We start from the raw sequence: 56,584 nt of genomic DNA on the forward strand, positions 1-56,584 counted from the left end.
TCAAGGAGACCGGTGGCGAGATCTACCATCAGGCGGCGGCGCTGAAACAGGCCGCAGGGGAGGAGGCGTGAGCTGCGCAAGCGGGGCTGTCAGCCCCGCCGATCTGTCGCCCGTGACGGACTTGCTGCCTGTGGTCTGGACCATTGCCGGTTCCGACTCCGGCGGCGGTGCCGGTATTCAGGCCGACTTGCACACATTGCACGACCTCGGCGTGCACGGCTGCTCGGTTATCTCCGCCATCACCGCCCAGAACTCGGTGGCGGTGAAGATGGTCGACCCCGTGCTGATGCAGACCTTCACCGCCCAGATTGACGCCCTCAGCGTCGATCTGCCACCCGCCGCCATCAAGATCGGCCTGCTGCCGACCCGGCTCCATGTCGAGGTGCTGGCCCGCCGACTGGCGGCCATCGAGGCTCCCTTCGTGGTCTACGACCCGGTGGCCATCGCCAGCACCGGCACCCCGATGGCGGAACCCAATATGCTGGCGGCGGTGCGCGAGCAGCTGTTGCCGCGCCTCTCCTTGATCACCCCCAACGGCCCCGAGCTGGAGGCCCTGACCGGTCTGCCGGTCAGCAGCCCCGAGCTGGTGCGCCTCGCCGCCCGGCGGCTGCGTGAACTCGGCGCCCGTGCCGTGCTGGTCAAGGGCGGTCATCTGGAGTGGAGCGGCGAGCTCTGCCTCGACTACTACCAGGATGCGCAGCGCGAGTTCTGGCTGGCGGCGCCGCGCCTGAATACCCGCCACGGCCACGGCACCGGCTGCTGCTACGCCAGCGCTATCGCCGCCGTGGTGGCGCAGGACTACCCGGTGGAGGACGCCATCACCCTCGCTCGTGCCTACCTGCAACAGGGGTTGGCGGCGGCGCAAGGAGTGGGGGCAGGCCCGGGACCCATCGCCCATCTCGGCTGGCCCGCCGATCTGGCTCACTTCCCCCGCGCCGTATTGGCGGGTTCAACCCTCGATCACCGCTTCGGGCTTTATGAGACAAGCAGCGCCCGCCTGCCGGAGGGCTCCTTTGCGCCGACCGAACACAACCTCGGCCTCTATCCGGTGGTGGATTCGGTCAAATGGCTGCGCCGCCTGCTGGGGGCTGGGGTCAAGACCATCCAGCTGCGGATCAAGAATCTGCCCGCCGCTCAGGTGGCACCGGCCATTGCCGAGGCTGTGGCGCTCGGCCGCCGCCATGGGGCGCGGCTCTTTATCAACGACTACTGGCAGCAGGCCATCGAGGCGGGTGCCTGGGGCGTGCATCTGGGACAGGAGGATATGGAGACCGCCGATCTCGCCGCCATTCAGGGGGCCGGGCTGCGCCTTGGCATCTCCACCCACGGCTACTTCGAGCTGATGCGGGCGCGCGAGCTGGCCCCCTCCTATATCGCGCTGGGCCATATCTTCCCGACCAACACCAAGGCGATGCCTTCGCGTCCGCAGGGGTTGGTGCGGCTGCACCACTACCGCGCTCTGATGGCGGAGTGGCCGACGGTAGCCATCGGCGGCATCAGCGAGGAGCGGGTGGCGGCGGTCAAGGCGAGCGGAGTCGGCAGCATCGCGCTGGTCTCGGCGATCACCGCGAGCGACGACTGGCAGGGGGCGACCGAGCGGCTGCTCGCTGCCGTGGGGGCGGGGGATGAGCCACGCTCGGCTTCTGCCATAAGGGAGGTGGAACATGCTCTCTGGTGCTGAGTATTTGCGCGATTCAGCCCGCCAGCTTACCTCGCTGGCCGGATGGGGAGGCACTGATGTTGGCTGATGCTGAATACCTCAGATATGGCCGCCAGCTGATGCTGGCGGAAGTGGGGGAGGTGGGTCAGGCGCGGCTCAAGGATAAATCGGTACTGATCGTCGGTCTCGGCGGGCTCGGCTCGCCGCTCGCCCTCTATCTGGCCGGGGCCGGGGTGGGCACCTTGTGGCTGGCCGATGGCGATACGGTCGATTCCAGCAACTTGCCGCGCCAGATCCTGTTCGATAGCGAGGCGGTCAACCACTCCAAGGCGGAGCTGGCCCGCGAGCGCTTGGCGGCCCACAACCCGCTGGTGGAGCTGATCTCCATCAACCAGCGGCTCGATGCCGCCAACCTGCCGGAGTTTGTGGCCGAGGTAGATCTGGTGATCGACTGCTGCGACAACCTCGCCACCCGCCAGGCCATCAACGCCGCCTGCGTGGCTCAGGACAAGCCCTGGATCTCCGCCGCCGCAGTGGGTTGGCAGGGGCAGCTGATGGCGCGCACAGGTACGGAGCACGCCTGCTACGCCTGCCTCTATCCGCTGGATACCAAGGTGAGCCAGAGCTGCGAGAGCAGCGGCGTCACCGGCCCGCTGGTCGGGGTGATGGGCTCTTTGCAGGCGCTGGAGGCACTGAAGCTGCTGCTCGGGATGCCAAGTCCGGTCGCTGGCACTCTGCGCCGCTTCGATGCCCTGACTCATCAGTGGCAGACCCTCACTCTGGCTCCCGACCCCGATTGCCCGGTTTGCGGGCTGCGCCGATGCCCGACACACGATAAGGAGATCACCCCATGACCTTGACCATTCGACTCAACGATAAAGCCCAGTCGCTGACGGCAGGGCTGAGTGTGGCCGACCTGCTGGCGGCGCAAGACGTTAATCCACAGGGGGTGGCGGTGGCCCTTAACGGTGCCGTGCTGCCCCGTGGCCGCTGGGCCGAGACCCGTCTCAATGACGGAGACGAACTTCACCTCTTCACCGCCATTGCGGGAGGCTGACATGCTGACCATTGCCGATCACACCTTCTCTTCGCGCCTCTTTACCGGCACCGGCAAGTTTGCCCGCCCGGAACTGATGGCCGCCGCCATCGAGGCGAGCGGCTCCCAACTGGTCACCATGGCCATCAAGCGGCTCGAGCCGGGCAAGGCTCACGACGATATCCTGAGCCCCTTGCAGCAACTCGGGGTCAAGCTGCTGCCCAACACCTCCGGCGCCAAGACCGCCGCCGAGGCGGTATTTGCCGCCCATCTTGCCCGCGAGGCGCTGGGGACGAACTGGCTCAAGCTGGAGATCCACCCCGATCCCCGTTATCTCTTGCCCGATCCCATCGAGACGCTGAAAGCCGCCGAGCAGCTGGTGAAAGAGGGCTTTGTGGTACTGCCCTACTGCGGCGCCGACCCCGTGCTCTGCAAGCGGCTGGAAGAGGTGGGCTGCGCCGCCGTGATGCCGCTCGGCGCCCCCATCGGTTCCAATCAGGGGCTGGTGACCCGGGAGTTTCTCGCCATCATCGTCGAGCAGGCCAATGTGCCCGTGGTGGTGGATGCGGGCATCGGTGCACCGAGCCACGCGGCCGCCGCCTTTGAACTGGGCGCCGATGCCGTGCTGGTCAACACCGCCATCGCGGTGAGCGGCGACCCGGTCGCCATGGGTCGCGCCTTTGCGCTGGCCTGCACCGCCGGTCGCAGCGCCTATGAGGCAGGCCTTGGCGCCCGCGCCCAGCAGGCGCAAGCCTCCAGCCCGCTCACCGATTTTCTGGGGGCGTTATGAGTCATGATGCTGGTGCGATGGGTCGCTCCGAGCCTTCTGCACAACCTCAGGTGCTCCCGAGTGATAGCCCCCCTCTCGGCTCTTCACAAAATAAGGGAGAGGGGCTGGGGGTGAGGGCTAAGGAGCCTTCCTTTCTCGACCGATGGCAGGAGCTGGATTGGGACGATATCGGCATGCAGATCCGCGCCAAAACTGCCGCCGATGTGGCACGCGCCCTGAGTGCCCCGCGCCGCACGCTGGCCGATTTTATGGCGCTGATCTCGCCAGCTGCCGAGGCATTTTTGCCGCAGATGGCAGCCGAGGCCGAGCGGCTCACCCGCCAGCGTTTTGGCAACACCATCGGCTTCTATGTGCCGCTCTATCTGTCGAACCTCTGCGCCAACGACTGCACCTACTGCGGCTTCTCCATGAGCAACCGCCTCAAGCGCAAGACCCTGAATGCAGAGGAGATAGAGCGCGAGTGTCTGGCCATCAAGGCGCGCGGTTTTGACAGCGTGCTGCTGGTGACCGGCGAGCACGAGCACAAGGTGGGGCTCGCCTATTTTCGCGAGGTGATGCCCATCATCCGCCGCCACTTCAGCACGGTGGGGATGGAGGTGCAGCCCCTCTCGCAGGCCGACTATGCCGAGCTGAAGAGCCTCGGTCTCGACGCCGTCATGGTCTATCAGGAGACCTACCACGCCCCCACCTACGCCCGCCACCATCTGCGTGGCAACAAGCGGGACATCGGATGGCGCCTCGCCACGCCGGATCGGCTGGGCCGCGCCGGTATCGACAAAATCGGCTTGGGGGCGCTGATCGGTCTCTCCTCGGACTGGCGCGCCGACAGCTACTTCGTCGCCGAGCATCTGAGCTGGCTTGAGCGCCACCACTGGCAGAGCCGCTATTCGCTCTCCTTCCCGCGCCTGCGCCCCTGCACCGGTGGGCTGGAGCCTGCCGTGGTCATGTCGGATCGCCAGCTGGCCCAGCTTATCTGCGCCTGGCGCCTCTTCTCGCCCACGCTGGACTTGTCCCTCTCCACCCGCGAGTCAGCCACCTTTCGCAACGGTGCGGTGCGCCTTGGCATTACCCAGATGTCGGCCGAATCGCGCACCCAGCCGGGGGGCTATGCCGAGGGGGATAAAGAGGAGCTGGAGCAGTTTGCCATCCACGACGACCGTCCGGTCGGTGAAGTGGCGGCCGCCGTGCGGCAGGCGGGGTTGCAGCCGGTGTTCAAGGACTGGGAACCGTTTTTGGGTCGCTAACGACGTTTACACCTGCGGTAACAGATAGCGGCAAGCAGATCGGAGGGGCAGATCCCCGCCACTGCTTGCCGTTTCCTTTTGCCTGCGGCCGCAGGATTGTCTCTCTGGTGTAACGATGTTTATAACTGTCGTCTCACCAGTGCAAAAATCGTGAGTGCGGGTCAGCTTATTGAATGGGTCATTGCGACCATAAGCAATGGCCGATTTGGGGCAAGGGGTGGCCGGTGGCGGCTATGTAGCCTGCGTAGGGTGCAATAAGCGGAGCGCATTGCACTGTTTTTGTTTGGTGGAGTTGGGTACCGTTTTTGAACCGCTAAAGACGCTGATTCCCAGTGATAACAGACCGCGGCAGCAAATCGGAGGGATAGATAACCGCACTGCTTGCTGCTGTTGTTTATGAGTTGCCAGTTGTTCTAACCAGATAAATTGGTTTCTGAATGCAATATACGAGGTACAGTGAGAAACGAGAATCGTGATAGATATTAACCATAAGTAGAATATCTAGACTTATCATAAATATGCCATACAATACCCATAAGTTGGCAATTCTTGGCATATATCATGATCAGACAGATTACCATTACTAACTTTCGCTCTATACGTAAAGAGACAATATCCACGGAAGAAATTACTACTCTAGTGGGTAAAAATGACGCAGGGAAATCAAACCTCCTTAGAGCATTAAATTTATTTTTTAATGGTAAGACTGATGCCGATGCTGACTATAATTTTCACTCTGACTTTAATATCAATGCAATTGTTCAGCAAAGGAAAGCGAAGGAGATTAAAGTCGAGTTGGTTCTTAAACTTCCGCGAAGTTATCGTAAGCCAGAGCAACCTGATACCGTATATTGGAGTAAAACATGGCGTGCGGATGGTTTTCACGATGAAGTGCAACAGCACTGTGAAATTAAAAGTGGCGTTGTAGTAAATAAAAAGAACTTCCCTAAAAGAAGTAAAATACCTAGTCTGTTGAAAAGCATTAACTACATATATATCCCAGCAATTAAGGATGCTAATTTTTTCCGAGACCTGCAAGGTAAGCTATACGATGTGCTAGCTATTTCATCTGAACAAGGATTACATGCATCAGCTAATAGTTTTGAGCAAGAGATCAATCAGCATATCAGTGAGTTGATGGGGGAAATTGATACTGTTTTCGCTAGTAGCAACAATGAAATCAAACTCCCTCAAAATTTAAGAAATATCTTTGGCGCCCTTGAGTTTAAAGCCGACAATATACCTTTAAGCCGTAGAGGCGATGGGATAAAAATTAGGCATATTCCCATGATGCTTTCATTTATTGCTCTGAAACAGCAAAGCATTGGTGCAAAAATAACTATTCGACCTCAGATCTGGGGATTTGAAGAACCTGAAAATAATGTTGAATTCTCAACGTGCTTTGAACTTAATAACCAGTTGGTCGAGGCAGCTAAGAAACATACGCAGATATTTATAACAACACACTCACCTGCTATATACTCACTTTCGTTTAATTCTTCATTGCCATCGGGTCTAAAGAGTATTAGCTATTATGTTGATAAAAAGGGGCATGATACTAAGCTACAATCATGTAGTGAGCATGACCTTCACGGTAATACAGGATTTCTAAATCTTGTAACGCCATTAATTGAAGAACATAGGAAAGTATGGCAAGAGAGAGAAGATGAATATAAGAGTACATTAGGTGCTTTGTCATCTCAATTGGCAGTGTCTTCCAAGCCAAGATTATTTCTTGAGGGTGTTAGTGATCGTGTTGTAATTAATAGGGTTCTGCAGTATTTAAATCGAGCAGATGAAGTTTTTATTGATGTTCCAGATAATGCTTATAATAGTGCAAATGCTGCTAGTGATAGAGCCAAGGCATTTTACTTGCTTCAGAAACATGAGAAAACAAAAATTTTAGGCCTTCTCCTTCTGGATGATGATGCAGCTGGTAAAGATGCAAAAACTCAATTAACAGAGTTTTTTAAGGGACAACAATCACCCGTGAGTGCAGCAACATATCCTCCACATGAAGCTCCTAAGCAGCTGAAAGCTAAAGGTTATGTGTGGAGAGTGGAATTGGAACACCTCTATCCAGAGAATATTTGGAATTATGCATTAGAACAATTTTGGCTTGAAGAAATTCTTGATGAAGAGCAAAAATTTACTGATGGTAAGCGTAAAGAGCTATTTAATAATGGTATAAGCCCAATTACATATAAGGCTGATTTGTCAGGTTACCAGAGATTTATCGTTGATTATGCTTTCACACATCAAGGTAAACGTCATGTAAGTCAATACATTGAGAACATGAGTGATGATGAATTACTTTCAAAAGGTATTGTTGCGGCTTTCGAACCGGTGATTGAAATAATTGTTAAAAAGCTAAGGCTGTCACCTATTGCATTAGAAAAAACAACCGCCGAAAACTCAGAATCACCCTTTATCCTGACGAGAGCATAGCGAACGAATCTCTAGCCAGATGACAGAATGTTTATTATTTCGTCCGTAGCGTTGTGGGTTATCGGATTAAGAGGTGACGAAGGGGGAGATCACCTATCACCGTTCACCTCAGATAACGTTATAGAATTCTCCTTATCACAGACGTCAGCTGGAATAAGAGCGTAGATATGCGCATCCATCGGCTGTCCATGGAGGAAAATGCGATTCCTTGCCCGACACTCGAAGGTGGCCCCGGCAGTGATGGCAACGGCTTCGCTGGCGGTGTTGCCAACCCCCATCACGATCTCCAGCCGAAATAGCCCCAACCGTTCAAAGCCAAATTCACGCAGCAGGGCGACCGCCTGCCGGGCGATACCTTGTCCTTGGTGGGATTGGCGCACCCAGTAACCGATATTGCCGTAGCGATGATGGGGCGACAGCTGGTTGATACCTGCGCCACCCAAGAGCTGGCCGGTGGTGGCGCAGAAAATGCCCATATCAAAGGCTCGTCCTGCTGCGCGATCCTGATCGCAGCTGGCAAACCACTCCAGCGCGCTCTCCCGAGTAAATGAAGGGGAGCACCAGCTCATCCATTTGCCGACCGTCTCGATGGATTCGTGGGCCGCGCGGACAAACTCGTCGGCATCGGCCGGTTCGAACGGGCGGATCACGAGTCTGGCGTTGGTAAGGCGCGGGAGTGTCATCACTTGTCCTGCTTTTTCAGAAAGTAACTGATATGCCCCGGCGGCATATCGGGTAGCTGACCAAAGACCTCGTAACCCTGCTTCTGATAGAAGGGGAGGGCCTGAAAACTGGTGGTTTCCAGATGGTAGTTGCTGATGCCCTTGCTTTGGGCGTACAGCTCCATGGCGCCGAGCAGGCGGCCGCCCCAGCCATCGCGGCGGATGCTTTCATCGATCCAGAGCCAGTCGACGTGCAGCCAGCCCCACTTGATGTCGGCGATGATGCCGCCGTGTACCTTACCCTCTTCATCCTTGATAAAGCTGGCGATCCGCTCGCGCAAATGGGTGCCGGCGTGACCCGTGTTGAAGCCCGAGAGACCAATGCGCAGCGCTTCGATCTCATCGTCCTGAGGCGGTTGGGGTGGGGTTAGTTGCATAGTGCTTCCTGCTTGATGGTGATTGTCTCTATAGGGTTGCCGCTTCCAGCGCGGCTATCTCGCCGCCGCTGATAAGCGGCAGGTTGCGGCTGATCTGCTCCACCGGCCAGTCCCACCAGGCGATGGCGTTGAGACGGGCGATGGTGTCGTCGTCGAAGCGGTAGCGGATCACCTTGGCGGGGTTGCCGCCGACCACGGCGTAGGCGGGCACGTCGCTAGTGACCACGGATCGGGCGGCGATAATGGCGCCGTTGCCGACCTTTACCCCCGGCATGATCAGGGCGTCATAGCCAATCCAGACATCGTTGCCGATCACGGTATCGCCCTTGTAGGGCAGGCTGCCCGGGGCGGGTGCGGCGCTTTCCCAACCGTTGCCGAAGATAAAGAAGGGGTAGGTGGAGAAGCCGGAGGTCTGGTGATTGGCGCCGTTCATGATGAACTTCACCCCGCGGGCGATGGCGCAGAACTTGCCGATGATGAGCTTGTCGCCGACGAAGGGGAAGTGGTAGAGGACGTTGCGCTCGAAGCCCGCCGAATCCTCCGGGTCGTCGTAATAGGTGTAGTCACCCACCTCGATATTGGGCCCCTTGATGGTGTTCTTGATAAAGCACACTTGGGGGAAGCCGTTCATGGGGTGGGGATTGGCGGGATCTGGCCCGTGCATGGTGCTCTCCTTTCGGGTCTGTTGGCTCTGTACCGTAAAGGAAGGTGGTGGCGGAGTGCTACCTTTTTCACTCCCGATTTCGCGTTTGTGCAACAACCTGGTTGGCTACCGCAGCACCGGGATGGCGTGGCGGTGCGGAAAAAGTGCGCCTGCCCGGATCGCTGGGTGAGTTTGGTCTCATTGCGATCCCATCCGGTTGGCGAAGCTGAAATGTATGTAATGTTCCTACACTTAACGTCTGTTGAGTAAAGTGCCGCGATCTTCTCTTTAGGCTCAACTAACTTACATTAAGTTGAGTTGGATCACCTATTTCTGGATTTTTGGCGCTTGCGCAAGCTGTTTCATGCCAATAACATGGTCAAAACTTAACGAGCTCAACTATTGTTAATTTCCGGAGATATTAAATGGGTGATTCTTCATCATGTGATGAGTTCCTGCTCGACGAAGAATCTTGTCATTTAATCGCCAGTTTCAAGCCTGCAGTTGAGGCTCTTTCGGCGCTATTCGGGCCTGGTTGTGAAGTGGTGCTACACGCTTTTGATAACTTGCACGCCTCGGTCGTCAAGATTGCCAACGGGCATGTCACCGGGCGGCAAGAGGGGGCGCCGGTAACCGACTTCGCGCTGACCAAGCTGCAGAGCACAGCCGGTAGTCAATGGAGTAGCTATTTCACCCGCACCAAGGAAGGGAAGGTGATGAAGTCCTCTTCGATCACGATCAAGAATCGTCATGGCAAACCGGTGGGGATGTTGTGTGTGAATTTCAGTCTGGAAACGTCGCTGACAAACCTGCTGGAAACATTCTCGCCGCCTGCGACAGCTATCCATGTGAACAATGAAACCTTTGCCAGCTCTGTGGATGATCTGGTCTCTCAGGTCATTGAAAAAGTCGATCAGGACAGTTCATTGGGTAGCAGCGTACGCAACAAGGAAATAGTGAACCGGCTGTATGACATGGGGATATTTGATATCAAGGATACGCCTCAACTGGTTGCCCGTATGTTGGGGGTTTCTCGCCATACCGTTTATTTGCATATTCGAAATCACAAATCCAGTCTGGTGAGTTCGCCAGCGTAAACCGATAGTGATGGCAGTTTGCGCATCAATTAACAATAAAAACATTTAAATTCGCTAGTAGATATACCCATGACGTGAAGGCGTGGGTACGGTTTTTATTAATTTTAATAGCAGGTCAAAAATGAATAGCAATAAAATAGCAACAATTGCCATCCATGGCGGGAATCAACATGACAAGGGTAATAATGCCATATTCCCGCCCATCACTACCGCGAGCTCTTTTATTCAGCCAAATCTCGGTGAAGGTGGTGATTATTGCTACTCTCGCTGCAGCAACCCGACTCGGTATGCCTATGAATCCGCACTGGCAGCTCTGGAAAATGGCATTTATGCCACTGCGACGGCTTCCGGTATGGCGGCAACCGCGCTGGTGCTGGAGCTGTTGCCGAAAGATGCGCACATTATCGTCATGTGTGGCGTATATGGCGGCACTTATCGCCTGTTCGAGCGGTTGCGCAAGCATACATCTGGCCTGAATTGTACTTATGTCGATTTGAATGATCTGGATGCGGTCAGCCAGCAGATCACTGAGCAGACCAAGCTCATCTGGATTGAGACGCCAACCAATCCATTGCTGACGCTGGTTGATATTGAGCAGGTTTGCCAATTGGCGAAAGAGAAAAATCTGCTTACCTGTGTTGATAATACCTTTGCCAGTGCCTGGAACCAGAGACCGCTCGAACTGGGTGCTGATATGGTGATGTTATCCGCCAGCAAATACATTGGTGGTCACTCTGACCTGATTGGTGGGGCCATTATTACCAACAAGCCGGAATTGGCGGAAAAACTCGATTTTGTAAAGACGACTGTAGGTGCCATTGCCTCACCTTTTGATGCATATCTGGCGCTGCGTGGCATGAAAACCCTGGATGTGCGTATGGAACGCCATTGCAAAAATGCCCAGCAGATCGCCGAGTATCTTGAATCACATCCCAAGGTAAAAGAGGTTCATTACCCGGGGCTTGCCTCGCATCCGCAACATGAGCTGTGCAAAAAGCAGATGCGTTCTGGCGGTGCCGTTGTCACGGTGCGTTTACACGGTGAACGTGAGGATGTGGTCAAGTTCCTCTCCGGGCTCAAATATTTCGTGCTGGCAGAGTCACTGGGTGGTGTCGAGAGCATGATCAATCACTCTGCCTCCATGTCCCATGGTTCCATGACGCCAGCCGAACGCGAGAGTATCGGAATATATGATACGACGTTGCGCTTCTCCATTGGCATTGAAGATGTTCAGGATCTTAAAGACGATCTGGCGAATGCGCTGGCGTTAATCTGATAATAAGAAGGTTGTATTTATGCACGATTATGGGGTGTGGACAATTATCACGCCGCTGGTGACTATCCTTTTAGCGATATTCACCAGACAGGTTATTTTGTCATTGCTGGCAGGGATATTTGTTGGCTTTGTTGTTATTAACCACAGTTTCTCGCTGGGGGTTGTTGCGACCGTCAACGGGATCATTGACACCTTCTCTTCACCGGCCAATACCAGAACGATTGTCTTTATGGTGCTGATTGGCGGCATTATGAGATTGATCGTTGTGACGGGTGGGGTCCGACGACTGGTGCAATTCTTGTCAGAGAACAATGGCTATATAACCAACAAAAAGTCAGTCCAGTTGCTGGCGATGGTCATTACTTCACTGATCTTTATTGAAAGCTCAGTGAACCAGCTGATCTCCGGCGCTTCGACCAAGGATTTGGCCAAGCGCTATCATGTTCCGCCAGAGAAGATGTCATACATTATTCAAACATCATGCGTCTCTGTTTGTTCATCCGTGATGATCAATGGCTGGGGGGCGGCCATGATGGGGGTGATTGGTGTGCAGATTTCCAAGGGGTTGATCGATGGTCAACCATTTGAAATTCTGGCGCACTCCATGGTTTGGAATATCATGGCTTGGCTGTCGTTGGCATCTGTCTTGTTCTATATTTTCTCCGGCGTCTCATGGGGGCCGATGAAAAAAGCCGAGCAGCGTTATGAGCTGGCCAATCATGATGTCGCGGAGACAGTCGCCGAGCATCACGATGAGGTTATCAAGCATCCGGCCAGTGACTCTTTGTGGAACTTTTTCATCCCGATCCTCTCAACGGTATTGATGGTGCCGGTCGTGCTCTATCTGACTGGCGATGGTAATTTCTCCAAGGGGAGCGGTTCCATGTCTGTCTATTCCAGTGCCATGTTCGGGACTCTGGTCTCTTTTGTATGGTTCTGGTGCCGTGGTATTTTAAATATCGAGAGCTTCTTTAAAGAGCTGTATGTTGGTTATGCCAGTATGGTAAAAATCAGCTCGGTGATGATCCTGGCATTCCTGATGGGCCATATTTCAGCCGAGCTGAACACTGGCAATTACATTGCATCGGTGACATCAGGTGTGATTTCACCCAGCTTCTCAATTGGCTTCATCTTTATCATCAGTGCCATCATGTCACTGGCAACCGGTACTTCATGGGGCACGTTTGCCATCATGATCCCGATTGGGGTGCAGTTAGGGGTCTCCTTGAATGTACCGTTTGAATATATGATTGGTGCTTCAATCGCCGGTTCTATATTTGGTGATATGACATCGCCTATATCAAGTGATGCCATTGTGGCATCAATGGCTACCAACTGCGAGCATATAGAGCATATCAGAACGCAGTTTCCCTATGCATTGGTTACCGGTGCGATAGCATTTATTGGCTATGTTATTTTAGGGTTTTCAATCTGAAGTTGAATTGTTGTCAGGCATGAGGCACTCTATCGAGTGCCTCAATTTCATATGACGACAAGTATTTTATTTGGAGATGATGATGAGTCACCTGATTGAAAAAATAAATAGTTTCCCGCGAGTTGAGCTGGTTAAATCTGCAACGCCATTAGAATATTTAGCTCGCTTCTCCGAGCATCTGGGGCGTGATGTTTATATCAAGCGTGATGATATTACCCCACTCGCCATGGGTGGCAACAAGCTCAGAAAGCTGGAGTTTTTGGTTGCCGAGGCAAAACTGAAAGGTGCAAATGTCTTGGTTACTGCTGGGGCAATTCAATCCAACCACGTACGCCAGACCGCTGCTGTCGCTGCAAAATATGGCATGCGATGTGTCGCACTATTGGAAAATCCGATCAATACCGCTTCAGATAATTATTTGCATAATGGCAATAGCTATCTGATGGATCTATTCGGTTGTGAAGTCGAGTTGGTTGACGAACTCAATGCACCCGATGAACAACTGGAAGCCGTTCGGCTGCGTCTGGAGCAACAAGGGGCAATTCCGTATGTTGTTCCTATTGGTGGTTCAAATGCGCTGGGGTCTCTGGGTTATGTTGTTTGTGCCAATGAAATTGCGGCGCAGGCGGAGGCCATGGGTATCGAGTTTGCGGCAGTCGTGGTTCCCTCTGGCAGCGCTGGCACCCATGCCGGGTTGGCGGTGGGTCTGGAGCAGTTGATGCCTGAGTGCGAATTGATCGGGGTGACCGTTTCACGAGTTGTGGCGACACAAGCACCGAAAGTGATCAAGCTCCAGCAAGAGGTTGCCGCTCTGCTCGAGGTGAATGCCGCTGCAAACATATCGCTGTGGGATGAGTATTTCCTGCCAATGTATGGCATGCCAAATGAGCAGGGTATGGCTGCAGTGAAGTTATTGGCGAGTCTGGAAGGGATTACGCTGGACCCTGTTTACACCGGTAAAGCCATGGCTGGCCTGATAGATGGCATCAAGACAGACAAGTTTGGCAAGCAGGGGCCGTTGTTATTTGTTCATACCGGTGGTTCACCTGCGTTGTTTGCTTATTATCCATCGGTATGATGTTGCGATTTTTCATAAGTGCTTAGCAAGTTTAAGTAAGGCGACTGATCGTTTTGGTGGCCTTATTTAAACCGGGAGATTACTGGTATTAGAAAGTCGATGTCTTCATTTATCCTGATAGTCCCATCGGTGTAGTGTTTATTCGAGTTCATCGATGAGCGGCCCACCAAAATAAGCTCAATAGCGTAACGAACGGAGTGCACAGCCACCCCGTTGGTGTTGATTATTGCAGTGCCAGCCACCTTATTCACTGCTCCCTTGATGGTGTTCTTGATAAAGCTCATCTGGTGAAAACCACCGATACGAAGGGAATGGGTGGTCGTGGCCTGGGACAGGGTGGCTAACCGGATTGAGCCGGTCGCTAGAGCGCCGGGAAGTAGCAGGCGGCCATGTCGATGGGGTGATCGGGGCAATCGGGTAGATAGAATTGCCAACCTGCATCGGAGAAGGCGCGCAGTTCGGTTTCGATATATTTGATGGCGAGACTCAGGGCCTGCAGGCTGTCGACGCCGTAGATAAAGGTCTTGTCGCTGAGCCCTGCCAGCTTCACTTTGCAGCGCCAGTCACCGCTGGCGGATTGGGGATCAGGTTCGGGGGCTCTGATGGCAATCTTGAGGGTGAGCTGCTCCCCTTCGGTGCTGATGGCGTCAAAGCGGGCGGTGACGATGGCGTTTTTCATCCTGTGGTTCCTTTTCCGTGGGGTCGCCATGGGGCGGCGTGCATCCTGCTGGCGGATGGGGCAATTGCCAGGCTCAAGATGGTCAGCGTAAATGAACTCTTGTGCTGAAACAATGAGATATCGTTGGACTCACGGGGTGTCAGTGCGGTGGTGAGGAAACTCCGGAGCGACAGCGGCACCAGCGAGCTATGCTCGCCAATACAGTGGCATGCTGCGAGATGTAAAGGATAGTTGGCTGTGGTCGCAGAATAATCGCTGGTGTCTATAAGGGTTGGTGACGCCTGTTGAGGCAAAATAGATAGCCCTGTTTAAAGTCGAAGTACAGGAGTTCCCGTGACACTTTCGGTATCGCAACTTTATGAAGTGATAGCCCAGCTGCCAGATCCGGTCTTCATTCTCAGTGAGGATGGCTATTACGTTGAATACATAGGCGGCACGGAGCTGCAATCCTATCAGGATGGCAATCCGCTAGCGGGCAAGCAGCTGGCGGATGTGTTGCCAGCCGAGATGGCACAGTGGGTCATGGGGCAGGTGGGCCAGTCACTGGCGAGCGGGCAGGTTCGGGTGGTGGAGTATGAGCTGGCCGCGACCGAGGTTGGGGGAATCGAGACCACTGTTGGGCCACAAGGGGTACAACGCTTCGAGGGCAAGATAGCTCCGCTACCATCCCTCTATGATGGCAAGCGGGCAGTGGCCTGGGTGACGCGCAATATTACCCGCCAGTTCGAGTTGCAGCAGCGGCTCCAGCGCCAGAGTGAAACCGACCAGCTGACCGGCCTCTACAACCGTCGTTACTTCTTCGATCACTGCCAGCAGTTGCGGGCGGGTGAAGCGCCCTGCGGCCTTATCATGCTCGACATCGATCACTTCAAGCAGATCAACGATCGTTACGGTCATCAGCAGGGAGATCTGGCGTTGCAGCGCTTTAGTGGTTGCATTGATGCCTTGTTGCGGGCGGACGATCTCTTTGTGCGCAGCGGCGGCGAGGAGTTCCTGATCCTGTTGCCACGGCAGGATGAAGCTGCTTTGCTGCAGATGGGCGAGCAGATCCGCGCCGCCGTCGCAGCGCTGCCTGCCGATCCGGTCGGCATGACGGTGAGCTTGGGCACCACCCTGGTGCTGCCGGATGAGGAGATTAATCAGGCGCTGGCCCGTGCCGATGAGTGGCTCTACCGGGCCAAGCGGGCGGGCCGCAATCGGGTTGCGCACTGTCCGGCCCCCTGACACTCTCTTTATCGTTGGCAACAAATAATCTCACTGGCTCAACTAGCAATGACTGGAGGGCATGTGAATTATTTAACTCATATTCTTGTTACTATGGTGCTAATATTCTTGGCCTGATCACTGGTCTTATTTGTGTTGTTGGACATTGGGATGAGGTTTTATCAGTATGTTATCAAACCGGCTTGAATTGGGTGTTGGATGATGGATGTGACACATCTCGTTGTCTTTTGAAACAATCTGATTCAAACAGTCATGAATTATTAACCTTGACCAGGATAGCGATTTCAACGATGGTAGCGTGGCAGCTCCGTATCCCTCTAGTGGCCCTGTTGGCCGCTGGCGGCGTTGTTTTTTCTATGTGCAGGGCGATATGCAATGACATATCTCCAGCCTGTTATTCGGGCCAATAAAAATAATGATGACAGACTAATAAGGTATATATTGCAATGAGTGTTTCTATTGCTGAAAAGAGTAACCAGGTTGCAAAAATGAAATGGGAAAAAAGTGATTCGGTATGGACTATGGGCTTATATGCCACTGCGGTCGGTGCCGGTACGTTATTTCTCCCTATTACTGTCGGCAGTAATTCGCCGGTTATTTTATTGTTTATTTTACTGCTCGCCTTTCCGCTCTCTTATTATTCCCATCGGGCGTTGAGCCGTTTTGTGCTCTCCAGTTCCCATCGGGAAGGGGATATCACCCATGTGGTGGAGGAGCACTTCGGGGCGCGGGCGGGCAAGTTGCTGATGCTGGTCTATCTGATGGCCTTCTATCCCATCATTCTGGTCTACAGCATCTCCATTACCAACGCGATCCAGAGTTTTGTGGTGCACCAGCTGGGTAATGCCGAGATCCCGCGCGGTCTGCTGGTGCTGGGGGTGATGTTGGGTCTGCATCTGATCCTGTTGGCGGGCAAGCAGATTGTGGTATCGGCCATCAGCGTACTGGCGTTACCTATGGTTGCCTTTCTGCTTGGCCTCTCCATCTATCTGCTGCCCCAGTGGAGCCTCTCCTACTTCAGCGAGAGTCAGGGGGTGGACTGGCGTGACCCGGCGTTCTGGAAATCCCTCTGGCTGATTGTGCCGGTAATGGTCTTCTCGTTCAGCCATGCACCCATTATCTCCTCCTTCACTGCAGCGCAGAAAAAGCGTTGTCATGAGAGTGCCGATCTGCGCACCAAGCGGATCATCAAATGCAGCAGCCTGCTGATTTGCGGTAGCGTGCTGTTCTTCGTGGTGAGCTGTGTGATGAGCCTGAGTCAGGCCGAGATGGCGCAGGCCCGCATCGACAATATTTCGGTGCTGTCGGCGCTGGCGAACAAGTTCTCCAATCCGCTGATCGCCTATGTGGGGCCGCTCATCGCCATTCTGGCCATGTCCAAATCCTTCCTCGGCACCTCCATGGGGGTGAGTGAGGGGACGGTGAGCATGGTGAACGGTGCCTGTCAGGGGCTGGGACTTTCCCTGCGTGAAACGACTATCGCGCGGGTCTCGTCAGTGATTCTGTTCGTGGTGACCGGGGTGATTACCTACCTCAACCCGAACGTGCTGGAGATCATCGAGAAGGTGAGCGGGCCGCTGATCGCGGTGATCCTGTTCCTGCTGCCAGCCTGCTCCATCTATCGTCTGCCCGCCCTCAAGCGTTATCGCGGGGCGAGTACCCTCTTTGTGCTGGTGATCGGGCTGCTTGCCATCTCGGCCCTTATCTACGATCTGCTGTAACGGTGGATCCCGCACAAGTCAAAAAGGGCGACCATCTGGTCGCCCTTTTCTTTGTCTCCCGTTTAGCCGAGTAGACTGGTGGCGCTCTGGCCTGCCATCAGCAGGCCGGCCGCCAGTGCGCTGAACCAGACCAGCGTCGCGCTCACCAGCAGATAGCCGCCAGTGACGAACAGACCGTCTCGCTGCAGCATGCCGGTGGCCAGCAGCAGGATGGCCCAGGCGGGCAGGGCATTGGTGAAGGGGATGGCGCCAAGGGGCAGCATCAGCAGCAGGGCGGCCAGCATGATCAGCAGGCCGTTGCAGCGGTTGATGGTGTTGCTGGCTGTCAGCGCGGGTAGGCGCGGCCTGATGTAACGGTCGATACGGGCCAGCAGGTCGGCCCCCTTGGTGAGGGTCGGCTTGAGCTGGTCGGCGGCGAAGCGGCGCTCCATCAGGATGGCGGGCAGCCAGGGCACCCGGTTGAGGGTGATGCCGATCCCGATAAAGAGGATCAGCAGGCCAAACGGGGTGCTGACGCCGGGAATCGAGACCGGCAGCAGGAAGGGGACGGTGAGCAGCACGCAGAACAGCAGCATCCCCTGCTCGCCCACCAGCGCGAGCATCTGGCGCAGGCTGATATGACTCTCCTCGATGGCATGGGCCGTGGCCCGCAGGGTATTGGCGAGGGTGTGTTGCGGGTCGTTGAGGGGGGCTGTCGCCATTTCCGGCATCCTTCTGCTGTCGGCTTGTGTCGGGCCACCATGACCCGGATTGGGCGCCAGCATACGTGGCAGAGGTTAACCGTGGATGAATGGTGCCGGGTCACACATCGCGGCAGGTGAGGAGTGGTTTTTTGGCGCCAAGAGCGGTGGGCACGCTCCCTGAACGTGACCCCGTACAGCCGTCATTTAGGATGGAAGCAGGATCTCTCTGGTATGCTTTCTGCGCAATTACATGCGGACATATTCACATGCAGAGCAGGGGGCGATGATGAAGAGAGCAGGGATCGTGATGATGGGGCTGATCCTGCCATGGGGGCAGGTCTGGAGTACCGAACAAGCGACGGGTTGGCAGGTGACGCCGTTTTTCGGCTACAGCTCCGCCATCGACTTCGAGAAGAGTGACGATGTAGTGCAGCCGATACCGCTCTCGACCTCGCTTGATTCGCTGCAGGGGCAGGGCTCCGGCAGCTGGGGCCTCTTTATCAGCAAGGAGGTGGATGATCCGGGCATGATCGAGCTGCTCTACAGCCATCAGTCCACCACCCTCTCTCCTGACCAGCCGGATCGCCTGACGGTGGATACCCTGCACTTTGCCGGTGCCTTGACCCTCTCTGACAACCTGATGGCTCCCTATATCGGCGCCGGTATCGGCGTGACCCGATTTGCTGCCTATGACAGCGAGGTGGCGCCCTCCATGTCGCTGGCGCTCGGGGTGCAACCGCGCCTCTCTGAGCATCTGGCGCTACGGGCCGAGGTGCGCGGTTATGGCACGCTGGTCAACGACAGCAATCAGTTTCTCTGCAACCCGGAACAGTGCGTGTTCAAGGTGCGGGGGGAGCTGGTAACCCAGTGGCAGGCCAACATCGGTCTCACCTTCCGTTTTTAACCTGATGATCTTTCGCCAGGGGAACCTGGCCCACACCGCGCAGTGTCTGCCTGAATCGCGGTTTGGCTGATACCTGGCCATAACGGAGTTGCCCGGCGCAATGGTGCGGGGCGGCCAGTCGTTGCGGCTCTGGGTCAGTGACAGCGACCGCGAGTATCTGTACTGGACACTCTTCGCCGTCTATCGGGTCGCTAGCCCTGATGGTGGGGACTGCTGCTGCCACAGGGTGCCAAATTGCGGCAGCACCCGCTCCTCCATCCCGTGACCAACGCCGTTATGGTGCGGTCGATACCCGGCAGACTCACGGTGAGGGGGCATCTCTTTCCACTCCTTACGGTGGGTGAAAGTAGCCTCATCTATGTCAGTCAGGCTCGGTAAACGGTGAGCGAGCCAGTCTAAACAAGCCGCCACGTCCTGTGTGATGCTCATCTGCTCTGTCTGGCCGGGACTGGATTTGCGTATTTGTGGTGCAGCAGTGACAGGCTGCCCTGTCACAGGGCGGCCGCATTCAGGTGAGCGCAGATGTTGCGCCATTTTGGTGCATCTTGACGATTTGATACGGCTAATGTAGTGATTTTAAAGGATTTAAATTTATGGCCTGCTTTATGCTTTTTTACATGTCAGACGGTCTCTTGCAGTCATCGGTGGCAGACGCACTGATGATGCAGTGGCAAGAGACATCCCCGTGCCGGGCACGGGTGTGATTCAGGCGGGTTGCAGCAACATCGGGCGGCTTGCCACAGATTCAATCAAGGAAACGGAGCCGGTCTTGCACCGGTACGACAGGGAAGGAGAGTGCTCTATGGTCAAAAAATGGATGATGGCGGGTCTGCCGATATTGATGGCGTTACTGGTGACCCCAAGTTGGGCCGACGAGGTCTCTCAGGTTCAGGCGGCGGTGGCACCGGTTGCCAGCGTGACAATCAACAAGGGTGACAACACCTGGATGCTGCTCTCGGCTGCACTGGTGATCCTGATGTCGATCCCCGGTCTGGCTCTTTTCTACGGCGGGCTGGTGCGGGCCAAAAACATGCTGAGCGTGCTGATGCAGGTCTTTACCCTGTTCTGCCTCATCTGCGTACTCTGGGTGATCTACGGCTATTCGCTGGCCTTTACCGAGGGGGGCAATTTCTACGGCTCCTTCAGCAAGCTGCTGCTCAAGGGGGTGACCCCTGACTCCATCGCCGCCACCTTCAGCAAGGGGGTCGGGATCAGCGAGTTCATCTATGTGGTGTTCCAGGGGGCCTTTGCCGCCATTACCTGTGGCCTTATCGTGGGGGCGTTTGCCGAGCGCATCAAGTTTGCCGCCGTGCTGCTCTTCTCGGTGATCTGGTTCACTTTCGCCTACATCCCGCTGGCCCACATGGTGTGGTATTGGGCGGGCCCCGATGCCTATACCAGCGCCGAGGCTGCCGCGACGGCGACTGCCACTGCCGGTTATCTGTTCCAGCAGGGTGCGCTGGACTTTGCTGGCGGCACCGTGGTGCACATCAACGCTGCCGTGGCGGGTCTGGTGGGTGCCTATCTGGTGGGCAAACGTCTGGGCTACGGTCGTGATCCCATGACCCCCCATAGCCTGACCATGACCATGATCGGCGCCTCCCTGCTGTGGTTCGGCTGGTTCGGTTTCAACGCAGGCTCCGCGCTGGAAGCCAACGGTATCGCCGCACTCGCCTTTATCAACACCTGGGTGGCTCCGGCTGCAGCTGCGCTTTCATGGACGCTGGCCGAGTGGGTGATGAAGGGGCGTCCCTCCCTGCTGGGTGCTGCCTCTGGCGCGGTCTCCGGTCTGGTGGTGATCACCCCGGCAGCCGGTTTCGTCGGAGTGGGCGGTGGTCTGATAATGGGGCTGATCAGCGGCGTGGCGGGTCTGTGGGGCGTTCACGGTCTCAAGCGCCTGCTGGGGGCTGATGACAGTCTGGACGTGTTTGGCGTGCACGGGGTGTGCGGTATTCTCGGGGCCCTGCTGACCGGCGTCTTTGCCAGTCCGGATCTGGGCGGCACCGGGGTGTGGGACTATGTCACCAATCAGGTGGCCGAAGGCTACTCCATTCTGGCGCAGGTGAAGATCCAGGCCATCGGGGTTGGTGTCACCATCCTCTGGTCCGGGGCTGTGGCGGCGATTGCCTTCAAGGCCGTCGACATGCTGGTCGGGCTGCGGGTGCACGGCGATGCCGAGCGGGAAGGGCTGGATGTGACCTCCCACGGCGAGAAGGCTTACAGCATGTAATTCCAAGCGCCAGACAACAAAAAACCGCCGGATCCGGCGGTTTTTTTATGGTTCGAGAGCAGCGGAGCGCTTAGTTCACACGCTTAGTTCACGACGGCCACGTTGATGCTGCCGTTGCCTTGGGTCATGCGAACACGGGCACCCGGTACGAAGGTGGGGCTCGCTTTTTGCACCACGACGATGGATTCGCCGTTCTCTTTCTTGATCTCCAGCTCGACGCCGTCGACCTGATTCATCTTGTTGCCGATGGCATTGCCTGCCGCAGCACCGGCGATAGCGCCACCCGCTGCAGCGATATCGCGACCGGTACCGCCACCGACTGTGCTACCCAGCAGGCCGCCGACCACGGCGCCGCCAATGGTACCCATCAGGGAGTTTTCATCGGCCTGGATCTTTACCGGGCGGGTGGAGAGGATGGTGCCATAGCTGACAGTTTGCACCTGTTTGGCGCGGTCTTTGGTATAGACATCGCCAGAGTAAACATCGCTATTGGCGCAACCAGTGATGGTAGTTGCGGCCAGCAGAGCAATAAGGGTCATACGCTTCAACATGGTGGGCCTCCTGGGCTGCATGCAATTTGAACAATCCGGTTGATGAGTTGAACTTTACTCCAACCCCGTCACACATGAAATCGGCAAAATGTAACCAATTATGCGTTCTGTAACGGGTTTTGTCCTTGAATCGCAGCTGTACCAGAGAGTTTTTTGACCAGTACCAGGCGGTCCTCTCCGGGTCCGAAATAGTCGGCTACCTCGGCAACCAGCTGGTAGCCCAATCGGTAGTAAAGGCGCTGGGCCGGGTTGGCCGGATCGACCGTGAGCCGCAGCTCGCTGATCTGCAATGCCTGCTGATTGGCTTCCATCTGGCGCATCATCCGCTCTGCCAGGCCAAAGCCGCGGGCCTCGGGCAGTACCGCCAGCGAGAGCACCCAGCCTTGCGACCGATCCTGACCAAAGCCACCCAGCAGATAACCCACCAGATTTCCCTCGTATTCGGCCACCAGCAGCAGTTCGGGCCACAAATCCATCGCCTGACGGAAGAAGAAGGCGGGGTAGACATCTTCGCCAAAGACCTTGGCATCGATCTGCCAGATGGCGTGCATGTCGGTATGGGTCGCGGGGCGCAGCAGGGGGGGGGTGTGGTGCATCAAGGCGTCTCTGGTCAATATTGGCGAAAGGTGATGCCCTGGGTCTGTACCTTGCGATCGCTGCCACCGCGCCATTGGGCGGGGCGGGCCAGCTCGCGGACATCCAGAGCGGTATAGGCAATGTCGTGGTGAAACAGGCTCTCGGCGAGCGACTGGCGCAGGGCGAGCAGCCGCGCATCGTCGAGTTGCCAGCTGCTGACCAGTTCGGGCGCGCTTTCGTGGCGATAGAGCGCGAAGTAGTAACCAAGCCAGCGGGTCGGCAGTTTATGGATCCTGGCCTGGGTCAGCAACTGTCCTGCGCTGTATTGCTCGCAGGCTCCATACTCTTTGGCCAGGATCGCCGACATCGCCAGATAGCGGCGCAGGGCCCGACGCTCACGAAAACGGGTAAACCAGCTCATCTTGTTTCTCCACTGTTCAAGGCAGACAAGGGATCTGCGCCAGACAAGCAGATCTTAGCGATTGATTTCTGAATCCTGCATGAGCGATCAGGGGGGAAGCGGGCGGCTGTGGGGCAGTTTGGGGGCCTTGCGCCAGCCATCGAGCAGATGACGGATGGCCAGCCAGGGGTGGCGCAGCAACATGCGGGGGCCACTCCAGCGCATCACCTGCTGGATCTGTTTGCGCATCGCCGGGGCGTAGCAGTGGATAGTGCAGTTGGCGCAGGTGGGTTTGTGGCCATGGCCGTAACGACAGCGATTGAGCCGCTGATGAGCGAATTCCCGCAGCTGGCGGCAGTGACGGCAGTGAGGATCCTGATGATGGTGCTGGCAGTAGAGGCGGATCATGGCGTTGACCGTTTTCTTCTCGCGCATCAGTCTGGGGTGATCCATCGCCTTTTTGTTGATGGTGGCGTGTGCGCCCCTGGTTGGGCTGGCTTGATGAGTTTTCATGGTCGCCATTTTCCTGACCAGCCCGGGCGGGGTGTTGATACAGGTCAAAAGGGGGGACAAAAAAACAGGGCCCGCAGGCCCTGTGTCATCAGATGAGGCTGGTTGCCTGCTCCAGCCAGGCGAGATCCTCGCCTTCGAGCAGCGGGCTCAGGCGGCGGAACACCTCGGCGTGGTATTCGTTGATCCAGCGGAACTCGGCCGGGCTCAGCAGGCTGCGGTCGATCAGGCGGGTATCGAATGGTACATAGGTCAACCGGTCGAAGCCCAACATCGGCAGCTCGCCGATCTGCTCCAGCTCGGTCACCACCACCAGGTTTTCGCAACGGATGCCGAAGCCGTCTTCCCGGTAGTAGCCCGGCTCGTTGGAGAGCACCATGCCCGGTTGCAGGGCGACCATATTCCCTTTCGGCGCGATGCGCTGGGGCCCTTCGTGGACACTCAGGAAGTGGCCGACACCGTGACCGGTGCCGTGGTCGTAGTTGTAACCGGCTTGCCACAGCGGCATACGGGCCAGTACGTCGAGCTGGATACCGGCAGTGCCACGGGGGAAGCGGGCCTGATCCAGCGCGATATGGCCTTGCAGTACCCGGGTAAACATCGCTTTCTGCTCGTCGCTCACCTCACCCACCTTGATGGTGCGGGTGATATCGGTGGTGCCATCCAGATATTGGCCGCCGGAATCGAGCAGATAGAGGCTGTCTTGCCCAAAAGCACGCGGGGTGCCGTTGGTGTGGTGGTAGTGGCACATGGCGGCGTTGGGGCCGAGCGCGGAGATGGTGTCGAAGCTTGGCTCGACGTAATGCTCCTGCTCGCTGCGGAACGCTTCAACCTGATCGGCCAGGGTGCCTTCATCCACCCCTTCAAACTCACCGGAGGCGATCAGCCGATCCAGCCAGGCGAGGAAGCGGGTCATGGCCACGCCATCGCGCAGATGAGCGGCGCGCATGCCGGTCAGCTCGACCTCGTTCTTGCACGCTTTCGGCAGCATGGTCGGGTCTTGCCCTGCCACCAGGAGGGCACCGGCCTCTTCCATGATGAGCTGGGTCCAGGCGTTGGCGCTGTCCGGATCGGCCAGTACCTTCTGCTGATCTTCACCGATGCGTTGCAATACGTCGCCCAGCTTGTCGATGGGGTAGACGGAGACGTCCTGACCAACGTGTTGGGTGAAGGCGAAGCAGTCAATTTTGTCGGTATCGACGAAGAAATCCATGCTGGTGTTGGCGTAGAGCACGGCAAAACCCAGCACTACCGGCAGCCGCTCGATATCGCGGCCACGCAGGTTGAGCAGCCAGTTGATGGGCTCGGCCTGGGTCAGCAGCACGGCATCCAGCCCGCGCTTGCGCAGATCGGCTGCCAGCAGTTCACGCTTGGCCTGGCTCGACTGGCCTGCCAGCTCCTCGCTGTAGAGGATGACCGGGCTCTTGGTCGGTGCGGGACGATCGCTCCAGTGCTGGTCGATGGGGTTCTGCTCGACGCGGATCAGCTCGATACCGCGATCGGCCAGCACCGCTTTGGCATTCTTGTACCAGGACAGGCTGTGCAGGCGGGCATCGAAGCCAACCCGGGAGCCTGACGGCAGCTGCTCGGCCAGCCACTGGACATGGGGATCTTCAACGAGGTGGAGAAATTCAAACAGTTCGGCGGGAGTTTGCATCCGCGCCTGCACCGTATAGCGACCATCGACAAAGAGGGCTGCTCGCTGGGCCATGATGATGGCGACACCGGCAGAGCCGTTGAAACCGGTGATCCAGTCAAGCCGCTCGGCATAGGCGGGGATGTACTCGCCGAGGTGCTCATCATCGTGGGGGACGATAAAGGCGTCCAACTCCTGCATGGCCAGCTCGGCCCTGACTTGGGCGACGCGGGTTTCAATAATCTCGAAATTATTCATGTCGTTAGTGCCAGATGGTTGCTATATGAGAGTTCAGTTTTTATGGCCGCTGGCCAGGATCCGCTTGATCGACTCGCCTGCCGCTTCGATATGTTGCTTGAGCAGTACCACCGCCTCGTACTTGCGTCGGGCGCGGCACAACTCCAGCAGTTGGGCGTGTTCACGCTCCGCCTTGTCCACCCCGTCGCTGGCAAACAGCAGCTCGAAGCGGACATAGCGGTCACAGCTCAGATTGATCTGGGCGATGAGATCCAGTGCCTGGGGACGACCGGCTGCCTGATAGAGGGTGGCGTGAAAGCTGTGGTTCAACTCGGCCCAATGCTCGATCTGGGTGCCTGACTCCAGGGCGTGATCAAACTGGGCGAGGATCGCCTCCGCTTGCGCGAAGGTGGCTTCCGTCATCTTGTCGACGGCGTGAAACAGGGTATCGGCTTCCAGCAGTGCTCGCAAATAAAAGAGCTCTTCGATGGCCGAGGCGTCCAGCATGGTGACCACGGCGCCGCGATGGGCTTCGAATTTGACCAGCCCTTGCGCCTCCAGTTGCATCAGGGCTTCCCGCACCGGAATGCGGCTCACCGCCAGCTCTTTGGCGATGGCATCCTGACGCAGGGGGGCGCCAGCGGGGAACTCCCCACGGAGGATCCGGCCACGGAGGTTTTCCATCACCATCTGGGTTCGGGTCTTGTAGGGTGGGGTCATGGTCGGGTCACGATTGGGCGTTGCAAAATTGTATATTGTATAAAGTTTGGCTGAATCTACCCCGTCAGGGCTAGCAAGGCAAGGTTTAGGGCCTGCAACTGCGTGGCTGGCGGCGTTCGGAACTCCATAAAAACAAAAATGCCGGTCAGCGTGGCTGACCGGCATGATGTCACTGGTACGAAGCGGAGCTATTACAGCTGCGGGCCAGCCGCAACCAGACGTTTGCCTTCGTCGTTATCGGTGAAGCGCTCGAAGTTCTTGATGAAGCGTCCTGCCAGATCGACGGCCTTGGCATCCCACTCGGCCTTGTCGGCATAGGTGTCGCGCGGGTCGAGGATCGCCGGGTTCACATCGTGCAGCTCGGTCGGCACTTCCAGATTGAAGATTGGCAGTACCTTGGTCGGTGCCTTCTCGATGGAGCCATCCAGGATGGCGTCGATGATGGCGCGGGTATCCTTGATGGAGATGCGCTTGCCGGTACCGTTCCAGCCGGTGTTGACCAGATAGGCTTCTGCACCTGCGGCTTCCATCCGTTTTACCAGCTCCTGACCGTACTTGGTTGGGTGCAGGGAGAGGAAGGCTGCGCCGAAGCAGGAGGAGAAGGTCGGGGTCGGTTCGGTAATGCCACGCTCGGTACCGGCCAGTTTGGCGGTGAAGCCAGAGAGGAAGTGGTACTTGGTCTGCTCTTTGGTCAGTTTGGAGACCGGGGGCAGCACGCCGAAGGCGTCGGCAGTCAGGAAGATCACCTTGTTGGCGTGACCTGCCTTGGAGACCGGCTTGACGATGTTTTCGATGTGATAGATGGGGTAGGAGACACGGGTGTTCTCGGTCTTGGAGCCATCATCGAAGTCGATGGTGCCATCGGCAGCAACGGTTACGTTCTCCAGCAGCGCATCGCGACGGATGGCGTGGTAGATGTCCGGCTCAGCCTCTTCGGAGAGCTTGATGGTCTTGGCGTAGCAGCCCCCTTCGAAGTTGAACACGCCGTGGTCGTCCCAGCCGTGCTCGTCATCGCCGATCAGCTGACGCTTGGGATCGGTGGAGAGAGTGGTCTTGCCGGTGCCGGAGAGGCCGAAGAAGATGGCGACGTCGCCGTCCTGGCCCACGTTGGCGGAGCAGTGCATGGAGGCAATGCCGCGCAGGGGCAGGAAGTAGTTCATCATGGAGAACATGCCCTTCTTCATCTCGCCACCGTACCAGGTGCCACCGATGAGCTGCATCTTCTCGGTCATGTTGAAGGCAACAAAGTTCTCGGAGTTGAGACCCTGCTCCTTCCAGTTCGGGTTGGTGCACTTGGCACCGTTCATCACCACGAAGTCAGGCTTGAAGGTTTTCAGCTCCTCTTCGCTCGGGCGGATGAACATGTTTTTCACGAAGTGTGCCTGCCAGGCCACCTCGGTGATGATGCGCACGGCCAGGCGGGTGTCCGGGTTGGCACCGCAGAAGCCGTCGACCACAAACAGGCGCTTGCCGGAGAGCTGCTGGGTGACCAGACCTTTCAGATGTGACCACACTTCCGGGGTAATCGCTTTGTTATCGTTTTTGCCCTGGTCAGACCACCATACGGTATTCTGGGTAGTGGCATCTTTGACGATATATTTATCTTTCGGGGAGCGGCCGGTGAAGATACCGGTATTGACGTTAACGGCGCCCAGCTTGGTCACCACACCGCGCTCGAACCCTTCCAGGTCAGAACGTGTCTCTTCGGCGAAAAGCTGCTCGTAAGAGGGGTTGCGAACGATTTCTTGGCTGTTTTTGATGCCGTACTGGTCCAGTCCTAATTGTTGGGCCAGGGTGGGTTCTGCCACGATTGTCATTGTATTCTCCTGGGTTCAGAGGTTGGTAGGGTTCTATCTGACGGTCATCCTATCACTTAGGTGGTAGAGTTTAGCGATCGCCATCAAACTTTATAAAATAGGGTGTTTTTTTGTTATTAAAGTTAAAGGCGGGTTTTGCCCGCCTTTAATTAGTGTAACTTGTTTGCATCATTGCCGGGAGCCCTGCTGAACAGGGTTTCGACGTCGATCCCATTAAATTGGTACTGGGCGCCGCAATAATCACAGTGCATGTCGATCTTGCCGAGCTCCTGCACCATTTCCATCACCTCTTCCTTTTCTATCTGCAACAGGGCCCCTTCGCAGCGCTCGCGGGAGCAGGTGCAACGGAACTCGACCGCTTGCGGATCGAACACCCGTACCTTGTCCTGATGGTAGAGGCGGTAGAGGATCTCTTCTGCCTGCAGGCCGAACAGCTCTTCATCCTTGATGGTGCTGGTGAGCTGGGTCAGGTGATCGAAATCGTTGCTGTGATCCTCGCTCTGGGCGGGCAGCTCCTGCAGCATGATGCCAGCGGCACGGGGCGCACCTTCGTGGTAGCCGGTGCGGATCCACAGCTTGGTCGCCAGCTGTTCGGACTGGGCGAAGTAGTGCTCCAGGCAGCCCGCCAGAGTGTCGGCGTCCAGCGCGATGATGCCCTGATAGCGCTCGCCCTGTTCCGGGGTGATGGTGATGATCAGCTGACCGTTGCCGATCAGGCTCTGCAGCTTGCCATCGCTCGGCAGTTCGCCTTCATAGCGGGCTACGCCGCGCAGCTGCTGGTTGTTGTCACCGTTGATCACGGCCAGACGCACCGGGCCATCGCCCTGCAGCTGTACGGTGATGGAGCCTTCAAACTTGAGGGTGGCGGTCAGCAGGCTGGTGGCGACCAGCAGCTCGCCCAGCAGTTTTTGCACCTGCACCGGGTAGTTCTGGGCTTCCACCACATGGCGGTAGGTGTGATCCAGCTGGACCAGCTCGCCACGCACTTCGTACTCTTCAAACAGATAGCGATACAGCAGATCTTGGTTGCTCATCATGTGTTCCTGGATTGTTCGGTGAGGTAAATCGGACGGACTGGGGTTGCTGCCAGCCCGGTATCAAATCGGGGTCGGGTCAGTACTGCTTGACCTTGAGCAGCTGGCGTCGCTCCTGCTTGTCGGGGCGGCGCTCGGGGCTCGGGGCAAACTGGCTGTTGAAGCGGCGGGCCTCGCTGTTTTCAGCCCGTTTTTTCAGGCTTTCGGCGGTCTCTTCATAGAGCTGCTGGGCCAGCGGCGCCGATTTGCGCTGCTCGCTGAGGGCTAGCACCCGCACTTCGCGCTCATCCTGCCCCTGCCAGAAGCGGATCAGTGCCCCCACTTCCACCTGTTTGCCCGGTTTGCTGCGCTGACCATTGTAGTGCACCTTGCCCCCGTCTATCTGATCCCGCGCCACGGAGCGGGTCTTGTAGAAACGGGCTGCCCACAGCCACTTGTCGAGGCGAACCTCAAGGGCACTTTCTGCATGATTGGCCATGAACCGGCTCCATAACGGGGAAAAGGGGTGGTCGATTATACCAGAGGGCAGGGCCGGGATAGAAACCGGGCAACAGCGGTACGGGGCGCAAACCATGCCTGCATGATGCAACATATGGGCAGTTTGCTGATCCATAAGGAAAAGTTGGCTATTTATTGCGCGCCTTGGCCCCTTTGGTTCGCACTGTTCATATGGTGCATAAAAAATGCCGCACTGGTCTGGGCGGCATTGTGCATGTCAATCAACCACTAACAGGGTCAGAAGTGATCGTGCTGATCCGGCTTCTTCTGGTCGTGCGGCCCTTCGCTGTGAGCGATGGCGGTGCGGATGAGGTCAACCCCGGCACGGATAATCAGTACCCCCATGTTGACCAGCTTGACGCAGACCCACATGAAGGTGATGAGCAGGATCAGCTTGAGCACGGTCTGGAAGGCCTCCAGGAAGTTCTGTTCCAGCTGGGCAGTCAGGCCGTTGGCGCTGCTCATCAGCCAGGTGTAAACCTCGCGCACAAACGGGATGCGGCTTGGCATCTCCAGCACATCCAGTGCGGCAGGGAGCGCCTGGAAGATGACGATGCTGCCGAACAGGATCAGGATGACACCGATGGCGATGCCGAGAAAAAAGCCGAACTGTCTCATGGAGGGCTCCAGCATTGACTGCGTGACATTGAAGATAGCCGCCAATAGTAGGGAGTGCCTTGCCTGACCGCAATCACCGGTGAGGGGGAACCTCCTGCTGCGGGACTGGCAGCAAGCCACGGATTGGTGGGCCATCATTGCCCAACTATCTGATTTCTGGGAGGCTTGTCGCCATTGAGCATAGGGAAAGCAAATTGATGTCGAGAACCCTCTTTTTACTGTTGCTGGCGCTGTTTGCCGCTTTGCCAGCCCTGAGTGCCGAGCCGGCGGCACCGACGGCGGCAGTCTGCGCCATCCGCCATCAGGATCAACTGCTGCTGGTGCAGGATCGCATCTCCTCCCGCTACAGCCTGAGTGGCGGCTACATCGATGGCGATGAGCGCCCCGAGCAGGCGGCGCTGCGCGAGCTGTATGAAGAGACCGGCCTGCGCGGCGAAATCGTCGCGGATCTTGGCCGCTGGCAGAAAGCACAGGTCTTTGCCTGCCGCACTCTGGAGCCTATCGTCGCCCAGCAAGATTCCGATTTTGTCTCGCAGCTGCAGGCTCCCAATCTGGGCGGAGAGATCCTCAACGCCCGCTTGATCGCGGTGGACAAGCTGCCCCGCGAGCAGCGCCGCTTCCCGGATCAGCTCGACTGGCTGCAAGCCCGGCTTGATCAGCTGCCCGAGAGCGAGGTGCGCTGGCAGGCCGATTTCGTTGCGCAGGGCAATGCGCTGCATCAGGTCGAGATCCCGCTGATGCAGCGCCTGCAACAGTGGCTGGGGCCCGATGTCTGGTGGCTGTCGGTCAGCAATCTGTTTGGTTCAGGCGGCTTTCAGCTTGCCCTGATACCTTTGCTGCTCCCGATGCTGGGGTGGCCGCGGCTGCGCCAGCTGCTCTTTGCCATGCTCTGGCTCGGGCTGCTGGTGCAGGCGAGCAAGGAGGGGATCGGCTGGCCGCGCCCCTTCCATCTGCAACCTCTGCTCGCGACTCACAGTGCCCAGGGTTTTGGCATGCCGAGCGGTCATACCGCCTCGGCCCTGCTGTTCTGGGGCGCGCTGCTTGGTTGGCTCTGGCCTGCCCGGCGCGGGCGGGCCTATTCGTTGGCGCTGTTGCTGGCGCTCACCACCGGTCTGGCGCGGGTCTGGCTCGGGGTGCACTTTATCTCCGATGTGGCAGTGGGGCTGCTGATCGGCGCCTTGCTGCTGGCGGTTCGCCCATATTGGCGGCTGGATCAGCGCTCCTCCGCCTGGGGCTTGCTGGTCGCCGCCGCTCTGGCTGGTGCGGGCCTGGCCCAGTCTGCTCATCTGGCCGGGATCGGACTGGCGGCGCTGGGCCTCTGGCTCGGGGGGCGAGCTTCGCTCCCTCGTGACGGTTATCCCGCTCTGCGTACGGGGATCGTGGCGCTGGCGGGCATGCTGCTGATCGGTGCCGGGTTGTGGGCACTGCCGCTGCTGACCAGCAGCTCGCTCACCATCCTGCTCGGTCAGTTTGTGCTCTTTTTCGGCTTGGGGCTCTGGTTGAGCGCAGGCCTCTGGTGGATACTCGTTTTCTGGCAATGTGACACTCACCCCAAGGGCAAATGCTCTGACAAGGGAACTCTATGAATGTGAAAAAAGTGGATTTGGCCAAAATCACGCTGGGGGTACTGTTCCTCGGCCTTCTGATCATCTCCTGTTTTATGGTGCTGCAACCCTTCCTGCCTGCGCTGGTATGGGCCACCATGATTACCATCGCCACCTGGCCACTGATGCTGATGATGCAGCGGCTGTTGTGGGGCAAGCGCTCGCTGGCGGCCCTCTTTATGACGCTGGTGCTGTTGCTGATTTTTGTCATCCCGCTCTTTATGACCCTGGCTAATGTGGCGGAGAAGGCCCCCATGCTGATCGAGCTGGGCACCAATATCAGCCAGTCGCCCCCGCCCGCACTGCTCTGGTTGCAGCAGATCCCGCTGGTGGGTGGCAAGCTCTATGACTTCTGGCAGCAAATTCTGGCGAGCGGTGGTCAGGTGCTGTTTGCCAAGCTGGCGCCCTACTTTGGCCAGACCGCCCGCTGGCTCGCTTCCCAGGCCGGTAATCTGGGGCTGCTGTTTGTCCACTTCCTGCTGACCGTCGGTATCTGCGGTGTGCTCTATCACTCCGGTGAAGTGGTGGCGACCGGCATTCGTCGCTTTGCCCACCGGCTGGCGGGCGATCGGGGTGACAAGGCCACAGTGCTCGCTTCACAGGCGATCCGTGCCGTGGCGATGGGCGTAGTGGTGACCGCGCTGGTGCAATCCACGGTGGCCGGGGTCGGCCTGCTGATTGCCGGTATCCCCTACGCCATGATTTTGGTGGTGGTGATGTTCCTGCTGATCGTCGCCCAGATCGGCCCCTTCCCGGTGCTGCTGGCCTGTATCGGCTATCTCTACTGGAGTGGCGACACCACCTGGGGCACCTTCCTGCTGGTCTGGTCACTGATTGCGGGCACCATGGACAACTTCCTGCGCCCCTTCCTGATCAAGCGTGGAGCCGACCTGCCGCTCATCCTCATTCTGGTTGGGGTTATCGGCGGCTTGCTGACCATGGGGATCATCGGTCTGTTTATCGGCCCGGTGGTACTGGCGGTGGGTTACACCCTGCTGGATGCCTGGATCAAGGAAGATGAGCAACCGGCGGCCGCTGCGGTGGAACCGCCCAAGGCCCAATAACGATTCAGTAAAAAGACGATTCAGCCATCCATAGCTGATACCAAGAGCCGCCCATAAGGGCGGCTCTTTTGTTTATTGCTATCCCCTGCCGCTTCGATTGGCGAAGCGTGATCGGACGAGCGAGATGCCGCCGCCCCGGTTCTGTCCATAAGTCGGCGGTGACCCGTCAGAGGGGAAATGCGGGTGACTTATGGCGGTAAAGCAGACCGGGTAAGCGGTATAAGCTGAATTTATGGGTTTGTGTTAAATGCCCCAAATTTTGCTTATACCGATGCCTACCCAGACCCCATGCAACGATTTGGCCCGTTACAGGCCTGCCACAGGCAATGGCCGATTTGTGCCAACCCTTATGCAACTCGTGTTACCGCCTATGCCGGTTTGATTAGCGAAACTGATAGGAGAATCGAGATGCCGCCGTTCCGGAATTTCCGTGAATCAGCGGCATCTGGCAGAGGGGAAATATGGATGGCCGTTATCGCGGGGGAATGGATTGACGCGAACGTCCGATTACGCCTTACGGCTAATCGAACCTACGGGCCGGCTATACGGAATTTGTTCAGAAAGATGGGGTTCCTAATTTAAACCTATCTTCTTTGACATATTGTAGCCAGAAATGGCAAAGCCAACTTCTTGATACAGTTTTAACGCTCTTTGATTATGGTACGCTACTCGTAATTTAATTTGCTCAATCCCAATTGATGTTAATTTTGATTCAAACGCAGAAATTGCAAGTTTCCCATAACCATTATTGCGATGATTTGAGAAAATGAAGAAGTCATAAATAAACGTGGATTTATCATCGGCGTTAATCGAATGCCACATATAACCAACCAATTCTGAATCTGATTCGATGCACAATAATTCATGCTTATCGCTTTCCAAGCCATTAGGAAAGCTACGAAGAAGCTCCTGATTGGCTAACTCTATCGCTCTATCTATTGAGTGGCCATAATTTTGAGCTATTTCACGGCTGTAATCATCAATAAAATAATCGCAATATGCTGGATATTCACTTGAAGTCATGGGTCTGAGCTTAATCATGTCTAATCCTTTAAAGCGAGATAATGCCATATTAAGGGGTGAGCTACGCTGCCACCTAACCTAAACCGTTGCGCCGTAAACACGAAGCCCAACCTTACACCGGAAATGCCAAGCGTTGCGAAGCATTCTGAAATGCTTTGCTGTGTTGGCGTGAATTTTTCGAAACATACTATTGATAAAAAGGACATCCATCTTGGCCGTGCTGGCGATACAAAGGCTTTCTCAGGAAAGTGGGTGTCCTAACTTTTTACGGTTGTCTCCGTGAGTCAGCGGCGGCCAGCCAGAGGGAAAATGTGGGTGGCCGTTATCGCGGGTGAATCAATTCACGCGAACGTCCGATTACGCCTTATGGCTAATCGAACCTACGGGATACCCGTGTTCATGGCTGCGATTTATCTATCCAAAACTCATATTCTATATTGTGTATTGTCTCGGTTCTGGTTAATGAATTAAGTAATAGTTGCATGGCATAATTATGCTTATCTAGGGAGCTACACACTTGTGGCCCCATGTAAGCAATGATTTTGTTTTTCTGGATCGGATAGTGAGTAGATTCAATATTTTTAATATTTGAACATGTTTTTATATATAACAAACATGCCATGGCTCCTGACCACATTGAATAGAGTTTGTGATGAGCTTGGTTTAGTTGATTGACAACATCCAAGTCCATGCTATTTAGCTCACTGCTGTTTAAAGTGTTATATGTGCCAATCAAGTAGCTACGGAGTGTAAGACCCTCACCCACTTCTTTATCCAATTCATTGTTCAATTCACCCAAATACTCAGTTAGCTGGGTTTCTTGAAGACTCACTAAGTGCTGCCGATGTTGGGCCATTTGCAAGTATATTTGCACGCATAATACAGACAATGTTAACAGAGTTAAAATAGGTGTGTAAACTCCACCAATATACCCTCCCAAATCAGACCACTCTTCCGTTTTTTCCCAAAAGCCGATGCCAAATTGAAATGCATAAGTAGCTACTGGAGCAATCAGTATAAAGAAAACCATGGCAAATAGAATATTTCGGAACACTCATAACTCCAGATAGGCATTAACGCCCTGTTAAGGTTTAAGCACCGTAATGCCGATGCCACGGCAAACTGTCTCGTTCACTAAGCGTTACAGATAGTAAAAGTGGTTTGCTAACTCTATTTCCATTAGAGAAAATACACTTCTGGAGTGGCAATGGAAAGTGCCACTCACCCTCAGCTTCTTGAATTACACAGGAGTGTGAGTGAGGTGACATCCCTTATGGCATCGCTGGTCAATATGCGGAACGGCGGCGGGTCAGGGGCTTGTGGTTACCAAAAATGGGTGTGGTGAAATAACCCGGGGCGTGGCAACGCCCCGGGGTATCAGTGGGTAGGGGAAGGTCAGGCGGGCTGGTGGAGGGTGATGCAGTGAATGCCACCGCCACCGGCGGCGACCGGATCGATATTGATCTGCACGATTTCGCGGCCGGGGTAGAGCTTGGCCAGCAGCTCGTGGCAGTAGCTGTCGGCGGCCTTGTCGCCAAACTCGGGGGCGATCACCGCGCCATTGATCGGCAGATAGTTGATATATCCGGCGGCAAAGTCGCGGCTGCGGCTAAAGCGGTTGTCCCGCACATCGAGCGGGGGCGGCAGCATATGCAGCTCCAGCTTGTTGCCGTCCGCATCGGTGGCCTGCTTGAGAATAGCCAGATGCTGGCGAGTCACCTCGTAGTCGTGGGATGCCGGGTCATTATCCAGATTGACTACTACCACCCCGGGGCGGACAAAGCGGGCGTAGAAGTCGACGTGGGCATCGGTGATGTCCTTGCCCTTGATGCCCGGCAACCAGATGATTTTGCGCAGCCCCAGATTGGCTTTCAGCTCCGCCTCCAGTTGCGCCTTGCTCACCCCCGGGTTGCGGTTGCTGTTGAGCCAGCAGCTCTCGGTCATGATGGCGGTGCCGTTGCCATCCACCTCGATGCCGCCACCTTCGCCAGTCAGCTTGCTCTGCAGATAGTGGGCATCCGCCTGCTTGCTGACCAGCTCGGCTACACCCGCATCCTGTTCGTGCTCCTGCTTGTCACCCCAGCCGTTGAAGTTGAAATCCACCAGCCCCAGTTCCCCTTCGCCGTTCTGAACGAAGACGCCGCCGGTATCGCGCAGCCAGATATCGTCCAGCTCGGCGACGATAAAGCGGGTGTTCTGCTCGCCACAGCGCTTGCGGGCCAGCGCCTGTTCGGCTTCGCGGCAGAGCACGTTGACCTGGGTATAGGGCACCATGGCCTGCACCAGTCGGCCGATGGTCGCCTGCACCTCCTTGTAATCGCGGCCCCAGATGGCCGAGCTGGCGGCAAAGGCGACCCAGACCCGGGTCTGGAACGTCGACTCTTCCGGCATATGAAAGCGATCGTTGGCCGTCGCCAATGTGCTCTCTTCCGGGTTATCGCCGTCGGCCGCGAAGGTTTTGCCCGGCAGGTTGCCGAGCCCGGCCAGCACACCGATGGCCGCCAGCTGTTTCAATACGTTGCGTCGGGATGGCATGAAAAAAACTCCTTATGATTCAGAGGCTGCTCTTGAAGCGCGTCCAGGCTCGCATGCGAGCGCGCATGGCTGATTGTGCTATGTCTTGTCCCGGGATGAGCCGCTGGTAGGTGGCATCATCCAGATAGATATCCGGGTTGCCGGTCATGGTGGCATCGACCAGCGACCTTGCTTTGGCACTGGCGGTGGGATAGCCGGTGCTGTTACTGATGGCTGCCATGTTGGCCGGGCGCATCACGAAATTGATAAAGGCGTAGGCGTATTCAGGATGGGCGGCATCCGCCGGGATCGCCATGGTATCCATCCAGATAGTGCTCCCTTCTTTCGGTAAACGGTACTCGAACTGCGCTGATTTTCCTGCCTCGGCGGCGCTGCGGCTGGCTTGCGTCATGTCACCGCTATAGCCGAGGGAGAGGCAGAGATCACCGTTGACCAGCTGGGTCACCGGCTGGGACTGGAATTTGCGGATATAGGGCTTGAGCCCCTTGAGCAGCGCCAGTGCGGCATCCAGATCCTCGGCTTTGCCACTGCGCGGCTCACGCCCCAGATAGTTCAGCACCACCGCCAGCACCTCGTCGGGGGAGTCGATGATAGAGATGCCGCAGTCGGCAAATTTTGCCGCCAGTTCGGGCTTGAACAGCAGGTCGAGACTGCCTGTCGGGGCATCCGCCATCCTCTGTTTGATCATCCCGGCGTTGTAGGTGAGCCCTATGGTGCCCCAGGTGTAGGGCACCACTGCATCCCGTGAATGGGGATAGGCTTGCTGGATCCGCAGCAAACCCGGCTCGATGTCGGCCAGATGCTGCAACTTGCTCTTGTCGAGCAGTTGCAGACTGCCAGCGCGCATCAGTCGCTCCGCCACCGTATCGCCGGGGAAGATCAGGTCATAACCGCTGCGACCGGCCATCAGCTTGGCTTCGAGGGTTTCGCTGCTGTCCATGACGTCATAGATGACCCGGATCCCGGTCTCTTTGGTAAAGGCGCTGAGGGTATCGGGGGCGAAATAGTCCGCCCAGTTGTAGAGGCGCAGTACCTTGTCGGTCGGTTGCTCCTGGTCGAGCCCTTCTGCCGCGATGGCGGCGCCGTTGCACAATATGGCCGCGAGCAGCGCCAGCGTGCGGGATAGTCTGTGTCTCATGCCAGAACTCCTCTGTGGTTGCCCGCCATCCGGGCAGGGTTGCCATCCAGACTCAGCAAGGCGCCATACATCTCGGGGCGGCGATCCCGATAGATGCCCCAGCTCATGCGCTCCTCGGCCATGGCCGCGAGAGCCAGCTCCTGCACCAGCACGCCCGGGGTGGTTCTGTCCGCCTCGGCGAGCAGCGCCCCCTTGTGGTCGGTGATGAAGGATGAGCCGTAGAACGTCATCTGCAAGTCGGGATCCGTGGTGGCCACCTCGTTGCCAATCCGGTTGGCGGCTATCACCGGCATGATGTTGGCGGCGGCATGGCCGCGTTGGGTCAGTTGCCAGTGATCGCGGGAGTCGAGCTGGGTCGCCCCCGGCTCCGAGCCGATGGCGGTGGGATAGAGCAGCAGTTCCGCACCCTGCAGTGCCATGCTGCGAGCGGCCTCGGGGAACCACTGATCCCAGCAGATGCCGACGCCGATCCGCCCCGCGGCGCAATCCCAGACCCGAAAGCCGGTATCGCCGGGGCTGAAATACTCCTTCTCCTGATAGCCGATGGCATTGGGAATATGGGTCTTGCGATAGACCCCCAGCAGCTTGCCGTCGGCATCCGCCAGTGCCAGCGAGTTGAAGAAGGCGTTACCGGCTCGCTCGAACCAGCTGATGGGCAGCACGACGCCCAGCTCCCGGGCCAGCGCCGAGAAGCGGCGCAGCACTCGACTCTGCTCGAACGACTCGGCCAGCGCCAGATGGCCGTGGTGCTGCTCGATGCAGAAGTAGGGAGTAGCAAACAGCTCTTGCAGCAGGATAAGACCCGCCCCCTTGGCGGCGGCTTCCCGCACCAGACTCTCCGCCATGTCGAGATTGCGCGGCAGATCCCAGCTGCAGGCAAACTGGGTGGTTGCCACAACGATGTTACTCATCGGTTCTTCCTCCCTGAATGCCTGCCAGCACCCTGCAACGGGCAAAGTGGGTAGTCGCGACGGTGATGTTGCTCATCCTCTTATCCTTGTACCGGCCATGCCGGTTGTTGCTGGGTGATGCAGTGGATACCGCCGCCGCCGTGTGCCAGCTGGTTGATCTGCACCGGTACCACCTCCCGCTGCGGGAAGGCGCGCTGCAGCACTGCTGCCGCTTCCCGGTCGCTGGCCACGCCATAGGCGGGCATGATGATGGCGCCGTTGGCGATGTAGAAGTTGGTGTAGGAGGCACAAAAGACCTCGGCCTCTGCATCGATGGCCTCGCTTGCCTCATAGAGATCCTGCAGCTCGAACGCGCGTCCTCTGGCATCGGTGGCCAGCATCAGGGCACGGCGGTTCTCCCTGACGATACGGGCATAGGTCGAGCTGCTATCGCGGGTGGCATCCACCAGCAGCTGCCCGGGGCGACTGAAGGCACAGACCCCGTCAACATGGCCATCAGTCATGTCGCCGGTGACGTGGTCGGGATCCCCCGGCAGCCAGATGGTCTTCTCGATGCCGAGCAGGCGACTGAAGATCCGTTCGATCTCGCCCTTGCTGATCCCCGGGTTGCGATTGCTGTTGAGCAGCACCGATTCAGTGGTGATCAGGGTGCCTTCGCCGTCCACATGGATGGCGCCCCCTTCGTTGGCCAGAAAGCTGCCGATGGTATCGAGCTCCAGACTGTTGAGGATGCGGCGAGCCAGCCCTTCATCGAGCGGGTGGGCCGACTTGCCGCCCCAGGCGTTGAAGCGCCAGCTCACCCCGGCACTGCCCAGTTCCGGGTGGCAGATAAAGGTGGGGCCGGAGTCGCGGCACCAGCTGTCATCCACCGCAATGGGGAGAAGGGTCACCCGCTCATCACAGAGTGCGCGCGCTTCTGCCAGTGCGGAGGGGTCGACCACCAGCTTGACCGGCTCGAACCGGACAATGGCATTGACCACCCGGGCGAAGTCCTGCTGCACCCCGGCGAGGGTGACGCCCCAACCTGACTCCCACAGCGCCTTGTTGTGGGGCCAGACCATCCAGGTCGCTGCGTGCTGACACCATTCGGCGGGCATAAACCAGCCCTTTGCCACGATTCCCTGTTCCCGCATATCACCACCCTGATTAGGTACTATTAAGATTGCTGACGATGGGAATAGACTATTCCTGCAGGCGCTGGCGAACAAACGATCGATTTTCCGTAAAAGTGATAAGTGGAGCTAATCAATGGTGTTCAAGCAGTGGCCCCCGCTCAACGTGTTGCGGGGCTTTGAGGCGGCGGCGAGACTCGGCAGTTTTCATCAGGCGGCGCAGGAGCTGCATCTGACCCAATCCGCCATCAGCCAGCAGATCCGCTCGCTGGAGGAGCTGCTCGGCCAGCCGCTGTTTCACCGGCAGGGGCGCTCGGTCGCGCTGACCGATGCGGGGCAGGATCTGCTGGAGACCACCCAGAACGTGCTGTTGCAGCTGGCGATGGGGATCCAGCGGCTGGAGCAGTACCGCAAGCCGAACCAGCTGGTGCTCAACACCAGTACCGCCATCGCCCGTCACTGGTTGCTGCCGCGGCTGGGGGAGTTTCATCGCCTGCATCCCGAGATCGATCTCTGGTTGTTCACCAGCGACGAAGAGCCCGACATGGCCGAGCAGACCGTCGATCTCGCTCTGCGCTGGGATCTTGGGCCGCAGGCCGAGTGTCGCCATCAGCGGATGCTGGCAGATCGCTTGCTGCCGGTGGCCACCGCAACCGTGCTGTCCCGGCCTGCGGAGGAGCGCACTACCCTGCACGGCGAGCGGGAGCTGGATTGGCATCATTGGACCCTGAGAGGGGGAGAGGATCTGCACTTGCAGACCCGGGGGCTCAACTTCTCCGATCCCGGTTTGCTGCTGGAGGCGGCCAGCGCCGGACTTGGCGTGGCGCTGGTGAGCGAACGGCTCTCCCAGCCGGCCAGGGAGCAGGGGCAGTTGCTGCCGCTCTCCGCGCTCAGGGTCAAGGGGCCACAGTGGAGCCTGCTGATCCACCAGGAGAGCGAGGGGATGCCGGAGTGCCGCGCCTTCTGTCACTGGCTCGGCCAGCAGTTTGCCGACGGTGAACCCGACCGGGAGGGGGGCGGGGTGGTCACCCTCTGAGGCAGGTCACTGAATCGGGGGCGCTGGCGTGGTTAAATGGTCGGCTCGCATCTTGCCGGATATTGCTGTGACCATGCCATCTGACCTTCAGCCACTGCAGCCCTGGCCTGACTATCTGCAGGCATCCTGGCTGCGCTGCGCCCACCAGACCAGCGCCACCCTCTGGCATCCGCCCCACAGCGCCAAGGGGCAGACTTTGCAGAGCCTGCGCCAGCGCAAGCGCGACCTGCTCACCACTGGCGAGATGGCCCTCGAGGATCTCTACGAATTCATGGAGGGGCGCCCCTGCGCCCTGCTGCTCACCGACGAGAGCGGCTGCCTGCTGGCCCGCACCGGCCACCCCGACACCCTGCGCGAGCTGGCGGCGCTGGGGTTTGGCCCCGGCGCCTTTTTCAGCGAGGGGCGCATCGGCACCAATGCCATCAATCTGGCGGCGCTGGAGGGAGTGCCGCTGTGCGTCAGCGGCCCCCAGCACTTCAACCAGACCCTGCACCCGTGGCACAGCTGCGCCAGCCCGGTCTACAACAGCAATGGCCGTCAGGTCGCCATCATCGCTTTGATCTGCAAGGTGGAGGAGGCGAGCGCTGGCGATCTGGCGCTCACCGTCAGTGCCGGACGCGAGCTGGCCCACCTGCTGCAGATGGAGACCCTGATGCAGGAGTCCCAGCACCACCTGAGCGAGCTTTACGCCCTGCTCGATGGTATGGATGACGGCGTGCTGGCCTGGGATCCGCAGGGTCGGCTGCGCTACCTCAACGCGCTGGCGGCCCACCGGCTGCGGCTCGATCCGGCGCTCTGTCTCGGCCAGCCGCTGGAGCAGCACCTGCTGTTGCCCCAGCGGTTGCAGCTGGCCATCAGGGGGCAGACGCCGCTCAGTCATGTGGAGGTGACGCTGGAGCGGCTCGGCGCTCAGGAGGGGGAGTTTATCAATGCGCTGGTGAGCCTCAAGCCGCTGCCGGGGCCGGAGGGGGTCAGCTTTATCGCCTTGCTGCACCCGGTCGATCGGCTGCGGGCCATTCATCAGCTGCGTCAGACGGTGCCCGAGCTGTCGGCGCTGGTGGGCGAATCGAGTGCCATGCGCAAGCTGCTGCGCTACGCCCGGCAGGCGGCCCAGAGTCAGGGGCCGATCCTGCTACGCGGCGAGGAGGAGGTGGGCAAGGCCCAGCTGGCGGAGGCGATCCACTTTGGCAGCGAGCGGGCCGCCGGGCCGCTCATTACCCTCAACTGCAAGGCGCTGCCGAGCGAGCGGATGGCGCTGGAGTTGATGGGCTCCGACGAGGCGGGGCAGGAGCGGGCGGGCAAGTTCGAGCTGGCCCACGGCGGCACGCTCGTGCTGGAGCAGGTGGAGTGCCTCTCTGCCCCCATGCAGGCGGCGCTGCTGCAACTGCTCAAGACCGGCCGCATCCAGCGCTTCGATTCGGCCCGCATTCTGCCGCTCAAGGTGCGGATCATCGCCACCAGCAGCGCCCCGCTGGAGCAATTGGTGCAGGAGGGGCTGTTTGGCCGCCAGCTGCTCTATGCCTTGCAGGCGTGCGAGCTGTGGCTGCCGGGATTACGGGAGCGCGCGGCGGATCTGCCGGGCCTGATCAGCCAGCAGCTGGCGGCGCAGGGGCGCGAGCCGGTACGCCAGTTCAGTCCGGCAGCCCTCGATTGTCTGCTCGCCTATCCCTGGCCCGGCAATCTGGGGGAGCTGCGCAGCGCCGTCGAGCATGCGCTGCTTCATGCTGGTCAGGGGCCGATTCCGCCCGAGGCGCTGCCTGCCGCCATTCGGCACGGCTATCAGCGGGTGGCGGACGAGGTGGTGGGGCAACCGCTGCTCACGTTGGCGGAGCTGGAGCGGCAAGCCATCTTGCGCTGCGCCCACGCCTGCAAGGGACAGGTGAGCCAGATGGCCCAGCATTTGGGTATCAGCCGCACCACCTTGTGGCGACGGCTGAAATTGCTCGAGATCGATCCCGCCGACTATCACGGCTGATGGTTATTGAGGTCGTTGCCAACCGGCCCGCAGAAAACGAAGCGGCCCCGCAGTTGCGGGGCCGTTTTTATATGGCAAGGTTAGCCTTGGCGCGGTTACAGCCCCAGCTGGTGGGCGGTGACGATGGCCGCCAGCACATCCTCGGCGGTGACCTTGAACGGCATGTTGTGGATGGTTTCGCCCTCGGCGGTGGAGGCTTTGGCCACCTCCATCAGGCGCGCCATATCCAGCTCCTTGACTCCCATCATATGCAGGTTGGTCGGCAGGCCCACCGAGCGGCAGAAGGCCAGCACAGTCTCGATCTCCGCCATCGGGGCGTTCTCTAGCACCAGTTGCACCAGGGTACCGAACGCCACTTTCTCACCGTGGTAGAGGTGGTGACACTCGGCCAGCTGGGTCAGGCCGTTGTGGATGGCGTGGGCGGCGGCCAGCCCGCTGCTCTCGAAGCCGATACCGCTCAGATAGGTGTTGGCCTCGATGATGTTCTCCACCGCCTTGGTGCAGAGCCCCTGCTCCACCGCCAGCTTGGCCTTGTAGCCATCGGCCAGCAGGGTCTTGTAGCAGAGCTCGGCGATGGCCTGCGCCGCCAGGGTGGAGGCGCCACCGGCCATGGTCTTGCAACCGGACACCTTGTTGGCGCGCGCCTCGAAGTAGGTGGAGAGCGCATCCCCCATGCCGGAGACCAGCAGCCGTACCGGGGCGCGGGAGACCACGCCGGTATCCATGATGACCATATTGGGATTGGTCGGGATCATCAGGTATTCGCTGAACTGCCCTTCCGGGGTGTAGATGACCGCCAGCGCGCTGGTGGGGGCATCGGTGGAGGCGATGGTGGGCACTATGACCACCGGCACCTTCTGGTAGAAGGCGACCGATTTGGCGGTATCCAGGGTTTTGCCGCCGCCGATGCCGATGATGACGTCAAACGGGGTCTGCTTGCAGCGGGCCAGCAGGCGGTCGATCTCGGGGCGGGAGCACTCGCCGTTGAAGCAGTCGAACTCCGGCTTGATCCCCGCGCCGTGGAAGCTGGTGGCCACGGTATCGCCTACCAGCTTGGTGACGAAGGCGTCGGCCAGAATAAGCGGCTTGGCGCCGAGCGCTTTAACGTAGTTGCCGATATTGGCGAGGGCCCCGTTGCCTTGCACGTATTTGCTGGGGCTGATGATAATGCGGTCCATATTCTATCCCTCTCTCTTTACGAATTAAGAATCGGGGCGAAGGGGCGGCAGTGCCGGGGACTCCTTCGTCTTTACTTGCACGACAGGGGGCTGCACAGGCTCAGCGAGCGAGTGCAGCACCTTGAAACAGTGGCGTGCGGCGTCAGTCGCCGAACCGCTCGGCGGCCAGCTGCTGGAAGCAGGTCAATGCGGCGGTGGCATCCTCGCCGCGCGCCAGCAGGGTGAGCTGGTCGCCCTGACGCACGTTGAGCATGGCGAGACGGGTCAGGCTGCGGGGATTGGCCTCTTTGTCCCCCTTTTGCAGCTTGAGTTCAGCGGCAAAGGGTTTGAGGGCGGCCACCAGTCGGGCGGCGGGGCGCACATGCAGGCCGTGGGGGTTATCCACCACCACCTCGCAGCGCAGCCAGCCGTCGTCAGCAACGGGGGCCGTCTCAGTGGCGGCCTGCGCAGCGCTGGCTGGCAGCATCGCCTGTTTCGGGCTCAGCGCGCCGAGTGCCTCGGCCGCTACCTCGTCCAGCGTCAGGCCGGAACCGGCCGCCACCACGGCGGCCAGAGTGCCCTCGACCAGCGGGGCGGGGCAGAGCCGCACCCGTGCGCTCAACTCCGGGGGCAGCAGTTCGAGGGCGGTCTCGGCACTCAGGAGGGCGCTGCCCAAGTCCATCAGCACCAGCACGCCGCTGCCGTCATCCGCCTCTTCAATCGCACTCATCACCGCGATGGCATCGGTGCCGATGGGGTGGTCGGGGTCATCGACCCCGGCCGCCAGCAGCAGGCGGGCCGGGCTGCCGAGCTGGTCGGCCAGCGCTTTCAAGCCGGCCGCCAGCAGGGCGCTGTGAGAGACAACTACGATTCCGATCATGTCATAACCTCGCTCTGTCACGCAGGGCGGTCAGCAGCAGCAGGGTCGAGGTGGCCCCAGGGTCTTGATGACCGATGCTGCGCTCGCCAAGATAGCTGGCGCGCCCTTTGCGGGCCTGCATCTGGATGGTGGCCTCGGTACCGGCAGCGGCTGCCGCCACCGCCTTGTCCAGCGCATCGCTGATGGGCAACTCTTGCTGCTGCGTCTGTTGCAGGGCGGCCAGTGCTGGCCACCAGGCATCGCACATGGTCTTGTCACCCGGCTCGGCGCGGCCGCGGGAGACGATCCCCTCGACGCCATCGCTCAGCATTTTGCACAACTGACTGAGGCTCAGGCTCTGGCAGGCGTCGGTGCTGGCCGCCGCCCGGATGAAGAAGGTGCCGTAGAGCGGGCCGCTGGCGCCGCCGACCGAAGAGAGCAAGGTCATGCCGGTGGTTTTCAGCACCTGACCTATATCCTTGTCCGCCACTGCGGGCAGCTTTTCGGCCACTTTGGCGAAGCCGCGCTGCATGTTGAGCCCGTGGTCGCCGTCGCCGATGTCGGTATCCAGCGCGGTGAGGTAGTCACGCTGCTCGGTAAAGATGTGTTCGCAGTCGAGCAGCCAGTTGACGATCTGATGTTTGCTTAGCATGTGAGTAAGGTCTCCTTAGCAGCCGCGACGCAGGGCGGGGGTGTGAACAGGGGCATCCCACAGGGTCATCAACTCATCATCCACCTTGAGCAGGGTGATGGAGATGCCGGTCATGTCGAGGGAGGTGCAGTAGGGGCCGATTAGGTTGCGCACCAGATGGATGCCAGCCTCTTCGCACAGGGTAGCGAGGCGACCATAGACGCCGTAGAGCTCGGAGATGGGGGTGCCACCCAGACTGTTGACCAGCGCGATAACCCGATCACCCCTGTTGAGCGGTTCGATAAAGGTGTGCTCTTCCTGCCAGCTGCCGGAGGCTCTGTCCCAGTGGCGAAGGGTGCGGCCATAGGGGGTGTTGTCCGCCAGCTCGCTGAACATGTCGTCCACCAGAGTATTGAGGTCGGTGAAGGGGCGACGCTCGATGCCGGGCTCGCCGTGAATGCCCACGCCGAACTCCATCTCGTTGTCGGCCAGAGTGAAGGAGGGCTTGCCAGCGGCAGGCACGGTACAGGCGTGGGTAGCAACGCCGATGGTGCGGCTCTGGTTGTTGATGCGACGGGCCAGTGCCTCGCAGCGGGTCAGGTCATAGCCCGCTTCGGCTGCGGCCCCCACCAGTTTTTCGCACAGCACGGTCGTGGCAACGCCACGGCGACCGGCGGTATAGAGGCTGTCTTTGACAGCCACGTCGTCATCGATCAGTGAGAAGCCGACCTTGACCCCGTCACCGTGCAGCAGTTCGACCGCGGTCTCGAAGTTGAGCACGTCGCCGGTGTAGTTCTTCACCAGAAACAGCACGCCCGCGCCGCCATCAACGGCCTGGCCGCACTCGTACATCTGATCCGGTGTCGGGGAGGTGAAAATCTCGCCGGGGCAGGCGCCATCCAGCATCCCCTTGCCCACCAGACCGCCGTGCATCGGCTCGTGGCCGCTGCCACCGCCGGAGACCAGCGCCACCTTGCCCATCACGGGGGAGTCGGCGCGGGTAATGTAGTGGGGTTCGATACGGACCTTGAGCTCGGGGTGGGCGGCTGCCATCCCCATCAGTTGTTCACGGACCACAGCATCGACGGCATTGATCAGTTTCTTCATGGCTCACTCCTTGGCTTGCCACCGCTCGGGTGGGCAAATGGTTGATGGAGCCAGTCTAACGACAGAAAAAGGGATAAAAATGACGGGCGATTTGGTTCGGATTTGAAACAGCGGAAGGGAGGGTGGTGTTTCAATCTGAAACGGCGCGGGGCAAACGGGCGAGAAACTGTTAGCGGCCTCACAGCCATGAAAAAGGGCCCCGCAGGGCCCTTCGCTATAACCGGAATATGCGGACGGGTTAGATAGCCCAGCCACCGACATAGAAGACGACCAGCGCCACGGCGATGATGACGGTGCCGACGTTCAGCTTCTTCCACTCGGCAGCAAACAGGCGGCCGATAACCAGCGCCACGAAGCCCAGCATGATACCGGTAACGATGTTGCAGGTGAGCACGATGAAGACGGCGCACAGCATGCCGGAGAGGGCATCTACCGAGTCGCTGAAGTCCAGTTTGGTGACGTTGCCCAGCATCAGCAGGCCGACGTACATCAGGGCCGGTGCGGTGGCGTAAGCCGGTACCAGATAGCTCAGCGGGGAGAGGAAGATCATCAGCAGGAACAGCACGCCGACCAGCGCAGCGGTGAGACCGGTTTTGCCACCGGCAGCGGTGCCTGCGGCAGATTCGATGTAGACGGCAGCCGGAGCACCACCCACCACGCCAGCGACCATGCTGCTGACGGAGTCGGCAGTCAGGGCCTTACCGCCGCTGATGATGTGGCCACGTTCATTGATGAGGCCTGCCTGACCGGCCACGGCACGGATGGTGCCGGTGGCGTCAAACACGGCCGTCATCACCAGTGCCAGTACGGTCGGAATCACCACCGGATTGAGGGCGCCCAGCAGATCCATGCTGCCTACCAGCGAACCTTTCTCACCGGTCAGGCTCGGCATGGCGAAGAAGCCTTGCCAGGTCACTTTCGGGTCGAAGATGAGGCCGATGATGGAGATGGCGATGATCACCATCAGGATGCCGCCCGGCACCTTGCGACGCTCCAGACCGAAGATGGCGGCCAGACCCAGCACCGTCATGATGACCGGGAACGCGGTCACTTCACCGAGCTGTACCGGCAGTCCGGCCCCTTCGTTCTTGATCACCATGCCGACGCCGTTGGTGGCGATCAGCAGCAGGAACAGACCGATACCGATGCCGGTGCCGTGGGCGATGCCGGAGGGGAGGTTGTCCAGGATCCACTGGCGCACGCCGGTGACGCTGATCAGGGTGAACAGCACCCCCATCAGGAAGATGGCGCCGAGGGTGACCGGGATGCTCAACCCCTGACCCAGCACCAGGCTGAACGCGGTAAAGGCGGTGAGGGAGATGGCGCAACCGATAGCCATCGGCAGCTTGGCCCACAGCCCCATCAACAGGGAGCCGAAGGCGGCGATCAAGCAGGTAGCGACAAACACCGGGCCCTGATCAAAGCCAGCTGCACCCAGCATGTTTGGCACCACTATGATGCTGTAGACCATCGCTAAAAAGGTGGTCAAACCGGCCAATAGCTCCTGGCGCACACTACTGCCGCGCGCAGAAATGGAAAAATAAGAGTCCAAAAAGCCGCCTTTTGCTCCGTGGCTGGCCATATCTTGCTTTGCCATAACTTATCCTGAAAGTGTGAAGGAAATCGTTTGCTTTGGTGGCGCGCAAAATAGCAAGAATTCACGGCAAATACAGCGGATAACCTGATATTTTCGTCAATATTTTACATTTTGAGTCCATTCGAGGCTGTTCATCAGACTCAAGTGGTGAAATGTTGTAAGAGAGGGATCAAATGGCTGGGTAAAGTAGAGACTGGCGAGGAAAAAGAGGGGCAACAAAAAACCCGCCTAGGCGGGTTTTTTTTAATTCTTGCAGAGCTGTCAGCAGTTGGCATGAGCCATCAGCAGCATGCTCCGGCTTGAATTACAGACCAACTACGTTGGCAGCAGCCGGGCCTTTCTGGCCTTGCTCGATGGTGAACTCAACGCGCTGACCTTCGTCCAGGGTTTTGAAGCTGGTGGACTGGATAGCGGAGAAGTGTACGAACACGTCTTTGCTGCCGTCAGCCGGGGAGATGAAACCAAAACCTTTCTCAGCGTTGAAGAACTTAACGGTACCAGTCATTTTGTTAGACATAATAATTTCCTTAAATAGTGTTGAAATGCCACCAAGATGGCAAGTTGTGATTTTTCGTCAGCAATACGTATGGGGAGCACTAAAGAAGGAGAATTATTTGATAAGAATTATCCGAGGATAACGCTTATGCTAATCACTGCTTTACTAAAATGACTGCCTAACATAATCAGGTCTGAACTGCCGAACCATCGAGAAAGATTAAAACACGCTCTCATTTTTAAAGCAAACTTTATCTCGATATTAATTATTTGTAACAGCCAAAAATCCCATTTTTTATAGTAAATATGATGTATTTCAACTGCATAGCAAAATCAGTAAGGACTCATATCATCCTGTGTGAAGTCTGCTTTGGCATTTTCAGCCTCACTATGTAGCCGGTTGGGGCAAAAAATATGAAAAAAACTGAAAAGGTCGCGGTGAGTGGTATGGCCTCTTTAGTTGAAGCAGGTGTTGGCAACTGGCGCCATGCTAAAGGGCCAGAAACGCAAACGCCCGCTCGGCACCAAGTGCGAGCGGGCGTTATCAAAACAGGGGTCAGCGCTTGCTGCGAAACTTGTTGCTGACAGAATCAATCCAGCTGAAGGTTTCCGGCAGAACCTGATTCTTGGCGCGCTCTTTGGCTTTCTCGCGAGCCAGCTTGGAGGCTGCTTTAGCCGCTTCGGCGCGATCGGCTACCACCTTCAGGCGACCCTCTTCGCGGATCTTGTTCCGCTCTCCGTTGGTCAGCTGGTGGTCTGCATTGGCTTGTGCTTTTTGCAATAACAGGGCTATCTCGGCTTTTTCAGCCTCGGTCAGATCTTTCATTTCCAGCTTTTTCACGGCGCGCTCCTGCGGCAGGGTGGTTAGATACCCTAACACAGTTGTGCCGATCACTTCTTATGCAATCGGCTTTCGGTTCGCAAAAATGCGGGTTCGTGCCAAATTTCTGTTATTTCGCTGCTACTTTCCCGCCTGTTTGCCACATTTCAGTTTATGGCGAGCGGTGATGGCATTTCCTGCTCATCCGGTTCGACATGGATCAGTACGATGGCGTGAGGCAACTGCTGCATGATGGCGTGCTCGATGCGATCACAGATGTCGTGGGCTTCGCCGATGCTCATCTCCGGCGGCAGGGTAAGGTGGAAGTCGATATGGCGACGACGACCGGCACGGCGACTGCGCAGATCATGGAAGCCGCTGGCGTTCGGGCAGCATTCGGTGATGATGCGACTGGTCATCGCCAGCTCTTCGGGACTCATGCTTTCATCGATCAGTGGTTGGAAAGCTTCATTGAGCATACTGATCGCTTCTCTGACAATGAATATGGCGACAGCGATGGCGACCAGCGGATCCAGTATGGCGAGAGAGTGGCCAAACAGGCCTGCCAGCCAGATCCCCCCAAGACCCGCTGCCACACCGGCTGAAGTAAGCACGTCAGCCTTGAGATGGAGCGCATCGGCAGCCAGTGCGACGGACTCCTCCTCTCTGGCCACCTTGTAGAGGTAGGCCGAGACACCGCTGTTGACCAGTGCCGAGATCACCATGACCAGCACACCCCAACCAATGCTCTCGATGGCGCTGGGGGATATCAGCTTATCGACGGCTTCGACAATGATCCAGCCTGCAGCCAGCAGGATCAGCAGGGCCTCAATGACGCCGGAGACATTTTCAATTTTGTCGTGGCCATAAGGATGGCGATCATCGGGAGGCAGATCGGACTTTTTCACGGCGAACAGGGCGATCAGGGCGGCCACCAGGTCCATGGCCGAGTGAATCGCTTCGGAGATGATGCTGACTGAGCCACTGGCAATACCGGCCACCACTTTCATGATGATCAGGCTGATGTTGGAGCAGACCGACACCATGGCGGCTCTGGTTTTTCTGTTCATGTAACCGTTTCCTGAATAACAAGGATATTTCAGTGTGGTGCGCATTATATCGGTCTGAAATGAAATAACCTATTCAGCGTTGTAACTTAATGTTTCTGGTGATATTGAGAATGCTTATTAAAATTGTGGTCAATTGAGAGGCAATAAATAATGAGAGGGATTTATATTTATCTATTAAATATCTGGGAAACGCTACTTTAATATAATGCTGACAACATTTAATAATGCGAATTACTCTTTTTCGGCCTTTCGTATCGATGGGCTCCCGGTCTGATTTGCCAAAGGGCGGGCTGCCGTTTTTTTGGTTGAGAATGAGGCTGGATCCGGATGCAGGTGGAGGGTATGCTGGGTTTGGTGATGGCCCTGTGTCATCGCATTAAGCGTACCGAAGTTAATGATTCGGATGACATGCTGGCTCCCATGAGGAACCAACTGTCTGGGTAACATTTTTGGAGTTTGATGATGAGTAACAAAGAACATCACAACGGCAAAGATGCCAAGAAAAAACCGCAGATGTCACTGAAAGAGAAACGTGAGGCCAAACGTCAGAAAGCAGATCTGAAAAACGGCAGCGCAATGAAGTAACGCTCCTTTACTGTTGTTCCTTCGGAGCCAGTACAAAGCCAGCCTGTTATGGGCTGGCTTTTATGTTTGTGGTTCATGGCGCAGCGCCGTATGCCTCGAAAATCTGCTGATAACGGCCATCCCTTTTCATTGTGGCGAGTTGGGCATTAAACAGCTGGCGGGCATCCGCCGAGCGAAAGGCGAAGTGATAAACGGTGGGTGGGAAGAGGTCTGCACGCCGAACCAGCTCTGGGTGGTAGTGTTCACCAGCCAGAGGGGCTGCAATCAATTGTGTCAGATAGTAGTTGAACACCCGCTCTTCAAGTACTACGGCATCGACCCTGCCACGTAGCAACTGATGCACCTGCCCTTGCTGCTTGGCGACTTCCTCGTAATGAGGGTTCTGGTTGGCCATGGTGGCAAAGGTACTGCCGAGAATGATTCTCGCCCGCTGAAAAGCTGTGACTCTCATTCGTTGCAGATCGTCGATCGTGCCGACCCGGTTGTTGGCCAGGGTGAAAACCTTGTTATGGAACGTGATGACGGGATGGGTCAGGAAGTCTGGATCAACCATCTCTTCTTTGACGTTGATGATGGCATCCAGCGTGCCTGATTCGAACATGCGGAAGGTGCGTTCTAGCGGCAGAAATTCGAAACTGGGCTCATAGCCGCTACCGACGAATGCCTCTTTCAGCAGGTCGAGTTCTATACCACGGGTTTGCTGTTCAATCACATAGGGCGGAATTGCAAAGCTGACACCTACTTTGAGCTGTTTGGCCAACAAGTGACTTGGTAGCAAGCTAACCAGTAGCAGCCCTACAAGGGGAATCAGTTTCATCGCACCTCTCACCAAGAGTTCCTGTCGAGAATATCTATCACTGTAAGGGGGCGGGTCATAAAAAGTCATACCCCTCTTGGGTGGAAAAAATACGATCATGGATAAATAAAAAGACCCTGATAAATCAGGGTCTTTTTGCGTTTCAATGTTTTTAGAACGGGATGTCGTCGTCGAAGTCCATCGGCGGCTCGTTATAGACCGGCGGGGCTGACTGGGGCTGTTGTGCCGGACGGCTATAACCGCCTTGCGGTTGCATGTTTTGCTGCGGGGCCGGAGCCGGGCGCTGCTGGTTCATCGGCTGCTGCATGGCCTGCTGCGGCTGGCCCCAGTTGCCCTGGGATTGACCACCCATATTCTGGCCCATACCCTGACCACCTTGCGGACGGCCACCCAGCATCTGCATGACGCCTGTGAAGCTGTCGACCAGCACTTCAGTGGTGTAGCGCTCCTGACCACTCTGATCTTGCCATTTGCGGGTCTGCAGTTTGCCTTCGACATAGACCTGGGAGCCTTTCTTCAGGTACTCGCCAGCGACCTCGGCCAGCTTGCCCATGAAGACGACGCGATGCCACTCGGTACGCTCTTTCTGCTCACCGGTCTGCTTGTCGCGCCAGGTTTCAGAGGTGGCCAGAGTGATGTTGGTCACAGCACCGCCACTCGGCATGTAGCGTACTTCCGGGTCTTGCCCGAGGTTACCGATCAGAATGACTTTATTGATGCCTCGACTGGCCATAATCTCTCTTCCACCTTTATATTCCGGCCAGGCAGCAAGCCTGGGCCAACCAAATGAGTTACCGCGTTTTTATCTGTTCCATGCTGTTATCGTATTGAGCAACATGGTTTTTCTATACCCGTAGCAGCAATCAGGCTGATGTTCACTTATTACCTGGCTCACGTTTAGCCCCCAATAGTAACAGCTGACGCGTCCCTGCGCACCCTCATCCGAGTGGTGCTGGCGGTCAGGGGGATTGAGTGAAACCCCTCCCTGACATGAGCGGATAATGCAAAGATCCCATCGTAAAAATGGATAACGGCGATAGATAATGCCTGTCTATTCATCCAGTAGTCTCTATGCCATACTGACTCGCTCAGGTTTCCGTATCGAGCGTGCAACAAGATGGAAAAGATCGTGGTCCGGGGTGCTCGCACCCACAACCTCAAGAACATCAATCTGACCCTGCCCCGCGACAAGCTGATCGTGGTCACCGGCCTCTCCGGTTCGGGCAAATCCTCTCTGGCGTTCGATACCCTCTATGCCGAGGGGCAGCGCCGCTATGTGGAGTCGCTCTCTGCCTACGCCCGCCAGTTCCTCTCCCTGATGGAGAAACCGGACGTCGACCACATCGAGGGGCTCTCGCCCGCTATTTCCATCGAGCAGAAGTCTACTTCCCACAACCCGCGCTCGACCGTCGGCACCATCACCGAAATCTACGACTACCTGCGTCTGCTGTTCGCCCGGGTTGGTGAGCCGCGCTGCCCGACCCACGCCATTCCGCTCGCCGCCCAGACTATCAGCCAGATGGTGGATCAGGTGCTGGCTCAGCCGGAGGGGAGCAAGCTGATGCTGTTGGCCCCGGTGGTGCGCGATCGCAAGGGTGAGCATGCCAAGTTGCTGGAGAATCTGGCGGCGCAGGGCTACATCCGTGCCCGCATCGACGGCGAGGTGTGCGATCTTTCCGATCCTCCGACTCTGGAGTTGCACAAGAAGCACACTATCGAGGTGGTGGTGGATCGCTTCAAGGTGCGCGATGACCTGGCGTTGCGTCTGGCCGAGTCGTTCGAAACGGCGTTGACCCTTTCCGGCGGCATTGTATTAGTGGTGCCGATGGATGGCGAGGAGGGGGTTGCCCCCATGACCTTCTCCGCCAACTTCGCCTGCCCGGAGTGCGGCTACTCCATGTCGGAGCTGGAGCCGCGCATCTTCTCCTTTAACAACCCGGCCGGAGCCTGCCCGACCTGCGACGGTCTTGGGGTGCAGCAATATTTCGACCCGGCCAAGGTGATCGGCGATCCTGCCATCAGTCTGGCCAACGGCGCCATCCGTGGTTGGGACAAGCGCAGCTTCTACTATTTCCAGATGCTGAAATCCCTCTCCGAACACTACAAGTTCGATCTGGATACGCCGTGGGAGGATCTGCCACTCAAGACCCAGGAGGTGATCTTGCGTGGCTCCGGTCGTACCGAGATCGAGTTCCGCTACATGAACGATCGCGGCGATGTGGTGGTGCGCAAGCACCCGTTCGAGGGGATCTTGCACAACATGGAGCGGCGCTACCGGGAAACCGAATCCAACTCGGTGCGCGAAGAGCTCTCCAAATACATCGCCAACAAATCCTGTACCAGCTGCGGTGGGAGCCGACTGCGGGAGGAGGCACGTCACGTCTTCGTCGACAACCGCAACCTGCCGGCCATCGCCGAGCAGTCCATCGGTGATGCGCTGGCCTTCTTCGAAGGATTGAACCTCACCGGCCAGCGCGCCCAAATCGCCGAGAAGATCCTCAAAGAGATCGTCGAGCGGCTCGGTTTCCTGGTGAACGTCGGTCTCAACTACCTGAGCCTGTCGCGCAGCGCTGAGACCCTCTCCGGTGGCGAAGCACAGCGGATCCGGCTGGCGAGCCAGATTGGTGCCGGTCTGGTGGGGGTCATGTATGTGCTGGATGAACCTTCCATCGGCTTGCACCAGCGTGACAACGAACGGTTGCTCAAGACCCTTACCCACCTGCGCGATCTTGGTAACACGGTGATCGTGGTGGAGCACGACGAGGATGCCATTCGCCTCGCCGACCATGTGCTCGATATCGGCCCGGGGGCGGGCGTGCACGGCGGTGCCATCGTCGCCCAGGGCACGCCGGAGGAGATCATCAATAATCCCGAGTCGCTGACCGGTGACTACCTCTCCGGCCGCAAGCAGATCGCCATTCCCGCCGAGCGGACTCCGCTCACCGGCAAGTGGCTGAAACTCAAGGGGGCGAGCGGTAACAACCTGCGCAACGTCAACCTGGATCTGCCGATCGGGGTGATGACCTGTGTCACCGGCGTCTCCGGCTCCGGCAAGTCGACCCTGATCAATGACACCCTGTTCCGCATCGCTCACCGTGAACTGAATAAGGCGACCGAATCCACCCCTGCGCCCTATCGCAGCGTCGAGGGGCTGGAGCATCTGGACAAGGTGGTGGACATCGATCAGAGCCCCATCGGCCGTACTCCGCGCTCCAACCCGGCCACCTACACCGGTCTGTTCACCCCGATCCGCGAACTGCTCTCCGGCACCCAGGAGGCGCGCTCGCGCGGTTACCAGCCGGGCCGTTTTTCCTTCAACGTCAAGGGCGGTCGCTGCGAGGCGTGTCAGGGGGATGGGGTCATCAAGGTGGAGATGCACTTCCTGCCGGACGTCTACGTGCCGTGTGACGTCTGCAAGGGCAAGCGCTATAACCGCGAGACCCTGGAGGTGAAATACAAGGGCAAGAATATCCACGAAATCCTCGAGATGACGGTGGAAGATGCCCGCGAGTTCTTCGATCCGGTGCCAGCAGTGGCGCGCAAGCTGCAGACCCTGATGGACGTGGGCCTCTCCTATATCCGCCTTGGCCAGTCGGCCACTACCTTGTCTGGCGGTGAGGCGCAGCGGGTCAAGCTGGCGCGGGAGCTATCCAAGCGGGATACAGGTCAGACTCTCTATATTCTGGATGAACCCACCACCGGGCTGCACTTCCACGACATCCAGCAGCTGCTCAAGGTGCTGCACCAGTTGCGGGATCGCGGTAATACCATCGTCATCATCGAGCACAACCTGGACGTCATCAAAACCGCCGACTGGATCGTCGATCTGGGGCCGGAGGGGGGGGCCGGTGGCGGCCGCATTCTGGTGACGGGGACGCCGGAGGAGGTATGCGACAATCAAGAGTCTCATACCGCACGTTTCTTACGGCCCTTGCTGAAGGGATAAACCGTTATAATCGAGGGGCCTTGGGCCCCTTTTTTATGATGAAAATCGGGAGCATGGAGGTTTCTGGCGATGCATGGCGTCGCAGCATCACAAGCAATGGATATGTCGCTTTATGGCTCACTCTTCACGGACAATTGATCATCAGTTGGCTTACTCCATATTCCCCATTTGGTTGGGGGCAATCCTGCTGTTGTTGATCCTGCTTGCCTGGGCGCAAGTCTCTGCCGCTACGCGAATTGAAGAGCAGCGAATGGCGGAGCATCTGTTGCGCGTGAGCAAGGCTGTGCAGGCGGATGTGAGTGCGCTGGATGCATTTAGTCGCGACTGGGGGATTTGGGATGACAGCCATCGATTTCTGGCCAGTAAAAATCGAAGCTACATTGAAGCCAACCTGTTTAATGACATGCCAATGCGGGACTTCAGCCTCAATCTGATGAGTCTTATGGATCTTAATGGCTATGAGATCTGGACCCGGACTCTGCTACCCGACGCCCCCGGGATCAATCCGGATCAGTTTCCCTACTTCCTTGATGAGCTGAAAAAACAGTTAAGAGAGCAGTCGGTGGCGCAAGGGGGGGTTAACTTGCATGGCATCAGAGCCTCCCAGTGGGGTCCTTTGATGTACTCCTGGCAGCCAGTCAGGAATAGTGACAATTCGGCGCCATTCAATGGTTTCTTGCTGGTAATGCGCTGGTTAGACCAAGACTATCTGGAACATGTATCAGAGCGGACAGCGCTGCCTCTGGCCATTTCCCATTCCAATCTGGATGTCAGTGCTACCTTCAAACCGTTGAAATCCAATATGACTTACCGTCTGATTGATCTGGGCCTGACTCGGTTGCGGGGAGAGGTCCGGTTGCTGAATAGTGATCACCAACCCGTCTTGACGCTGGTGATCGAGGAGGAGCGCAAAGTATTGGGTAGTGTGCTGGAGGTGGCTATCTGGACATTTTTCGGCATGCTGTTTATCAGTTTTTCGTGCGTCATGCTCTCCATGTATCGGCTCAATAGCATCGTGCTTACGCCCTTGCAGCAACTGGTGTCGGCACTGCAGCGATTTGGCGATCGGCCTGATGCCAATTTGGTCCCATATATCGACAGCAGTGTTGAAATGGCGACTCTGAGTGGAAAATTCCGAGAGATGGCCAGCAAGGTAAGCTTGCAGCATGATGAGCTACTGGCCAAATCCAGCCAGATGGAGAGGGCTGCCTCCATTGATCCCTTGACCCGTTGTTTCAACCGACGCTATCTGGATGGC

54 protein-coding genes (2 of these 54 running past the window's edge) are annotated in these 56,584 nt (G+C 57.9%); 22 read left to right on the top strand and 32 right to left on the bottom strand.

From position 1 onward, the window contains the following. The 7 genes from thiC to ACE1BR_RS17715 all read left to right on the top strand — a co-directional run. Positions 1-71, top strand: the end of a protein-coding gene (thiC, locus tag ACE1BR_RS17685; RefSeq protein ID WP_374872553.1) for a phosphomethylpyrimidine synthase ThiC. The gene continues 1,921 nt to the left of window position 1, outside the view; only the last 71 of its 1,992 coding nucleotides appear in the window; its start codon lies beyond the left edge, outside the window; the stop codon is at positions 69-71. Continuing rightward, positions 68-1,681 carry a thiamine phosphate synthase gene (gene thiE / locus ACE1BR_RS17690; RefSeq protein ID WP_374872555.1) on the top strand — a complete coding sequence of 538 codons (1,614 nt, stop codon included), beginning with the start codon at positions 68-70 and terminating at the stop codon, positions 1,679-1,681. The genes thiC and thiE overlap by 4 nt, the downstream gene beginning before the upstream one ends. 56 nt (positions 1,682-1,737) lie before the next feature. Continuing rightward, positions 1,738-2,514, top strand: a complete 777-nt coding sequence (locus ACE1BR_RS17695) for a ThiF family adenylyltransferase (RefSeq protein ID WP_374872557.1) — start codon at positions 1,738-1,740, stop codon at positions 2,512-2,514. Continuing rightward, the gene (gene thiS, locus ACE1BR_RS17700) at positions 2,511-2,717 is read left to right on the top strand and encodes a sulfur carrier protein ThiS (protein ID WP_374872559.1); all 207 of its coding nucleotides are present in this window, start codon (positions 2,511-2,513) and stop codon (positions 2,715-2,717) included. The genes ACE1BR_RS17695 and thiS overlap by 4 nt, the downstream gene beginning before the upstream one ends. Position 2,718: 1 nt before the next feature. Further along, positions 2,719-3,486, top strand: a complete 768-nt coding sequence (locus ACE1BR_RS17705) for a thiazole synthase (protein ID WP_374872561.1) — start codon at positions 2,719-2,721, stop codon at positions 3,484-3,486. A gap of 17 nt (positions 3,487-3,503) precedes the next feature. After that, positions 3,504-4,730, top strand: coding sequence for a 2-iminoacetate synthase ThiH (gene thiH, locus ACE1BR_RS17710; RefSeq protein ID WP_374872689.1), 1,227 nt, complete (start codon positions 3,504-3,506; stop codon positions 4,728-4,730). A gap of 561 nt (positions 4,731-5,291) precedes the next feature. After that, positions 5,292-7,178, top strand: a complete 1,887-nt coding sequence (locus ACE1BR_RS17715; protein ID WP_374872563.1) for an ATP-dependent endonuclease — start codon at positions 5,292-5,294, stop codon at positions 7,176-7,178. Between the two features lie 89 nt (positions 7,179-7,267). On the opposite strand, the gene ACE1BR_RS17720 is transcribed toward ACE1BR_RS17715, so the two are convergent. Genes ACE1BR_RS17720 through ACE1BR_RS17730 form a run of 3 tightly spaced genes read right to left on the bottom strand, consistent with a single transcriptional unit; the run spans position 7,268 to position 8,941 of the window. Then, positions 7,268-7,861 carry a GNAT family N-acetyltransferase gene (locus tag ACE1BR_RS17720; protein WP_374872565.1) on the bottom strand — a complete coding sequence of 198 codons (594 nt, stop codon included), beginning with the start codon at positions 7,859-7,861 and terminating at the stop codon, positions 7,268-7,270. Then, a complete protein-coding gene (locus ACE1BR_RS17725) occupies positions 7,861-8,277 on the bottom strand; it encodes a GNAT family N-acetyltransferase (RefSeq protein WP_374872567.1) in 417 nt (138 codons plus the stop codon). The genes ACE1BR_RS17720 and ACE1BR_RS17725 overlap by 1 nt, the downstream gene beginning before the upstream one ends. A gap of 28 nt (positions 8,278-8,305) precedes the next feature. Then, entirely contained in the window at positions 8,306-8,941 is a 636-nt protein-coding gene (locus ACE1BR_RS17730) for a Vat family streptogramin A O-acetyltransferase (RefSeq protein WP_374872569.1), read from the bottom strand. 404 nt (positions 8,942-9,345) lie between these two features. Between ACE1BR_RS17730 and ACE1BR_RS17735 the strand changes: the two genes are divergently transcribed. The 4 genes from ACE1BR_RS17735 to ACE1BR_RS17750 all read left to right on the top strand — a co-directional run bounded on the left by ACE1BR_RS17735 (position 9,346) and on the right by ACE1BR_RS17750 (position 13,806). Next, a complete protein-coding gene (locus ACE1BR_RS17735; RefSeq protein ID WP_374872571.1) occupies positions 9,346-10,017 on the top strand; it encodes a transcriptional regulator in 672 nt (223 codons plus the stop codon). A 121-nt stretch (positions 10,018-10,138) separates the two neighbouring features. After that, positions 10,139-11,293: a trans-sulfuration enzyme family protein gene (locus ACE1BR_RS17740; RefSeq protein ID WP_374872573.1), complete on the top strand. Its 1,155-nt coding sequence runs from the start codon at positions 10,139-10,141 to the stop codon at positions 11,291-11,293. Between the two features lie 19 nt (positions 11,294-11,312). After that, positions 11,313-12,728, top strand: a complete 1,416-nt coding sequence (locus ACE1BR_RS17745) for a Na+/H+ antiporter NhaC family protein (protein ID WP_374872575.1) — start codon at positions 11,313-11,315, stop codon at positions 12,726-12,728. Between the two features lie 82 nt (positions 12,729-12,810). Beyond that, a complete protein-coding gene (locus tag ACE1BR_RS17750; RefSeq protein WP_374872577.1) occupies positions 12,811-13,806 on the top strand; it encodes a D-cysteine desulfhydrase in 996 nt (331 codons plus the stop codon). A 361-nt stretch (positions 13,807-14,167) separates the two neighbouring features. Here the strand turns inward: ACE1BR_RS17750 and ACE1BR_RS17755 are convergent, their stop codons facing one another. Continuing rightward, a complete protein-coding gene (locus tag ACE1BR_RS17755) occupies positions 14,168-14,485 on the bottom strand; it encodes a DUF6968 family protein (protein WP_374872579.1) in 318 nt (105 codons plus the stop codon). Positions 14,486-14,818: 333 nt separating this feature from the next. Between ACE1BR_RS17755 and ACE1BR_RS17760 the strand changes: the two genes are divergently transcribed. Both ACE1BR_RS17760 and ACE1BR_RS17765 read left to right on the top strand, forming a co-directional pair. Further along, positions 14,819-15,709, top strand: a complete 891-nt coding sequence (locus ACE1BR_RS17760) for a diguanylate cyclase (RefSeq protein WP_374872582.1) — start codon at positions 14,819-14,821, stop codon at positions 15,707-15,709. 446 nt (positions 15,710-16,155) lie between these two features. Then, positions 16,156-17,430, top strand: a complete 1,275-nt coding sequence (locus tag ACE1BR_RS17765) for an amino acid permease (protein ID WP_374872584.1) — start codon at positions 16,156-16,158, stop codon at positions 17,428-17,430. A 62-nt stretch (positions 17,431-17,492) separates the two neighbouring features. On the opposite strand, the gene ACE1BR_RS17770 is transcribed toward ACE1BR_RS17765, so the two are convergent. Further along, entirely contained in the window at positions 17,493-18,131 is a 639-nt protein-coding gene (locus ACE1BR_RS17770) for an exopolysaccharide biosynthesis protein (protein ID WP_374872586.1), read from the bottom strand. A gap of 268 nt (positions 18,132-18,399) precedes the next feature. Between ACE1BR_RS17770 and ACE1BR_RS17775 the strand changes: the two genes are divergently transcribed. Further along, positions 18,400-19,017 (top strand): outer membrane beta-barrel protein, encoded by a 618-nt coding sequence (locus ACE1BR_RS17775; protein WP_374872589.1) that lies wholly within the window; start codon positions 18,400-18,402, stop codon positions 19,015-19,017. A 180-nt stretch (positions 19,018-19,197) separates the two neighbouring features. Here ACE1BR_RS17775 and ACE1BR_RS17780 read toward each other — a convergent pair whose 3' ends face one another. Further along, positions 19,198-19,446, bottom strand: a complete 249-nt coding sequence (locus ACE1BR_RS17780; RefSeq protein ID WP_374872591.1) for a hypothetical protein — start codon at positions 19,444-19,446, stop codon at positions 19,198-19,200. Between the two features lie 373 nt (positions 19,447-19,819). Between ACE1BR_RS17780 and amt the strand changes: the two genes are divergently transcribed. Further along, entirely contained in the window at positions 19,820-21,247 is a 1,428-nt protein-coding gene (gene amt / locus ACE1BR_RS17785) for an ammonium transporter (RefSeq protein WP_374872594.1), read from the top strand. 83 nt (positions 21,248-21,330) lie between these two features. On the opposite strand, the gene ACE1BR_RS17790 is transcribed toward amt, so the two are convergent. The 10 genes from ACE1BR_RS17790 to ACE1BR_RS17835 form a co-directional block, all read right to left on the bottom strand. Then, the gene (locus tag ACE1BR_RS17790; protein ID WP_374872597.1) at positions 21,331-21,798 is read right to left on the bottom strand and encodes a glycine zipper 2TM domain-containing protein; all 468 of its coding nucleotides are present in this window, start codon (positions 21,796-21,798) and stop codon (positions 21,331-21,333) included. A 98-nt stretch (positions 21,799-21,896) separates the two neighbouring features. Further along, on the bottom strand, positions 21,897-22,394 hold the full coding sequence (locus ACE1BR_RS17795; protein ID WP_374872599.1) for a GNAT family N-acetyltransferase: 498 nt from the start codon (positions 22,392-22,394) through the stop codon (positions 21,897-21,899). Between the two features lie 14 nt (positions 22,395-22,408). Continuing rightward, positions 22,409-22,795, bottom strand: coding sequence for a DUF6559 family protein (locus tag ACE1BR_RS17800; protein ID WP_374872601.1), 387 nt, complete (start codon positions 22,793-22,795; stop codon positions 22,409-22,411). Positions 22,796-22,882: 87 nt separating this feature from the next. Further along, the gene (locus tag ACE1BR_RS17805; protein WP_374872603.1) at positions 22,883-23,287 is read right to left on the bottom strand and encodes a nitrous oxide-stimulated promoter family protein; all 405 of its coding nucleotides are present in this window, start codon (positions 23,285-23,287) and stop codon (positions 22,883-22,885) included. Positions 23,288-23,375: 88 nt separating this feature from the next. Next, complete coding sequence (locus ACE1BR_RS17810; RefSeq protein ID WP_374872605.1) at positions 23,376-25,178, bottom strand: aminopeptidase P family protein; 1,803 nt, start codon at positions 25,176-25,178, stop codon at positions 23,376-23,378. A gap of 33 nt (positions 25,179-25,211) precedes the next feature. Next, positions 25,212-25,877: a GntR family transcriptional regulator gene (locus ACE1BR_RS17815; protein ID WP_374872607.1), complete on the bottom strand. Its 666-nt coding sequence runs from the start codon at positions 25,875-25,877 to the stop codon at positions 25,212-25,214. A 191-nt stretch (positions 25,878-26,068) separates the two neighbouring features. After that, positions 26,069-27,694 carry a phosphoenolpyruvate carboxykinase (ATP) gene (pckA, locus tag ACE1BR_RS17820; RefSeq protein ID WP_374872609.1) on the bottom strand — a complete coding sequence of 542 codons (1,626 nt, stop codon included), beginning with the start codon at positions 27,692-27,694 and terminating at the stop codon, positions 26,069-26,071. A 149-nt stretch (positions 27,695-27,843) separates the two neighbouring features. Continuing rightward, positions 27,844-28,728 carry an Hsp33 family molecular chaperone HslO gene (gene hslO / locus ACE1BR_RS17825; protein WP_374872611.1) on the bottom strand — a complete coding sequence of 295 codons (885 nt, stop codon included), beginning with the start codon at positions 28,726-28,728 and terminating at the stop codon, positions 27,844-27,846. 79 nt (positions 28,729-28,807) lie between these two features. Beyond that, positions 28,808-29,206, bottom strand: coding sequence for a ribosome-associated heat shock protein Hsp15 (gene hslR / locus ACE1BR_RS17830; RefSeq protein ID WP_374872613.1), 399 nt, complete (start codon positions 29,204-29,206; stop codon positions 28,808-28,810). 257 nt (positions 29,207-29,463) lie between these two features. Then, positions 29,464-29,844 carry a hypothetical protein gene (locus tag ACE1BR_RS17835; protein ID WP_374872615.1) on the bottom strand — a complete coding sequence of 127 codons (381 nt, stop codon included), beginning with the start codon at positions 29,842-29,844 and terminating at the stop codon, positions 29,464-29,466. A 197-nt stretch (positions 29,845-30,041) separates the two neighbouring features. On the opposite strand from ACE1BR_RS17835, the gene ACE1BR_RS17840 reads away from it, so the two are divergent. Further along, positions 30,042-31,430 carry a phosphatase PAP2 family protein gene (locus tag ACE1BR_RS17840; RefSeq protein WP_374872617.1) on the top strand — a complete coding sequence of 463 codons (1,389 nt, stop codon included), beginning with the start codon at positions 30,042-30,044 and terminating at the stop codon, positions 31,428-31,430. Then, positions 31,427-32,512: an AI-2E family transporter YdiK gene (gene ydiK, locus ACE1BR_RS17845; protein WP_374872619.1), complete on the top strand. Its 1,086-nt coding sequence runs from the start codon at positions 31,427-31,429 to the stop codon at positions 32,510-32,512. Before ACE1BR_RS17840 ends, ydiK begins: the two co-directional genes overlap by 4 nt. Before the next feature lie 573 nt (positions 32,513-33,085). Here the strand turns inward: ydiK and ACE1BR_RS17850 are convergent. From ACE1BR_RS17850 to ACE1BR_RS17875, 6 genes are all read right to left on the bottom strand, one after another. After that, the gene (locus ACE1BR_RS17850) at positions 33,086-33,553 is read right to left on the bottom strand and encodes a GNAT family N-acetyltransferase (protein WP_374872621.1); all 468 of its coding nucleotides are present in this window, start codon (positions 33,551-33,553) and stop codon (positions 33,086-33,088) included. Positions 33,554-33,932: 379 nt separating this feature from the next. Beyond that, complete coding sequence (locus tag ACE1BR_RS17855) at positions 33,933-34,589, bottom strand: hypothetical protein (protein WP_374872623.1); 657 nt, start codon at positions 34,587-34,589, stop codon at positions 33,933-33,935. 341 nt (positions 34,590-34,930) lie between these two features. After that, positions 34,931-36,070 carry an agmatine/peptidylarginine deiminase gene (locus ACE1BR_RS17860; protein ID WP_374872625.1) on the bottom strand — a complete coding sequence of 380 codons (1,140 nt, stop codon included), beginning with the start codon at positions 36,068-36,070 and terminating at the stop codon, positions 34,931-34,933. A 19-nt stretch (positions 36,071-36,089) separates the two neighbouring features. Then, positions 36,090-37,208 carry an extracellular solute-binding protein gene (locus tag ACE1BR_RS17865; protein ID WP_374872627.1) on the bottom strand — a complete coding sequence of 373 codons (1,119 nt, stop codon included), beginning with the start codon at positions 37,206-37,208 and terminating at the stop codon, positions 36,090-36,092. Further along, entirely contained in the window at positions 37,205-38,119 is a 915-nt protein-coding gene (gene aguB, locus ACE1BR_RS17870) for an N-carbamoylputrescine amidase (RefSeq protein ID WP_374872629.1), read from the bottom strand. The genes ACE1BR_RS17865 and aguB overlap by 4 nt, the downstream gene beginning before the upstream one ends. 80 nt (positions 38,120-38,199) lie before the next feature. Further along, entirely contained in the window at positions 38,200-39,252 is a 1,053-nt protein-coding gene (locus ACE1BR_RS17875; RefSeq protein ID WP_374872631.1) for an agmatine/peptidylarginine deiminase, read from the bottom strand. Positions 39,253-39,367: 115 nt separating this feature from the next. Here ACE1BR_RS17875 and ACE1BR_RS17880 point away from each other — a divergent pair, with 115 nt between their 5' ends. Together ACE1BR_RS17880 and dhaR are read left to right on the top strand one after the other, a co-directional pair. After that, positions 39,368-40,267: a LysR family transcriptional regulator gene (locus ACE1BR_RS17880; RefSeq protein WP_374872633.1), complete on the top strand. Its 900-nt coding sequence runs from the start codon at positions 39,368-39,370 to the stop codon at positions 40,265-40,267. Positions 40,268-40,340: 73 nt separating this feature from the next. Continuing rightward, positions 40,341-42,242 (top strand): dihydroxyacetone kinase operon transcriptional regulator DhaR, encoded by a 1,902-nt coding sequence (gene dhaR, locus ACE1BR_RS17885; protein WP_374872635.1) that lies wholly within the window; start codon positions 40,341-40,343, stop codon positions 42,240-42,242. Positions 42,243-42,337: 95 nt separating this feature from the next. Here dhaR and ACE1BR_RS17890 read toward each other — a convergent pair whose 3' ends face one another. The 8 genes from ACE1BR_RS17890 to ACE1BR_RS17925 form a co-directional block, all read right to left on the bottom strand. Continuing rightward, positions 42,338-43,420: a glycerol dehydrogenase gene (locus ACE1BR_RS17890; RefSeq protein WP_374872637.1), complete on the bottom strand. Its 1,083-nt coding sequence runs from the start codon at positions 43,418-43,420 to the stop codon at positions 42,338-42,340. A 142-nt stretch (positions 43,421-43,562) separates the two neighbouring features. After that, the gene (gene dhaM, locus ACE1BR_RS17895; RefSeq protein WP_374872639.1) at positions 43,563-44,279 is read right to left on the bottom strand and encodes a dihydroxyacetone kinase phosphoryl donor subunit DhaM; all 717 of its coding nucleotides are present in this window, start codon (positions 44,277-44,279) and stop codon (positions 43,563-43,565) included. 1 nt (position 44,280) lies between these two features. Next, positions 44,281-44,910, bottom strand: a complete 630-nt coding sequence (dhaL, locus tag ACE1BR_RS17900) for a dihydroxyacetone kinase subunit DhaL (RefSeq protein ID WP_374872642.1) — start codon at positions 44,908-44,910, stop codon at positions 44,281-44,283. Between the two features lie 15 nt (positions 44,911-44,925). Next, the gene (gene dhaK / locus ACE1BR_RS17905) at positions 44,926-45,996 is read right to left on the bottom strand and encodes a dihydroxyacetone kinase subunit DhaK (RefSeq protein WP_374872645.1); all 1,071 of its coding nucleotides are present in this window, start codon (positions 45,994-45,996) and stop codon (positions 44,926-44,928) included. 238 nt (positions 45,997-46,234) lie between these two features. After that, entirely contained in the window at positions 46,235-47,593 is a 1,359-nt protein-coding gene (locus ACE1BR_RS17910; protein WP_374872647.1) for an NCS2 family permease, read from the bottom strand. Between the two features lie 304 nt (positions 47,594-47,897). Then, the gene (cspA, locus tag ACE1BR_RS17915; RefSeq protein ID WP_005316548.1) at positions 47,898-48,110 is read right to left on the bottom strand and encodes an RNA chaperone/antiterminator CspA; all 213 of its coding nucleotides are present in this window, start codon (positions 48,108-48,110) and stop codon (positions 47,898-47,900) included. A gap of 534 nt (positions 48,111-48,644) precedes the next feature. Continuing rightward, positions 48,645-48,929: a DUF3811 domain-containing protein gene (gene yjbD / locus ACE1BR_RS17920; protein WP_374872650.1), complete on the bottom strand. Its 285-nt coding sequence runs from the start codon at positions 48,927-48,929 to the stop codon at positions 48,645-48,647. 146 nt (positions 48,930-49,075) lie between these two features. Next, the gene (locus tag ACE1BR_RS17925; RefSeq protein WP_374872652.1) at positions 49,076-49,978 is read right to left on the bottom strand and encodes a cation diffusion facilitator family transporter; all 903 of its coding nucleotides are present in this window, start codon (positions 49,976-49,978) and stop codon (positions 49,076-49,078) included. 462 nt (positions 49,979-50,440) lie between these two features. Between ACE1BR_RS17925 and ACE1BR_RS17930 the strand changes: the two genes are divergently transcribed. Next, positions 50,441-50,563 carry a hypothetical protein gene (locus tag ACE1BR_RS17930; RefSeq protein WP_111809286.1) on the top strand — a complete coding sequence of 41 codons (123 nt, stop codon included), beginning with the start codon at positions 50,441-50,443 and terminating at the stop codon, positions 50,561-50,563. A gap of 73 nt (positions 50,564-50,636) precedes the next feature. On the opposite strand, the gene ACE1BR_RS17935 is transcribed toward ACE1BR_RS17930, so the two are convergent. After that, positions 50,637-51,380, bottom strand: a complete 744-nt coding sequence (locus tag ACE1BR_RS17935) for a substrate-binding periplasmic protein (protein ID WP_374872654.1) — start codon at positions 51,378-51,380, stop codon at positions 50,637-50,639. A 151-nt stretch (positions 51,381-51,531) separates the two neighbouring features. Then, positions 51,532-52,113: a single-stranded DNA-binding protein gene (locus ACE1BR_RS17940; RefSeq protein ID WP_374872656.1), complete on the bottom strand. Its 582-nt coding sequence runs from the start codon at positions 52,111-52,113 to the stop codon at positions 51,532-51,534. A 384-nt stretch (positions 52,114-52,497) separates the two neighbouring features. On the opposite strand from ACE1BR_RS17940, the gene uvrA reads away from it, so the two are divergent. After that, positions 52,498-55,326, top strand: a complete 2,829-nt coding sequence (gene uvrA / locus ACE1BR_RS17945) for an excinuclease ABC subunit UvrA (RefSeq protein ID WP_374872658.1) — start codon at positions 52,498-52,500, stop codon at positions 55,324-55,326. 112 nt (positions 55,327-55,438) lie between these two features. Beyond that, positions 55,439-56,584: the 5' portion of a diguanylate cyclase gene (locus tag ACE1BR_RS17950; protein ID WP_374872660.1), read on the top strand. 528 nt of this gene lie beyond the right edge of the window; 1,146 of the gene's 1,674 nt are visible here — the first part of the coding sequence; it begins with the start codon at positions 55,439-55,441; its stop codon lies beyond the right edge, outside the window.

Origin of the sequence: Aeromonas sp. MdU4 (assembly GCF_041929505.1) — a bacterium.
Classification (GTDB): domain Bacteria; phylum Pseudomonadota; class Gammaproteobacteria; order Enterobacterales; family Aeromonadaceae; genus Aeromonas.

Coding starts and splice junctions, on each gene's coding strand:
- ACE1BR_RS17695 (WP_374872557.1), top strand. CDS start 1,738: ATGTTGGCTGATGCTGAATACCTCAGATATGGCCGCCAGCTGATGCTG.
- thiS (WP_374872559.1), top strand. CDS start 2,511: ATGACCTTGACCATTCGACTCAACGATAAAGCCCAGTCGCTGACGGCA.
- ACE1BR_RS17705 (WP_374872561.1), top strand. CDS start 2,719: ATGCTGACCATTGCCGATCACACCTTCTCTTCGCGCCTCTTTACCGGC.
- thiH (WP_374872689.1), top strand. CDS start 3,504: ATGGGTCGCTCCGAGCCTTCTGCACAACCTCAGGTGCTCCCGAGTGAT.
- ACE1BR_RS17715 (WP_374872563.1), top strand. CDS start 5,292: ATGATCAGACAGATTACCATTACTAACTTTCGCTCTATACGTAAAGAG.
- ACE1BR_RS17720 (WP_374872565.1), bottom strand. CDS start 7,861: ATGACACTCCCGCGCCTTACCAACGCCAGACTCGTGATCCGCCCGTTC.
- ACE1BR_RS17725 (WP_374872567.1), bottom strand. CDS start 8,277: ATGCAACTAACCCCACCCCAACCGCCTCAGGACGATGAGATCGAAGCG.
- ACE1BR_RS17730 (WP_374872569.1), bottom strand. CDS start 8,941: ATGCACGGGCCAGATCCCGCCAATCCCCACCCCATGAACGGCTTCCCC.
- ACE1BR_RS17735 (WP_374872571.1), top strand. CDS start 9,346: ATGGGTGATTCTTCATCATGTGATGAGTTCCTGCTCGACGAAGAATCT.
- ACE1BR_RS17740 (WP_374872573.1), top strand. CDS start 10,139: ATGAATAGCAATAAAATAGCAACAATTGCCATCCATGGCGGGAATCAA.
- ACE1BR_RS17745 (WP_374872575.1), top strand. CDS start 11,313: ATGCACGATTATGGGGTGTGGACAATTATCACGCCGCTGGTGACTATC.
- ACE1BR_RS17750 (WP_374872577.1), top strand. CDS start 12,811: ATGAGTCACCTGATTGAAAAAATAAATAGTTTCCCGCGAGTTGAGCTG.
- ACE1BR_RS17755 (WP_374872579.1), bottom strand. CDS start 14,485: ATGAAAAACGCCATCGTCACCGCCCGCTTTGACGCCATCAGCACCGAA.
- ACE1BR_RS17765 (WP_374872584.1), top strand. CDS start 16,156: ATGAGTGTTTCTATTGCTGAAAAGAGTAACCAGGTTGCAAAAATGAAA.
- ACE1BR_RS17770 (WP_374872586.1), bottom strand. CDS start 18,131: ATGGCGACAGCCCCCCTCAACGACCCGCAACACACCCTCGCCAATACC.
- ACE1BR_RS17775 (WP_374872589.1), top strand. CDS start 18,400: ATGAAGAGAGCAGGGATCGTGATGATGGGGCTGATCCTGCCATGGGGG.
- ACE1BR_RS17780 (WP_374872591.1), bottom strand. CDS start 19,446: ATGAGCATCACACAGGACGTGGCGGCTTGTTTAGACTGGCTCGCTCAC.
- amt (WP_374872594.1), top strand. CDS start 19,820: ATGGTCAAAAAATGGATGATGGCGGGTCTGCCGATATTGATGGCGTTA.
- ACE1BR_RS17790 (WP_374872597.1), bottom strand. CDS start 21,798: ATGTTGAAGCGTATGACCCTTATTGCTCTGCTGGCCGCAACTACCATC.
- ACE1BR_RS17795 (WP_374872599.1), bottom strand. CDS start 22,394: ATGCACCACACCCCCCCCCTGCTGCGCCCCGCGACCCATACCGACATG.
- ACE1BR_RS17800 (WP_374872601.1), bottom strand. CDS start 22,795: ATGAGCTGGTTTACCCGTTTTCGTGAGCGTCGGGCCCTGCGCCGCTAT.
- ACE1BR_RS17805 (WP_374872603.1), bottom strand. CDS start 23,287: ATGAAAACTCATCAAGCCAGCCCAACCAGGGGCGCACACGCCACCATC.
- ACE1BR_RS17810 (WP_374872605.1), bottom strand. CDS start 25,178: ATGAATAATTTCGAGATTATTGAAACCCGCGTCGCCCAAGTCAGGGCC.
- ACE1BR_RS17815 (WP_374872607.1), bottom strand. CDS start 25,877: ATGACCCCACCCTACAAGACCCGAACCCAGATGGTGATGGAAAACCTC.
- pckA (WP_374872609.1), bottom strand. CDS start 27,694: ATGACAATCGTGGCAGAACCCACCCTGGCCCAACAATTAGGACTGGAC.
- hslO (WP_374872611.1), bottom strand. CDS start 28,728: ATGAGCAACCAAGATCTGCTGTATCGCTATCTGTTTGAAGAGTACGAA.
- hslR (WP_374872613.1), bottom strand. CDS start 29,206: ATGGCCAATCATGCAGAAAGTGCCCTTGAGGTTCGCCTCGACAAGTGG.
- ACE1BR_RS17835 (WP_374872615.1), bottom strand. CDS start 29,844: ATGAGACAGTTCGGCTTTTTTCTCGGCATCGCCATCGGTGTCATCCTG.
- ACE1BR_RS17840 (WP_374872617.1), top strand. CDS start 30,042: ATGTCGAGAACCCTCTTTTTACTGTTGCTGGCGCTGTTTGCCGCTTTG.
- ydiK (WP_374872619.1), top strand. CDS start 31,427: ATGAATGTGAAAAAAGTGGATTTGGCCAAAATCACGCTGGGGGTACTG.
- ACE1BR_RS17850 (WP_374872621.1), bottom strand. CDS start 33,553: ATGATTAAGCTCAGACCCATGACTTCAAGTGAATATCCAGCATATTGC.
- ACE1BR_RS17860 (WP_374872625.1), bottom strand. CDS start 36,070: ATGCCATCCCGACGCAACGTATTGAAACAGCTGGCGGCCATCGGTGTG.
- ACE1BR_RS17865 (WP_374872627.1), bottom strand. CDS start 37,208: ATGAGACACAGACTATCCCGCACGCTGGCGCTGCTCGCGGCCATATTG.
- aguB (WP_374872629.1), bottom strand. CDS start 38,119: ATGAGTAACATCGTTGTGGCAACCACCCAGTTTGCCTGCAGCTGGGAT.
- ACE1BR_RS17875 (WP_374872631.1), bottom strand. CDS start 39,252: ATGCGGGAACAGGGAATCGTGGCAAAGGGCTGGTTTATGCCCGCCGAA.
- ACE1BR_RS17880 (WP_374872633.1), top strand. CDS start 39,368: ATGGTGTTCAAGCAGTGGCCCCCGCTCAACGTGTTGCGGGGCTTTGAG.
- dhaR (WP_374872635.1), top strand. CDS start 40,341: ATGCCATCTGACCTTCAGCCACTGCAGCCCTGGCCTGACTATCTGCAG.
- ACE1BR_RS17890 (WP_374872637.1), bottom strand. CDS start 43,420: ATGGACCGCATTATCATCAGCCCCAGCAAATACGTGCAAGGCAACGGG.
- dhaM (WP_374872639.1), bottom strand. CDS start 44,279: ATGATCGGAATCGTAGTTGTCTCTCACAGCGCCCTGCTGGCGGCCGGC.
- dhaL (WP_374872642.1), bottom strand. CDS start 44,910: ATGCTAAGCAAACATCAGATCGTCAACTGGCTGCTCGACTGCGAACAC.
- dhaK (WP_374872645.1), bottom strand. CDS start 45,996: ATGAAGAAACTGATCAATGCCGTCGATGCTGTGGTCCGTGAACAACTG.
- ACE1BR_RS17910 (WP_374872647.1), bottom strand. CDS start 47,593: ATGGCAAAGCAAGATATGGCCAGCCACGGAGCAAAAGGCGGCTTTTTG.
- cspA (WP_005316548.1), bottom strand. CDS start 48,110: ATGTCTAACAAAATGACTGGTACCGTTAAGTTCTTCAACGCTGAGAAA.
- ACE1BR_RS17925 (WP_374872652.1), bottom strand. CDS start 49,978: ATGAACAGAAAAACCAGAGCCGCCATGGTGTCGGTCTGCTCCAACATC.
- ACE1BR_RS17930 (WP_111809286.1), top strand. CDS start 50,441: ATGAGTAACAAAGAACATCACAACGGCAAAGATGCCAAGAAAAAACCG.
- ACE1BR_RS17935 (WP_374872654.1), bottom strand. CDS start 51,380: ATGAAACTGATTCCCCTTGTAGGGCTGCTACTGGTTAGCTTGCTACCA.
- ACE1BR_RS17940 (WP_374872656.1), bottom strand. CDS start 52,113: ATGGCCAGTCGAGGCATCAATAAAGTCATTCTGATCGGTAACCTCGGG.
- uvrA (WP_374872658.1), top strand. CDS start 52,498: ATGGAAAAGATCGTGGTCCGGGGTGCTCGCACCCACAACCTCAAGAAC.